Annotated in this window: 60 protein-coding genes and 1 riboswitch (1 of these 61 only partly in view); of the genes, 42 read left to right on the top strand and 18 right to left on the bottom strand. The window is 40.1% G+C overall.

Annotated elements, in window-relative coordinates; genetic code table 11:
* The 3 genes in view from ACTVAI_RS08315 to ACTVAI_RS08305 are tightly spaced (at most 13 nt apart) and all read left to right on the top strand, a layout consistent with a single transcriptional unit that may run on beyond the window.
* On the top strand, nt 1-380 hold the final stretch of the coding sequence (locus ACTVAI_RS08315) for a UbiA family prenyltransferase (RefSeq protein ID WP_443486378.1). The gene continues 505 nt to the left of window position 1, outside the view; the window shows 380 of its 885 coding nt (coding positions 506-885); its start codon lies off the left edge, out of view; the stop codon is at nt 378-380.
* A gap of 13 nt (nt 381-393) precedes the next feature.
* On the top strand, nt 394-2805 hold the full coding sequence (locus tag ACTVAI_RS08310) for a PEP/pyruvate-binding domain-containing protein (RefSeq protein WP_443486377.1): 2412 nt from the start codon (nt 394-396) through the stop codon (nt 2803-2805).
* A complete protein-coding gene (locus tag ACTVAI_RS08305) occupies nt 2783-3853 on the top strand; it encodes a hypothetical protein (RefSeq protein WP_443473528.1) in 1071 nt (356 codons plus the stop codon). Before ACTVAI_RS08310 ends, ACTVAI_RS08305 begins: the two co-directional genes overlap by 23 nt.
* Nucleotides 3854-3880: 27 nt before the next feature.
* On the opposite strand, the gene ACTVAI_RS08300 is transcribed toward ACTVAI_RS08305, so the two are convergent.
* Nucleotides 3881-4786, bottom strand: coding sequence for an exonuclease domain-containing protein (locus ACTVAI_RS08300; protein ID WP_443473527.1), 906 nt, complete (start codon nt 4784-4786; stop codon nt 3881-3883).
* A 149-nt stretch (nt 4787-4935) separates the two neighbouring features.
* On the opposite strand from ACTVAI_RS08300, the gene ACTVAI_RS08295 reads away from it, so the two are divergent.
* A complete protein-coding gene (locus ACTVAI_RS08295) occupies nt 4936-5559 on the top strand; it encodes a flavin reductase family protein (RefSeq protein WP_443473526.1) in 624 nt (207 codons plus the stop codon).
* Nucleotides 5560-5786: 227 nt separating this feature from the next.
* On the opposite strand, the gene ACTVAI_RS08290 is transcribed toward ACTVAI_RS08295, so the two are convergent.
* Both ACTVAI_RS08290 and ACTVAI_RS08285 read right to left on the bottom strand, forming a co-directional pair.
* A complete protein-coding gene (locus ACTVAI_RS08290) occupies nt 5787-6272 on the bottom strand; it encodes an LURP-one-related/scramblase family protein (RefSeq protein WP_443486376.1) in 486 nt (161 codons plus the stop codon).
* A gap of 18 nt (nt 6273-6290) precedes the next feature.
* Entirely contained in the window at nt 6291-6980 is a 690-nt protein-coding gene (locus tag ACTVAI_RS08285) for a YjjG family noncanonical pyrimidine nucleotidase (protein ID WP_443486375.1), read from the bottom strand.
* A gap of 127 nt (nt 6981-7107) precedes the next feature.
* Between ACTVAI_RS08285 and ACTVAI_RS08280 the strand changes: the two genes are divergently transcribed.
* The gene (locus ACTVAI_RS08280; RefSeq protein WP_443473523.1) at nt 7108-7575 is read left to right on the top strand and encodes an S-ribosylhomocysteine lyase; all 468 of its coding nucleotides are present in this window, start codon (nt 7108-7110) and stop codon (nt 7573-7575) included.
* 34 nt (nt 7576-7609) lie between these two features.
* Here the strand turns inward: ACTVAI_RS08280 and ACTVAI_RS08275 are convergent, their stop codons facing one another.
* Nucleotides 7610-8059, bottom strand: coding sequence for a VanZ family protein (locus ACTVAI_RS08275; RefSeq protein ID WP_443486374.1), 450 nt, complete (start codon nt 8057-8059; stop codon nt 7610-7612).
* Between the two features lie 72 nt (nt 8060-8131).
* Between ACTVAI_RS08275 and ACTVAI_RS08270 the strand changes: the two genes are divergently transcribed.
* The 4 genes from ACTVAI_RS08270 (at nt 8132) to ACTVAI_RS08255 (ending at nt 9906) form a co-directional block, all read left to right on the top strand.
* Nucleotides 8132-8467 (top strand): thioredoxin family protein, encoded by a 336-nt coding sequence (locus ACTVAI_RS08270; RefSeq protein ID WP_443473521.1) that lies wholly within the window; start codon nt 8132-8134, stop codon nt 8465-8467.
* A gap of 13 nt (nt 8468-8480) precedes the next feature.
* Nucleotides 8481-8735: a DUF6718 family protein gene (locus ACTVAI_RS08265; RefSeq protein ID WP_443473520.1), complete on the top strand. Its 255-nt coding sequence runs from the start codon at nt 8481-8483 to the stop codon at nt 8733-8735.
* Nucleotides 8736-8785: 50 nt separating this feature from the next.
* Nucleotides 8786-8936, top strand: a riboswitch (adenosylcobalamin (AdoCbl) riboswitch).
* A 68-nt stretch (nt 8937-9004) separates the two neighbouring features.
* Entirely contained in the window at nt 9005-9388 is a 384-nt protein-coding gene (locus tag ACTVAI_RS08260) for a DUF4430 domain-containing protein (protein ID WP_443486373.1), read from the top strand.
* Nucleotides 9389-9396: 8 nt separating this feature from the next.
* On the top strand, nt 9397-9906 hold the full coding sequence (locus ACTVAI_RS08255; protein ID WP_443486372.1) for an ECF transporter S component: 510 nt from the start codon (nt 9397-9399) through the stop codon (nt 9904-9906).
* A gap of 57 nt (nt 9907-9963) precedes the next feature.
* On the opposite strand, the gene ACTVAI_RS08250 is transcribed toward ACTVAI_RS08255, so the two are convergent.
* Nucleotides 9964-11154 carry a coenzyme F420-0:L-glutamate ligase gene (locus tag ACTVAI_RS08250; RefSeq protein ID WP_443473517.1) on the bottom strand — a complete coding sequence of 397 codons (1191 nt, stop codon included), beginning with the start codon at nt 11152-11154 and terminating at the stop codon, nt 9964-9966.
* 222 nt (nt 11155-11376) lie between these two features.
* Between ACTVAI_RS08250 and ACTVAI_RS08245 the strand changes: the two genes are divergently transcribed.
* Nucleotides 11377-11814: a VOC family protein gene (locus tag ACTVAI_RS08245; protein ID WP_443473516.1), complete on the top strand. Its 438-nt coding sequence runs from the start codon at nt 11377-11379 to the stop codon at nt 11812-11814.
* Between the two features lie 43 nt (nt 11815-11857).
* Here the strand turns inward: ACTVAI_RS08245 and ACTVAI_RS08240 are convergent, their stop codons facing one another.
* On the bottom strand, nt 11858-12484 hold the full coding sequence (locus tag ACTVAI_RS08240; RefSeq protein ID WP_443486371.1) for a YczE/YyaS/YitT family protein: 627 nt from the start codon (nt 12482-12484) through the stop codon (nt 11858-11860).
* 132 nt (nt 12485-12616) lie between these two features.
* Between ACTVAI_RS08240 and ACTVAI_RS08235 the strand changes: the two genes are divergently transcribed.
* From ACTVAI_RS08235 to ACTVAI_RS08225, 3 genes are all read left to right on the top strand, one after another.
* On the top strand, nt 12617-13969 hold the full coding sequence (locus ACTVAI_RS08235) for an MATE family efflux transporter (RefSeq protein ID WP_443473514.1): 1353 nt from the start codon (nt 12617-12619) through the stop codon (nt 13967-13969).
* Nucleotides 13970-14038: 69 nt separating this feature from the next.
* Nucleotides 14039-14812 carry a helix-turn-helix domain-containing protein gene (locus tag ACTVAI_RS08230; protein ID WP_443473513.1) on the top strand — a complete coding sequence of 258 codons (774 nt, stop codon included), beginning with the start codon at nt 14039-14041 and terminating at the stop codon, nt 14810-14812.
* Nucleotides 14813-15116: 304 nt separating this feature from the next.
* Nucleotides 15117-16610, top strand: coding sequence for an MFS transporter (locus ACTVAI_RS08225; RefSeq protein ID WP_443486370.1), 1494 nt, complete (start codon nt 15117-15119; stop codon nt 16608-16610).
* 47 nt (nt 16611-16657) lie between these two features.
* On the opposite strand, the gene ACTVAI_RS08220 is transcribed toward ACTVAI_RS08225, so the two are convergent.
* A complete protein-coding gene (locus ACTVAI_RS08220) occupies nt 16658-17701 on the bottom strand; it encodes an aldose epimerase family protein (RefSeq protein WP_443486369.1) in 1044 nt (347 codons plus the stop codon).
* A gap of 98 nt (nt 17702-17799) precedes the next feature.
* On the opposite strand from ACTVAI_RS08220, the gene ACTVAI_RS08215 reads away from it, so the two are divergent.
* The 6 genes from ACTVAI_RS08215 (at nt 17800) to ACTVAI_RS08190 (ending at nt 23929) form a co-directional block, all read left to right on the top strand.
* A complete protein-coding gene (locus tag ACTVAI_RS08215) occupies nt 17800-18708 on the top strand; it encodes a Gfo/Idh/MocA family protein (RefSeq protein ID WP_443473510.1) in 909 nt (302 codons plus the stop codon).
* A gap of 162 nt (nt 18709-18870) precedes the next feature.
* A complete protein-coding gene (gene tnpA / locus ACTVAI_RS08210) occupies nt 18871-19251 on the top strand; it encodes an IS200/IS605 family transposase (RefSeq protein ID WP_443486368.1) in 381 nt (126 codons plus the stop codon).
* A 35-nt stretch (nt 19252-19286) separates the two neighbouring features.
* Nucleotides 19287-20429 carry an IS200/IS605 family element RNA-guided endonuclease TnpB gene (tnpB, locus tag ACTVAI_RS08205; protein ID WP_443486367.1) on the top strand — a complete coding sequence of 381 codons (1143 nt, stop codon included), beginning with the start codon at nt 19287-19289 and terminating at the stop codon, nt 20427-20429.
* Between the two features lie 218 nt (nt 20430-20647).
* Complete coding sequence (gene tkt, locus ACTVAI_RS08200; RefSeq protein WP_443486366.1) at nt 20648-22651, top strand: transketolase; 2004 nt, start codon at nt 20648-20650, stop codon at nt 22649-22651.
* Between the two features lie 200 nt (nt 22652-22851).
* Nucleotides 22852-23220 (top strand): YccF domain-containing protein, encoded by a 369-nt coding sequence (locus ACTVAI_RS08195; protein WP_443473507.1) that lies wholly within the window; start codon nt 22852-22854, stop codon nt 23218-23220.
* A 70-nt stretch (nt 23221-23290) separates the two neighbouring features.
* The gene (locus ACTVAI_RS08190) at nt 23291-23929 is read left to right on the top strand and encodes an SGNH/GDSL hydrolase family protein (RefSeq protein WP_443473506.1); all 639 of its coding nucleotides are present in this window, start codon (nt 23291-23293) and stop codon (nt 23927-23929) included.
* Between the two features lie 45 nt (nt 23930-23974).
* Here the strand turns inward: ACTVAI_RS08190 and ACTVAI_RS08185 are convergent, their stop codons facing one another.
* The 3 genes from ACTVAI_RS08185 to ACTVAI_RS08175 all read right to left on the bottom strand — a co-directional run bounded on the left by ACTVAI_RS08185 (nt 23975) and on the right by ACTVAI_RS08175 (nt 26482).
* Nucleotides 23975-24952, bottom strand: a complete 978-nt coding sequence (locus ACTVAI_RS08185) for an aldo/keto reductase family protein (protein WP_443486365.1) — start codon at nt 24950-24952, stop codon at nt 23975-23977.
* Between the two features lie 100 nt (nt 24953-25052).
* A complete protein-coding gene (locus tag ACTVAI_RS08180; protein ID WP_443486364.1) occupies nt 25053-25913 on the bottom strand; it encodes a DegV family protein in 861 nt (286 codons plus the stop codon).
* Complete coding sequence (locus ACTVAI_RS08175) at nt 25910-26482, bottom strand: DUF1836 domain-containing protein (protein WP_443486363.1); 573 nt, start codon at nt 26480-26482, stop codon at nt 25910-25912. Before ACTVAI_RS08175 ends, ACTVAI_RS08180 begins: the two co-directional genes overlap by 4 nt.
* Nucleotides 26483-26594: 112 nt before the next feature.
* Between ACTVAI_RS08175 and ACTVAI_RS08170 the strand changes: the two genes are divergently transcribed.
* Entirely contained in the window at nt 26595-26873 is a 279-nt protein-coding gene (locus tag ACTVAI_RS08170; RefSeq protein ID WP_443473502.1) for a DUF503 domain-containing protein, read from the top strand.
* Between the two features lie 59 nt (nt 26874-26932).
* Here ACTVAI_RS08170 and ACTVAI_RS08165 read toward each other — a convergent pair whose 3' ends face one another.
* Nucleotides 26933-27367: a universal stress protein gene (locus ACTVAI_RS08165; RefSeq protein WP_443473501.1), complete on the bottom strand. Its 435-nt coding sequence runs from the start codon at nt 27365-27367 to the stop codon at nt 26933-26935.
* Nucleotides 27368-27530: 163 nt separating this feature from the next.
* Between ACTVAI_RS08165 and ACTVAI_RS08160 the strand changes: the two genes are divergently transcribed.
* The 3 genes from ACTVAI_RS08160 to proS all read left to right on the top strand — a co-directional run bounded on the left by ACTVAI_RS08160 (nt 27531) and on the right by proS (nt 30267).
* Complete coding sequence (locus ACTVAI_RS08160) at nt 27531-27983, top strand: hypothetical protein (RefSeq protein ID WP_443473500.1); 453 nt, start codon at nt 27531-27533, stop codon at nt 27981-27983.
* Nucleotides 27977-28525, top strand: coding sequence for a GNAT family N-acetyltransferase (locus ACTVAI_RS08155; RefSeq protein ID WP_443473499.1), 549 nt, complete (start codon nt 27977-27979; stop codon nt 28523-28525). Before ACTVAI_RS08160 ends, ACTVAI_RS08155 begins: the two co-directional genes overlap by 7 nt.
* A gap of 302 nt (nt 28526-28827) precedes the next feature.
* Nucleotides 28828-30267, top strand: a complete 1440-nt coding sequence (gene proS / locus ACTVAI_RS08150) for a proline--tRNA ligase (RefSeq protein ID WP_443486362.1) — start codon at nt 28828-28830, stop codon at nt 30265-30267.
* A gap of 52 nt (nt 30268-30319) precedes the next feature.
* On the opposite strand, the gene ACTVAI_RS08145 is transcribed toward proS, so the two are convergent.
* A complete protein-coding gene (locus tag ACTVAI_RS08145; protein WP_443473497.1) occupies nt 30320-30622 on the bottom strand; it encodes a DUF896 domain-containing protein in 303 nt (100 codons plus the stop codon).
* A gap of 57 nt (nt 30623-30679) precedes the next feature.
* Nucleotides 30680-31291, bottom strand: a complete 612-nt coding sequence (locus tag ACTVAI_RS08140; protein WP_443473496.1) for an alpha/beta hydrolase — start codon at nt 31289-31291, stop codon at nt 30680-30682.
* Between the two features lie 148 nt (nt 31292-31439).
* On the opposite strand from ACTVAI_RS08140, the gene ACTVAI_RS08135 reads away from it, so the two are divergent.
* Entirely contained in the window at nt 31440-32924 is a 1485-nt protein-coding gene (locus tag ACTVAI_RS08135; protein WP_443486361.1) for a UDP-glucose--hexose-1-phosphate uridylyltransferase, read from the top strand.
* 188 nt (nt 32925-33112) lie between these two features.
* Here ACTVAI_RS08135 and ACTVAI_RS08130 read toward each other — a convergent pair whose 3' ends face one another.
* A complete protein-coding gene (locus ACTVAI_RS08130; protein WP_443473494.1) occupies nt 33113-33316 on the bottom strand; it encodes a CsbD family protein in 204 nt (67 codons plus the stop codon).
* A 179-nt stretch (nt 33317-33495) separates the two neighbouring features.
* Here ACTVAI_RS08130 and tsaB point away from each other — a divergent pair, with 179 nt between their 5' ends.
* The 4 genes from tsaB to tsaD are packed head-to-tail and all read left to right on the top strand — an operon-like array spanning nt 33496 to nt 36274.
* Nucleotides 33496-34221: a tRNA (adenosine(37)-N6)-threonylcarbamoyltransferase complex dimerization subunit type 1 TsaB gene (gene tsaB / locus ACTVAI_RS08125; protein WP_443486360.1), complete on the top strand. Its 726-nt coding sequence runs from the start codon at nt 33496-33498 to the stop codon at nt 34219-34221.
* Nucleotides 34196-34795 (top strand): ribosomal protein S18-alanine N-acetyltransferase, encoded by a 600-nt coding sequence (rimI, locus tag ACTVAI_RS08120; protein ID WP_443473492.1) that lies wholly within the window; start codon nt 34196-34198, stop codon nt 34793-34795. Before tsaB ends, rimI (ACTVAI_RS08120) begins: the two co-directional genes overlap by 26 nt.
* Nucleotides 34795-35244: a ribosomal protein S18-alanine N-acetyltransferase gene (rimI, locus tag ACTVAI_RS08115; protein ID WP_443486359.1), complete on the top strand. Its 450-nt coding sequence runs from the start codon at nt 34795-34797 to the stop codon at nt 35242-35244. The genes rimI (ACTVAI_RS08120) and rimI (ACTVAI_RS08115) overlap by 1 nt, the downstream gene beginning before the upstream one ends.
* A gap of 13 nt (nt 35245-35257) precedes the next feature.
* Nucleotides 35258-36274, top strand: coding sequence for a tRNA (adenosine(37)-N6)-threonylcarbamoyltransferase complex transferase subunit TsaD (gene tsaD / locus ACTVAI_RS08110; RefSeq protein WP_443486358.1), 1017 nt, complete (start codon nt 35258-35260; stop codon nt 36272-36274).
* Nucleotides 36275-36314: 40 nt separating this feature from the next.
* Here the strand turns inward: tsaD and ACTVAI_RS08105 are convergent, their stop codons facing one another.
* Nucleotides 36315-38267, bottom strand: a complete 1953-nt coding sequence (locus tag ACTVAI_RS08105) for an ABC-F family ATP-binding cassette domain-containing protein (protein ID WP_443486357.1) — start codon at nt 38265-38267, stop codon at nt 36315-36317.
* A 297-nt stretch (nt 38268-38564) separates the two neighbouring features.
* Between ACTVAI_RS08105 and ACTVAI_RS08100 the strand changes: the two genes are divergently transcribed.
* Nucleotides 38565-39200, top strand: a complete 636-nt coding sequence (locus tag ACTVAI_RS08100; protein WP_443473488.1) for a redox-sensing transcriptional repressor Rex — start codon at nt 38565-38567, stop codon at nt 39198-39200.
* A gap of 45 nt (nt 39201-39245) precedes the next feature.
* Here the strand turns inward: ACTVAI_RS08100 and ACTVAI_RS08095 are convergent, their stop codons facing one another.
* Complete coding sequence (locus tag ACTVAI_RS08095; protein WP_443473487.1) at nt 39246-39449, bottom strand: YdiK family protein; 204 nt, start codon at nt 39447-39449, stop codon at nt 39246-39248.
* Between the two features lie 23 nt (nt 39450-39472).
* On the bottom strand, nt 39473-40036 hold the full coding sequence (locus ACTVAI_RS08090) for a lysostaphin resistance A-like protein (protein ID WP_443473486.1): 564 nt from the start codon (nt 40034-40036) through the stop codon (nt 39473-39475).
* Nucleotides 40037-40323: 287 nt separating this feature from the next.
* Between ACTVAI_RS08090 and groES the strand changes: the two genes are divergently transcribed.
* The 8 genes from groES (at nt 40324) to ACTVAI_RS08050 (ending at nt 51131) form a co-directional block, all read left to right on the top strand.
* Nucleotides 40324-40608: a co-chaperone GroES gene (groES, locus tag ACTVAI_RS08085; protein WP_443473485.1), complete on the top strand. Its 285-nt coding sequence runs from the start codon at nt 40324-40326 to the stop codon at nt 40606-40608.
* 34 nt (nt 40609-40642) lie between these two features.
* The gene (groL, locus tag ACTVAI_RS08080; protein WP_443473484.1) at nt 40643-42259 is read left to right on the top strand and encodes a chaperonin GroEL; all 1617 of its coding nucleotides are present in this window, start codon (nt 40643-40645) and stop codon (nt 42257-42259) included.
* Between the two features lie 160 nt (nt 42260-42419).
* A complete protein-coding gene (locus ACTVAI_RS08075; RefSeq protein WP_443486410.1) occupies nt 42420-44204 on the top strand; it encodes an alpha-amylase family glycosyl hydrolase in 1785 nt (594 codons plus the stop codon).
* A gap of 87 nt (nt 44205-44291) precedes the next feature.
* A complete protein-coding gene (locus tag ACTVAI_RS08070) occupies nt 44292-45686 on the top strand; it encodes a sugar transferase (RefSeq protein ID WP_443473483.1) in 1395 nt (464 codons plus the stop codon).
* A 177-nt stretch (nt 45687-45863) separates the two neighbouring features.
* Complete coding sequence (locus ACTVAI_RS08065; RefSeq protein WP_443473593.1) at nt 45864-47276, top strand: nicotinate phosphoribosyltransferase; 1413 nt, start codon at nt 45864-45866, stop codon at nt 47274-47276.
* A 21-nt stretch (nt 47277-47297) separates the two neighbouring features.
* Nucleotides 47298-48128: an ammonia-dependent NAD(+) synthetase gene (gene nadE / locus ACTVAI_RS08060; protein WP_443486356.1), complete on the top strand. Its 831-nt coding sequence runs from the start codon at nt 47298-47300 to the stop codon at nt 48126-48128.
* Between the two features lie 21 nt (nt 48129-48149).
* A complete protein-coding gene (locus ACTVAI_RS08055) occupies nt 48150-50009 on the top strand; it encodes an LTA synthase family protein (RefSeq protein WP_443473481.1) in 1860 nt (619 codons plus the stop codon).
* A 27-nt stretch (nt 50010-50036) separates the two neighbouring features.
* Nucleotides 50037-51131, top strand: coding sequence for a glycosyltransferase family 4 protein (locus ACTVAI_RS08050; RefSeq protein ID WP_443486355.1), 1095 nt, complete (start codon nt 50037-50039; stop codon nt 51129-51131).
* 50 nt (nt 51132-51181) lie between these two features.
* On the opposite strand, the gene ACTVAI_RS08045 is transcribed toward ACTVAI_RS08050, so the two are convergent.
* On the bottom strand, nt 51182-51853 hold the full coding sequence (locus ACTVAI_RS08045; RefSeq protein ID WP_443473479.1) for a YigZ family protein: 672 nt from the start codon (nt 51851-51853) through the stop codon (nt 51182-51184).
* 145 nt (nt 51854-51998) lie between these two features.
* Between ACTVAI_RS08045 and ACTVAI_RS08040 the strand changes: the two genes are divergently transcribed.
* From ACTVAI_RS08040 to hpf, 5 genes are all read left to right on the top strand, one after another.
* Nucleotides 51999-53483 carry a UDP-N-acetylmuramoyl-L-alanyl-D-glutamate--2,6-diaminopimelate ligase gene (locus ACTVAI_RS08040; RefSeq protein ID WP_443486354.1) on the top strand — a complete coding sequence of 495 codons (1485 nt, stop codon included), beginning with the start codon at nt 51999-52001 and terminating at the stop codon, nt 53481-53483.
* Nucleotides 53484-53496: 13 nt separating this feature from the next.
* On the top strand, nt 53497-54351 hold the full coding sequence (locus tag ACTVAI_RS08035; RefSeq protein ID WP_443486353.1) for a DegV family protein: 855 nt from the start codon (nt 53497-53499) through the stop codon (nt 54349-54351).
* A gap of 356 nt (nt 54352-54707) precedes the next feature.
* Nucleotides 54708-56069, top strand: a complete 1362-nt coding sequence (locus ACTVAI_RS08030) for a DEAD/DEAH box helicase (RefSeq protein ID WP_443473476.1) — start codon at nt 54708-54710, stop codon at nt 56067-56069.
* Nucleotides 56070-56217: 148 nt separating this feature from the next.
* On the top strand, nt 56218-56733 hold the full coding sequence (locus tag ACTVAI_RS08025) for a ComF family protein (protein ID WP_443486352.1): 516 nt from the start codon (nt 56218-56220) through the stop codon (nt 56731-56733).
* A gap of 117 nt (nt 56734-56850) precedes the next feature.
* Nucleotides 56851-57405, top strand: coding sequence for a ribosome hibernation-promoting factor, HPF/YfiA family (gene hpf / locus ACTVAI_RS08020; protein WP_443473474.1), 555 nt, complete (start codon nt 56851-56853; stop codon nt 57403-57405).
* The last annotated feature ends 144 nt before the right edge of the window (nt 57406-57549 follow it).

Here is a 57549-nt window from a genome sequence, read left to right as displayed (position 1 = left end):
ACGGGTTAGCCTTGTGGACATGGGAAAATGTCTGTGTTGCCATCGTTCTATATATTCCAGCACTATTATGGGAAATATCCCGAAAAATTAAAGCGCCTATGGATGAGAACCAATACGTCACCTATTCTCAGGTATGGGGTTTCAAAGGTTCGCTATTGGCTATTGTGGGCATTGCCGCGGTAGGCGTTTTAGCCGCCTGGATTCTAGTTTATGAATTAAGCGCATCTGTTTTATTGATCGTTGCCTATGGGGTATTGTTATATTTCTTTTATCGTTATTATCAAGCACCGGCCGGAAAAAACTTAAAAACGATTGTTCCCGCTTATTTGGTGGTGCATCTCTCTATTTTTTTGATACTTATCGCAATGCTATATTTCTAAAGGAGTAGGATTCATGAAAAACTGGCTCACGTATAACCAAATGACACGAGAAAACAGTGGCGGCAAAGCGGTTGAGCTTGCTAACATGAAAAAATTGGGGTTAAATGTTCCCGATTTTTTCGCCTTATCCATGCCCGTTGCAGATTATATTCGCCAAACTGGAAATACTATGGAAGTGGAAGAAGAATTGCTGGCTTCGCTAAGCGAGGTCCCGCTCTATGCAGTGCGTTCTTCCGCTATTATGGAAGATGGTAATGAAACTTCTTTCGCTGGTCTATTTGAAACCTTTTTAAATGTTCCCAAAGAAAAATTGGGGGAAAAGATTTTAGCATGTTTACGCGCTGTTGGGAATAATCATATCCAGGACTATGTGCATTTTCACGAAATAGAAAAGCGCGAATTGGGTTTAACGGTAATCGTGCAGGAAATGGTCCCGGCGGAAAAATCCGGTGTGTTATTTACCGCGAATCCACAAGGTCTTTTGAATGAAAGTGTGTTAATCGTCGGCAATGGCCTGGGAGAAGGGGTTGTGAATGCGGAAGTTCCGGTAACCACCTATTTTTTAAAACGTGACGAATCATTGATTTATTTTGAGCGAGAAGAGGACAGTCCGCAATTGCGTGAGGAAGAACTGGAAAGCTTGTTGGAACAAGTGGATGGCCTTTCGGAAGAAAAGTTGGATATTGAGTTTGCGGTTTACAAGGGTGAAGTTTTTGTGTTACAAGCCCGACCGATTACAACGTATCCTAGGGGAGAAGTTGCCGTATATAACAATAGTAACTTGGTAGAGAGTTATCCTGGCTTGACCCAACCATTAACGGAGAGTTTCATTAAGTTTGCTTATGAGCACGTTTTTAAAGGGGTCGCTTGGCGTTTTTCACGTTCACAAGCTTTGGTAGCCAGTTACCAATCAGCTTTCGAGGAACTCGTGGTACGAATTAATGGACGCATGTACTATAATATGAACCATTTATATGGATTACTACAATTTTTACCCTTTCCCAAACTCATCCTGCCTATTTGGCAAGAAATGATGGGTTTCTCGCAAAAAGAAGTCGTTATCTCACATGATTTAGAGAAAAAAACGAGTCTATGGGAAAGTTTGTCAATTTCCGTACGTATTTTAAAAGAGTTGATAACAGCTCCTCAGCAAATGGATGAATTGAATCATGAATTTCAAGACACATCTGCTTTTTTCACAGAAACATACAAGGTTGATATGACCGCGGATGAAGTTGAACAACTCTATAACACTTTAGCAGAGCAGGTTTTAAAGAAATGGGATATAACACTGGTTAATGATTTATACGCGTTTATATACACCGGAATTTCAAAACGTATCTTAAGAAAATGGGGCAAAGATCCTGAAAGTGGTGAATGGTATCATTGGTTTTCCGGAATTCCTATGATGTCCAGTATGGAGCCTGTAATCGGGATGCAACAGCTAACGGCTTTTGTCCGTGAACATGACTTGGTTGAAGAATTGAAGCAGATTCAAACAGAGTCAGAATTGGCCTTGTTTTTGAATCGCAAGCCTGCGTTTGCACAAGAATTTACGCGGTATATCGATAAATATGGTGATCGAGGATTGGAGGAACTGAAGCTGGAAGCTGATACCTTCCGGAGCCAGCCGTTAAAAGCTATTCGGCAGATGGTGGATTTATTGGATACTTCGCCAAAGCCTATCACAACGGCTCCGTCAGAAATGGAGGAACCGTTTAAAGGGTGGCGTAAACATGTCTTTCGTTTTGTGAGTAAACGAGCGCGTCTGGGTATACAACACAGGGAAACATCACGCTTGAATCGGAGCCGTATTTATGGAATGGTGCGGACTTTGTTCGGGCGTCTGGGAGAGATAGCAGAGCAAAAAGGCCTTATTTCAGCTCATGACGATGTGTTTTGGTTAACAACAGAGGAAATATTTGACTTAAAGGATTATCATGGTGTCATCGAGGAGCGTAAGTTGGCTCAAGAAGGATTTGAATCACTACCGGCATACGGGTATTTGGTGTTTCAGGGGAGTCCCTACAATAAGGTTGTTCGTAATATAGAGAATGCTCGCCAGGGCACTGATGAAAAAATATTGCAAGGTACTCCCACTTCAAATGGTATCGTCGAGGGTGAAATCTTAGTGGTCCACCAGCCAAACGAGGTGAGGACCGATGCCAAAGATAAGATTTTGGTGACGCAGATGACGGATCCGGGTTGGGTGTTTCTGCTCACGCAAGCAAAAGGGATTATTGCCGAGAAAGGATCCTTATTGTCCCATACGGCTATTATTTCCCGCGAATTGGGAATCCCAGCTGTTGTTGGCATTAAACATGCAACGCAACAATTGCAATCGGGCGAACAAGTGATATTAGATGGTAATACTGGACAGGTTACTCGAAAGGAGGCTTTTGATGAAGGTAGAACGATTAAATGAAGTGGAACAAGAACGCTTTATTGATTTTTCCGATACCCTCTATGAGCCTGGTTTTCGCACTGAAAACAAAAAAGATTTGCGACAGCTGCTGGAAGGGAAGCATCCACTCAGTCACTACTTCAAGGTAACACCAATAGTGGTTAAAGAAGGCACTCAAATCATTGCACGAGCTGTTTTGACATGTTACCCAGATGATTCAACTGCGTATCTGGGTTATTTCGAGGCCGAAAATAATTTAGAAGCTGCCAAATTATTAATGGATTTTGCAACGCATTTAGCCCAGATGTATGGGAAGGAAAAAATAGAAGGACCGATGAATGCAAGTTTTTGGTTAGGTTACCGTTTAAAAATCAATCATTTTGAACAAGAACCTTATTTTTCGGAGTTGTATCACCATGCCTATTACCAAAAACTTTGGGAAGCCAATGGTTTCAATCGGTCGGCGACTTATTTTTCCAATCACTATGCTCCTGTCGATGAAATGATTAATCAAGAAAAATATGTGGCGCGCTACCATCTGTTTAAGGCTAAAGGCTACACTATTAAAAGTCCATCAAAGCAAACGCTGGATGCTGATTTTAAGAAAGTATCGGAAATGTTGCAGGAGCGATTTAAAAATTTTCCTGTATTTAAAGGTATCAGCGATGAAGAGTTCATGAAATTATATGATAATTTGAAACTCATTCTGGTTTTACGTTATGTGAAATTAGCATTTGATCCCATGGGGAAGCTGGCTGGTTTTTTGATTGCAGTGCCGAATTACGGCAACCAGCTCGTTAAAGAAACATTATCTAAAAAAGAAATTCTACGCGTTTTGTTAACGAAGCAAACCACGCGAAACTATATCATCCTTTATATGGCCGTTAATAAACACCATGAAGGGCTTGGTTCAGCCTTGGTTTATTCTTTAATTGAAGAATTTAAAAATCGCAAAATCAGTAGCATTTCCAGTTACATTCTGGAAGGTAAAGTGTCGGGAAGTTATGTCATTTCAAGTATTACCGACCAGAGCGAGTACGCCTACTATAGTAAAAATATACAACCCTAAGTGCATGGCGCACTTAGGGTTGTATATTTAAAATAACCTGAGGAAGTCTTTTTCCGACAAAATGGTTAAGTTGCGACCCAATCCCTGAAGTTCACGAGCTTGTTCGATTTTACGACTTTCTGAAGCCGTGCCGATTTTTGCCCAATCACTATTGGAAACAACGAGATAGGTTGTTTCGTAGGCGAGCTGCGGGTCGAAGTATCCGCCCGCATCCACAACCATCTGTGCGGCTTCTTGGCGTTTAACTTGCGAAAGTCGACCAGTAAAACAAACGTGCTTTTTATAAAAAGGATGAGTGATATCAAAAAGTGCCGATTTTGGACGTAGAATAGTACTTTGTTTCGCCGTGGGTTTTTTAATGTTTTTAATCGGCCCGAAGCGGTGGGAGAATAATTGACCCATTTGGTAATTATGTTCTTCTAGAAATCCCTTGATTTCATAATCATAGGGACGCAGCAGCTTACTTGCTACTTGACCGCACGCGGAAGCGTCGTCCATGGCATTATGATGGTTCTCGATGCCCAGACCATAGTAATCCAGGACGTTTACGAGACTATTACTTTTAAGATTGAGCAATTTTTTCGCCATGACACAGGAACAGAAATAAGCATTCTCCATTTTGGGTAAGCGGTATGTTTCAATCGTGGTTTGAAGGCATTTAACGTCAAATTGCGCAAAGTGAGCTACTAACGGATCATCCCCAATGAAACCACGTATTTCCGGATACAATTCATCGAATCGTTTTTCATCCCTGACATCCTCTGGATAAATACCATGGACGCCAATGTTAGAAGTGCTAAAAGATTGAACAGGATTAATTAAACGGTAATAGCGATCAACCTCTTTACCGTCTGAAAAACGACTCATTCCGATTGAACAGATGCTATCACCACGATTATTGGCTGTTTCGAAGTCAATGGCTACAAAATCCAAATTCTTTTCCCTACTTCCCATTTTAGTTTGCAATTGATTATACAGCTTTTTTAACCAATATACCACTTGAGTGCTTGGAGCAATTTAAATAGCTGGAGGAAGACCCTGTGGTATACTGAGGGAAAATTCTTATAGAAAAGAGTGACAGGATGTATCATTATGCGATTGAAGATTTAGACAACAAAACAATGTATAAATTCATTTCCGGTAGTATTGTTCCACGTGCGATTGGCTGGATTACAACCCTGGATGAAGAAACGAAGGTGGTGAATGCGGCACCTTTCAGTTTTACTAGTGGGGTTTCAAATCAGTTGCCGCTTATATCCATGGCCATTCTTCGTGGCACGGATGGTGAGCCGAAAGATTCCGCACGCAATTTAATTAAATATAAAAATGGCGTAGTCCACATTGTGAGTCAGGATGTTGTGGATAAAATGAATGAAACGTCTGCGCCTTTACCAGCAAATGAGAGCGAGATTGCATTCGCAGGCCTCCACTTAATCGATAGTAAAACGGTCAAAACCCCAGGTATACAAGAAGCGAAGATTCGGATGGAAGTAAAGTTGTACGATTATCATCCCGTCAAAAACCGGGAGGAGAAAGTTGTAACAGACTTCTTTTTCCTGGAAGTAACAGATTTCCATTTTGACGAAGCCGTTTTTGATAAAGAAAAAGCCTACATCGATGTGGCAGCCTTAAATCCGGTCGCTCGTTTGGCGGGGCCATATTATGCGACGCTGGATGAAATGTATCGTAAAGATCGACCAAAATAAGAGAGGCAGGGATTTTGCCCCAGCCACTATCCCTAGTTCCGCAATAAACCATTTCCCCATAAAAAACAGGGCGAAATGGTTTAATTATTGGTAATAAAACCATTTGAACGAATAAATATGGATGAAATGGTTTAATAAAGATTAATAGAACCATTTCGATAAAAAAATACCTCGAAAATGGTTTAATAACACATCGAGGTAGGTTGATTTAAATTTCAAACTTAATATTAACTGGAGCTTGCTGCTTGTTGCGCGGCTATCACGCAATCAATCGTGATGATGATGCCTAAAGCCAGGAGCATATTGCTGTCATCTTCAATATCCAATTCATAAGAGTCACCCCAAGTGAACCATTCCTTGGTTATAGTTGCGACCAACGCATCGTTTTCCCAAATTTGGTAATCATGTTCCCAGATGTTTCCTTCTACTTCCCAATCAGGCCCAAAAATGCTGTAACGCGGTTTGAGGAAAGACAATTCTTTCTTGACAGTGGCCACTTCATGGCCATGCATGAAAAGGGTATAATTTGGGAGCCAATTCCACAAGTTTTGTTTGATATGGAGGACGACATTGCCAGAAGCATCCGCTACGTCAATTTTTTTACCCCAGGAAAATAACTCGCCTTCCACAAAATAAACATCTTTGCCTTTTTCATCTTTTACCGTGAAGCGGTCACGCCATGAAAACACTTGTTGCTTGATGTAGTATTTCATCTATATCATCCCTTTACTTCATATTTTCAATATAGCAGTTAGTTCGTCCAAAGCTGTAATTTCATAAGTTGGTTGAATGTGAGAATAAGGATTTTTTTGTTTTGTTGGGTTGAACCAACAAGTATCGATTCCAGCATTCATTCCTCCTAGAATATCAGAAGTCAGTGAGTCACCAATAATCAGAGTTTTATTAACATCGCATTCGGGAATTCGCTCAAAAACATAGTCAAAATATTCTTTTGTTGGTTTTTGAAAACCTGTTTCTTCGGAAACAAAAATATCGCGGAAATAGTTAATCAAGCCTGAATCGTTGATGCGACGATGTTGCGTGCGCGCTACCCCATTCGTCACGGCATAAAGATCAAATTCTGACTTCAAGTTTTCCAGCAATGAAAGACTGCCCTCAATCAAGAAGTGTCCTTTTTCTAAATTGCCGCGAAATTTCTTGTCCATCTCTTTACCATTTACACTCAGTTGGTGAAGGGAAAAGAAAGTTTCAAACCGCTTTGCGATTAAAACATCCTTAGCGAGTAACCCTTTCTCGAATTGGCTCCAATAATCTTGATTAATTCGGGAATAATTTTGAACATTTATTTCACTTGGTTCAATCGCCAATTCTATCATCAGACTTGAAATGGCGTGGTGTTCTGCAGCCTTGAAATCGAGTAAAGTATCATCTATATCAAATAGTAAAGTTTTGTAGGACATGTGTTTCTCCTTGTCAGATATTCTAATCTAGATTTTCACGCTTATTAGATAAAATGTCAAATCGGGTCTCTTTCATTCTCAGTGATTTTCTTGTAGGATGGGAAAGAAGGAAAAAGGAGGAATTTAAGTGGCTAAAGTAGAAAGTTTTGAACTGGATCATAATATTGTGAAGGCGCCCTATGTACGAGTGGCTGGTACAGAAACAAATGGAGAAGCAACCATTCAAAAAATTGATTTGCGTTTCCTACAACCAAATAAAGATGCTTTTCCAACAGGTGCAGTTCACACCTTGGAACATTTATTGGCAACCTATATGCGTGATTATTTACCGGGTATTATCGATATCTCGCCAATGGGATGTCGGACAGGATTCTATTGCATTAAATGGAATGAATCAACTGCGGATGAAATTGCGGAAGCTTTAGAAAAAACATTGGAAAAAGTTTTGGAAACAGAAGTGATTCCAGCTGTAACTGCTAAGGAATGTGGAAACTATCGCGACCACAGCTTATTCTCGGCAAAAGAATACGCACGTGAAGTTCTGGAAAAAGGCATCAGTCGCGATCCTTTCGAACGCGTGCTGCCTGCAAAATAACAAACAGAAACAGCTCTCCCTCAGGAAAGCTGTTTTATTTTTTTTTCATATTTTTCGCCGTCCCATATCCTAACAGACCAAAAGTAGATCCGCTCGTATCCAACAGCACATCCCAAAAGCTAGGACCACGATTTGGTACAAAAGCTTGATGGATTTCGTCGCTAATTGCGTACAAGAAACAAATGGAAAGAGCCAACGCGTAACGTTTTTTACTTTTTACGCCACTTTTAGAGAGTGCATTCACGACCAGTAACCCCAGTATAAGATAAACGGTGAAGTGGGCACCTTTGCGAATGAGGAAATGTATTGTGTCTTGGTCTAGGGTGATAGAGGGGAAGAGGGAATGCCAGAGCGAAAGAATGGTGCTGACGATTGAACCACTCAAAGAACCGGAATCAGAGCCTTTTTGGGCCGAAAAGGAAAAAATGAGCCCCATCCAGGCTACGACAAATCCCCAATGTAACCATTTATTATTTCGTGACATAGAGAAACTCCTTTTTTTATAGGTTTAGTATATCATGTTATAATATTAAAAAAGGAAAAATTAAAGGAGGGAATGGCATTGATTCCATATGTAGAAGCGCAACGCATAGAGGATGTTCATACCTTTATAGCGGAACATCAATTTGCTTTTGTTTATGTTTCTCGGATAGACTGCGGCGTATGCCATGCTGTTTTACCACAGGTTAGGGAAATGTTAACTGCTTTCCCTGAAGTTAAAATGATAAAAGTGGATGCTGACAAGATTCCAGCCATAGCAGGGGCGTTTAGTGTGTTTACTGTACCAGCGTTGTTACTATTTGTAGATGGCAAGGAAATGATTCGCAAAGCCCGTTTCGTCATAATGGCAGAACTGGAGGAACAGATAGCACGACTTGTAGAAAATTACTGATTCAGGAGGAGTTATGGGAAATAAATATTTAGTTGCAAAAACGTTTAAGAAAAAAGGGAGCGCGGCAATTTCGTTGAGAGATGTCACGGATTTTCTGAATTATATCCCGCAACTCGAAGGGGTTTTCAAACGTTCCGCTGAATTTCTTATCGTAAGTTGCGATGAAGGGGCTAAGCTGGACGATGCATGGCCAGAGTACGCTCCAATACAAGTTGAGAATACAAAAGAGGCTTTCGAGAAAGCTGTTCAGGAAAAGACGACTCGCTAATTTGCAGACTTGCTAAAAAATGAAGTCTTGGATACAATGATGAAAGATAAAACCCAATACAAAGACTCCTCGGATATGGAAGTTGGTGAAAATCCAACACGGTCCCGCCACTGTGAGAACATCATCGCTGTTCAAGTCAGATCTTTATCCCTGGATGCTTATACGCACGCATACGGTTTCGAGGTAAAACGGTATTGTTTTTTTGGTCTATGTGGCAGGGCGCATAGGCTTTTTTGTTGCCTGTGTAAAAAACAAAAGGAGTGTAAAGAATGAAAAAATGGTTTTTATTGCTTTTTGCAGGGGCAACTTTGACAGCTTGTGGAACAAAAACTGAAGCAGTCGATTCAACGGTGGAAAGCGCAGATTTGTCTGAGGTCACGATTAATGTATCTGTTGAAGGGGAATTGATTGAAGCAGGTTCAGTGACAGCTGAGGTAGAGCCTGGAGAATTCTTGTTGGATGTTATGAAAGAAGAATTCGAAGTCGTTGATGAAGATAACTTCATCACAACAATCGATGGTTACGAGCAAGATGCAGAAGCAGGTAAATACTGGTTATTTGATTTGAATGGGGAAATGGCACCAGTAGGCGCTCATGAATTAGAATTGTCAGATGGAGACGTCGTGGATTTCGATTTAGCAGGACTTGAGTAACCATGTCAATGAAGCGTTATGATGCAAAACATATTGCATTGCTGGCAATTTTGGTTGCATTGAATTATGTCGGACGCGTTGTCTTTCAATTTTTACCCAATGTTCAACCCATGACCGCTATTTTGTTAATACTGACCTTGTATCTAGGCCTGGGGGACGGGTTGATTGTGGCTGGTCTATCCCTCTTTTTATCAAATATGATACTGGGGATGGGTCCTTGGACGTTTGCCCAACTGTTTAGCTATGCAGTGATTATCCTTTTTACAGGAATCGTACTACGGCCTATTCATGGAAACAAAACAAAGTGGCTTTTTGTTTTGTTTGCCTTATTTTCAGGTTTTTTCTATGGGTTCGTGATATCGTTGGTGTCATATAAAACCTATGGCATGACTAATTTTTGGGCCTATTATACTTTGGGTTTGCCGTTTGACTTTGCTCATGCAGTTGGGAATGCAGGTTTTTATATCATCCTGGAACCTATCTTGCGACCATTATTTGAAAAGTATATTAAAAAATAATTTTCCACAAAAGATGTCAAAAAATCCGCACAACCAATACAGGTTATGCGGATTTTCTTATTTAGTATAATTATCGAAGTAACCTTGGATGAAGATGAAAGGTGTTCCTTTATCTCCACTACCTGAAGTTAAATCGGACAGGGAGCCAATTAAGTCAGTCAATTGACGAGGAGTTGTTCCTTGAGATTCCATTGCGCCAACCAAGTCAGTTTCTTTGTTCTTGATGAACTCAGAAATTGCTAGACGTAATTCTTCACCTTGTAATTCAGCGAAGTTGTTGTCAGCCAAGTATTTCAATTTGATTTCGCTAGGAACTCCGTCAAGACCAGGTGTGTAAGCTGGAGATACAACTGGATCAGCAAGTTCCCAAATTTTCCCGACAGGATCTTTGAACGCGCCATCACCATATACCATAACCTCAACCGTTTTGCCTGTTGCTTCTTTAATGCGGCTTTGGATGTTATCAACGATTGGTTGTGCATTGCGAGGGAACAATTTAACTGTTCCTTCAGTTGCTTTGTTAGCGCCAAGCAAACCATAGGACTCATTAAAGCCACTGCCGTTAACAGGTTCAGCCAAAATGTTATCCAAGCTGTAAACTTTTTCAGCACCGTTATCTTTCAATTGTTTTTTTGTTCTGAAACGTGAGTGAATATCGCAATTCAAAACGCTCTTTGTATAGTCTAGAATGGATTTTGCGTTATTTGAGAAAATAACTTCACACTCAATACCATATTCTTCTACAATTGATTTATAGTAATCAATATAGTCGATTCCAGTAAAGGTATGTTTTTTATATCCAAAGTGTTCACGGAACTCAGCTTCAGACAATGTATCTGTCCAAGGGTTCACGCCTTTTTCATCCAGTGATTCTAAATCTACTAAATGATTACCAACCTCATCAGCAGGGTAGCTAAGCATCAATACGATTTTTTTCGCACCTTTTGCAATTCCACGTAAACATACAGCAAAACGATTACGACTTAAAATTGGGAAAATAACACCGATTGTATCATCCCCGAATTTTTTGGCAACATCTGTTGCAATGTCATCGATAGATGCATAATTTCCTTGTGCCCGAGCAACGATTGATTCTGTTACAGAAATGATGTCACGGTCACCGATGGTAAACCCTTCAACCTTTGCTGCGTTCAGTACAGTGTCGACAACGATTTGTTCTAAGTCATCACCTTTGTTGATGATTGGACCACGAAGACCTCTAACGACAGTTCCTACTACTCTCTCCACTTAAATCTCTCCCTAAATGTTCAGTCAATCCCTATCTTACTATAAAATAAAGGAATAAGAACTGAAAAATTCAAACTAATGGTAGTACTGGGTAATTATATGCTTATTGAATGAGTTTTACAACAAAAAAATGAAAGTTAACGAATAGTTATTCTTTGACGGCTAGTGTAAAACAAACTAAGATGAACGTGCAAGTATCTTATTCGAAAAGAGGGTTATAATATGTTAATCGATTCATATCCTTACCTAGTATTCGAAGGAAGAGCAGAAGAAGCAATCAACTACTACGCGGATATCTTAAGTGCAGATATTCTAGACCTCACAAAGTTCAGCGATATGCCAGAAGATCCTGAAAGAGATCCCGTGCCGGAATCTATCCAAGACCGGATAATGAATGCTACTCTCCAATTACCAAACGGATCCTATCTCATGCTTTCCGACAATTTTCCGGGGATGCCGTATGTTGTGGGTAACAATATCACCGTGACACTCGTCTTTGACAATATAGAAGAAACACGCGATGTGTTTGATAAGTTAAAACAAGGTGGAAAAGTGAATATGGAACTGCAGGAAACTTTCTGGAGTCCCCTCTATGGCCAAACAACCGACAAATTTGGGGTGGAGTGGATGCTCTCAACCTTGGCGGTAGACATAACTTAAAAAATGAAGCGAACAAGATTATTTTCTCTTGTTCGCTTCATTTTTAATTTGCTTCGAATTTTTGTAATAGCTTGAAAAATTTAATCCGGAAAAATTGCAATAGAGGTCCCATTAAGAACGCACTTACAAGTGTCATCGCTCCAACTGTTGCACCCAGCACATATCCGAGGCCAACGGATGAAAAGTCCAACACAATCCGAGCATATTGGAAACGAATTTTGCCTTTTCCAAGTGTCTCTGCAACTAATGGTAACGCATCATACGGAGAAACTCCCAGATTAGCAACAATATTCATTGCCGCTCCGATTGCCAAGAATAAAACACCCAGAATAGCAATGACAATCCTCAGCCATAATGCTTCGGCTTGTCCAAATGTTCCGAGACCAAAATTAACGATAATATCGGAAATATTTCCCACTAACAAAATGTTCAAGATGGTACCCAGGCCGATTAAGCATTTATCTACAAATAGAATAAAAATAGTGGCAATTGTGGTAGTGAGAATACTTGTTATGCCATAGCGAAGTCCTGTAAATTCAGTAATTCCAAGATTTAAGGTTGTAAAAGGATCTGTTCCAAGAGAGGCAATGCGTACAAAAGCGACAGCAAATCCTATTAAAATGATCCCAAGTATCGTATATAGGAGCCGCACAGTTAAGTTTTTTTTCAATTTTTTTCCTCCTCTTTATCGGCACTGAATATTATATAAAAAATGTTCGGAAATAACCATCTTTTATTATTCCTAAAATGTAGTAAAATGAATCCGCATACTAAAAATTAGACCGCAGATGGAGACTGAAAAATGACAGATATGACCGTGGGGAAACCGTTGACACTCCTGATTAAATTTACGATTCCTTTAATTTTAGGGAATTTGTTCCAACAATTATATAGTCTAATAGATACGATGATAGTGGGGAGAACACTTGGCTTAAGTGCGTTAGGCGCTATTGGGGCAGTTGCGAGTTTAACTTTCTTCTTGCAAGGATTTATTCAAGGGATTGCTTCGGGCCTTTCTTTGGTGTTGGCACAAAGGTTGGGAATGAAAGATGGAGACCGAATCCGTAGCAGTTTTATTTCTAGTTTGTTGTTGTCGCTGGTTATTGTTGTACTTATCAGTGTCCTGGGTTATGTATTTTCGGACTTTTTGTTGTCGTTAATGCATATACCTGTAAAATTCTATAGTCAGAGTAAAGATTATTTTATTTATTCCATACTGGGACTGGGCGCAATGATGCTTTTTCATGTCATGATAAATTCATTACGCTCCATGGGAAGTACCAGGCAATTATTATATTTGATGGTATTATCGCAAATCCTTAATATTATTTTTGACTTTCTGTTCGTTATTATTATACCGCTAGGAGTGAAAGGAGTTGCTTTGGCAATTATTTTGTCTCAATTTCTAGTCGGAATCATCTGTTATTTTTATTTGTCTCGTCGCATCAGTTATTTTAAGATTCAAAAAGGTGATATTCAAGTTGATAAGAGAGAAATAAAACTTCATTTGAAAATGAGTCTCCCGATAGGTATTCAGTCAGCTATCATAACCATAGGTTCGATTATCTTGCAGTTGATGCTGAATACTTTGGGTTCTTCTCCGGTGGAGGCCCATGCTATTGGACAAAGGATTGAAGCCATGATTGTTATGCCTTTGATTTCAATTGGAGTTGCTATGGCAACATTTGCCGCTCAAAATGCAGGGGCGGGGTTGATGGAAAGAGTATGGCAAGGGATACGTGGCAGCTTGGTTATCTCCCTGGGTTATAGCCTCACCATAGGCCTTCTTCTATTCTTCTTTGGTACCTCTTTATCACAGACTTTATTTGGAGCCGACGACCCGGAAACATTGATGTATATTGAGCGCTATCTACAACTTACGACACCATTTTACATGGTATTATCCGTATTATTCGTGATTCGCTATACACTTCAAGGTATTGGAAAAGCCGTCGCTCCAACGCTTGCGGGGTTGATGGAAATGACAATGCGAATTTTGGTCCCGCTTGCACTTGCCGGTACATTTGGCTTCACGGGCATTCTTGTTAGCCATCCGATGGCCTGGATAGGTTCAACCGTGATATTGGTATATGCTATCAGGCTTGTTAAAAAAAATGACGATGCCACTCAATTCAAGCGTTTCATGACTTCTTGATTGGAGTTGCCTTTTGTAGTTCTGGGTTATTTCAAGTATAATAATAGAAAAACGTTTGGGGTGAAATGGATGGCAGAAAACTATACAAGTTCCACGAACCTATATGATTTATTGTCAGAAGATAATCTTGATAATCGAGGCAATTCGATACACTTTATCGAAAAATCGATGGAACGGGATAAACTACTTATTCAAGCCATTCAAAGTGGAAATAGAGAAATGTTGGACCGCGCCACTAAAATGCCGGGACTAGATCAAAATAGCGGATATTATTATGGTAATCCACATTTGAAGGGAGATCCATTGCGGACACGCAAGAATGGGATGATTATCCGAAATACATTATGCCGGGTAGCGGGGGAGCTAGGTGGGGTAGCTGCCATTTATTTACATCTGGTTTTTGAAAAATATGCCATCCAAATCGAACAGGCAACCACAACGGACTATTTGGAACACGTCATCAGTCCCAATATGTTTGCTGAATATTGTGATCTGGTAGCAAATTATTCAACCTTAAAGTATTCACCTTTAATAAAAGAAATTGTTGTTTTCATTGGAAATCACTTGCGGGAAGAATTAAATGTATCAAATTTGGCCGCAACATTTCATGTGAACAGTTCACATTTGGCACGAAAGTTTAAAAAAGAAACAGGTTATACCATTAGTGAGTACGTAAACCACCAAAAAATAGAAGCGGCAAAGTTGTTATTCCAGGGTGGGGAAGTAACTGTAGGGGAAGTTTCAGAAAAATTAGGTTACAACAGTAATTCCTACTTCAGTAAAATATTCAAGAAAATTACTGGGAGTTCTCCAGTTGTGTATCTTAAAAACTTGCATAATTAAAAATGTGAAAGCGCCTAACATAGGCGCTTTCATTTTGTTTTGTGCAAAAGTAGTTCAAAAACCAGCAATTTTAGTTAATGTTTAATGTTCATTTTTTCACTATACTTATGAGGTCAAATTGATTGTAAGTGCTTTAATGTATAAAGGATATTCCTACTTTTTATTGGCAAAGAGGATATTTAAAAATCAGTTTGTCGTTAAAGTGAAATGAAATCGTTTTCAATAATCATTTGTTTTTATTGTGATATATTTTTCGAAAGCGGTTTTCATAAATAGTGTTTAAATATAAATTGGAGGTAAGGAAATGTCAGATTCAACTAGTAATATGCAAGAAAAATATCATACAGCCAAATGGTGGCAAATTGTCTTATTCTCATTAAATAACTCTTCCACAAACTTGTACTTATTTGCATTCGGATTTGTAACTTATTATTCAACTGGTCTTGTAGGACTTGCAGCATTGTTCATTAGTCAACTTATGGGATATGTTCGTATTTTTGATGGTATTATTGATCCTGCAATCGGGGTGTTTATTGATAAAACAGAAACTAGATGGGGCAAGTACCGTCCGTTGATGTTAATGGGTAACTTGATAACAATTGCATCATTCTTGATTTTGTTTACAACACATTTGTTACCGGAACCTGCTCGTCTACCCGTATTGGTGGTAGCTTTGATTATCCATAAAATTGGTTATTCATTACAAGCGTCTGTTACAAAAGCTGGTCAATCTGTTTTGACAAGTGATCCAAAACAACGTCCAATGTTCAATATTTCAGATGGAATTTTCATGATTTTTGTTTTCACTGGTGGACAAATTTACGCTTCGAACTACCTAGAGCCAAAATATGGTGGCTTTACACTTGGTTTCTTCCAAGAGTTAGTTGGTACTGTTATCGTTGTTTCCTTGATTCTATGTATCTTGGCTATTATCGGTATTTCGGCAAAAGACCAAAAACAATACTTTGGTTTAGGTGAAAATACAACTGAAACAAGCTTAAAAGATTACGCACATGTTATTAAAGGCAACCGTCCGTTGCAAATGCTTTCTATGGCAGCTGCATTCGTTAAATTCTGTGTACAATTGATGAGTGACCAAGTTGCTCAAATTATTGTTTTCGGTATTTTACTTGGTAACTTTGCACTATCTGGTCAAATGTCCATGCTGACAATTATTCCAGATTTGTTGATTACTTTTGGAGCAACAGCTTTGGCTCGTAAAAAAGGACTACGCGGCGCATATATTATTTACCTATCCCTAGCGTCTGTATTCTTTGTTGTATTGGGTATGTTGATGATGAACATCCAACCAGGTGATGTGGACTTTGGTAACATCACATTTAAAGCAGTTCTATTTATTTCGATTTACGCTTTGGCTCGTGGCTTCTCCCGTTCACCATCCTCTTTGGTACTGACAATGTCAGCAGATATTTCTGACTACGAAACAAGTGAGTCTGGTCGTTATGTTGCTGGTGTAATCGGAACGATTTTCTCATTAACAGACTCATTGGCATCTTCACTGGCACCAATGATGATTGGTTGGCTTTTAGCGGCAGTTGGTTTTGGTACAGCTTATCCAACAGCTGACACACCATTGTCTGGCGACTTAAGAATGGTAGCACTTTTGCTTTATGCAGTCTTACCGTTTATCTCAATTGTTATTGCCCTAGTATTTATGAAATTCTACAAACTGGATAGTAAAGCAATGGAAGGCGTTCAAGAAAGATTGTCTGAGTTGCGTTCAGCAGAAAGTCCTGTACAGGAATCAGAAGTAAAAGTGGCAACAACAAACAATTAATAATAAAAGAACCATTCTCCCGTTTCATCGGGAGGATGGTTCTTTTGTTATTCCACGCTAAATTTATAAATGGTTTGTGATTCATAGGTTTCGCCTGGATTTAAAACGGTATTCCCAAAATTATCTTTATTGATCGAATCAGGATAACCTTGCGTTTCAAGTGTGATACCCGTATAGGCTGAAATCGCGCTCCCGTTGTATGTGAACGCGCTTGGTCCGTTGTGCATAAATACAACCACCACTGGTTCAGTCGTTGTCATTTCGATACGACGGCCGCTTGTGCCTTCATATAAACGAGCAGCAACCTTATTTTTAGAATGATTCAAAATGAAAGGATGATCCAGCCCAGCCACTGCTTTGGTCTGAGGATGATCGGATTCTGTAGCCTGTTTTGTAAAGGTAGGTTGGCGGAAATCAAAAGGTGTCCCAGCCACAGATACTTTATTTCCGGTTGGGATGGTATTGTCATCCAGTTCTACAAAGCGATCAGCCGCAATATGCAGTTCGTGATCCAAGATGGTGTTTTTCATATTACCATGTAAATTAAAATAAACATGATTAGTTGGATTGAATAGTGTGGGTGCATCGGCGGTAGCTTTATAATTAATTTTCCATTCGTTTTCTTCAGTAAATGTATAGATAACTTCTACATTCAAATTTCCTGGATAGTGATTCGATCCCGCTGGATCAGAATAAGAGAAGACAATACTTGCTTGGGATTCGTTGTTCTCTACGCGGTATTCCCAAATTTTTGTATCAAGACCCTGGGCTCCTCCGTGCAGATGATTACCGTTTTGATTTTGTTCGAGTTGATAATCTATCTCGTTAAGCTTGAATTTACCTTGGGCAATTCGTCCCGCTACGCGCCCTATCGTTGCGCCATAAAAGGGCCGATGAAGCATATAATCATCTAAATTATCCAAACCGATTGTGATGTTTGCAAAAGAGCCATCTTTGTCAGGGGCTGACCATTCAAGTAAAGTGGCACCATAGGTCATGGCGGTGATGGACGCACCTGACGTGTTTGTCAGTGTGATAGCTATGACATCGGTTTCATTTATCTTCCCGAAAACTTTTTCTTTAATTTGCAAATTAATTTCTCCCTTCAAAAAAACTGGTTATTAATATTGTAACAGTTTTCATTAATGATACAATATAAGAAAGTCGAAATTGAAAGCGAAGGTCATACATGTTGAAAATAGCAGTTATTGGAATTGGAAACATCGCCCAAAAAGCTTACTTGCCTGTCATTTCACAAATGCGGAGTGATATTGAATGGCATCTTGTTACCAGAAATCAACAAGTATTAAACGACGTAGGTCAAGCATATGGATTCCGGCATTTGCACCAATCCATTGAAGCGTTAGAAGGAATCGAACTAGATGCCGCTTTCGTTCATAACGCTACTCATGTCCACTATGAAACAATCAAATTTTTATTGAAAAAGGGTGTTCACGTTTACGTGGATAAGCCCATTAGTGAGAATTTAGCTGAATCAAAAGAATTGCTGGCTCTGGCAGAAGAAAAGAGAGTGCTTTTGACGGTAGGTTTTAACCGTCGCTTTGCTCCGATGGTTAAAAAATTGAAGGATATTCCGGACAAAAAAATGATTTTTATTCAAAAGGATCGCGTAAATAATGACGAGGAAGTCCGTTTCGCGATATATGATTTATTTATTCATATCTTGGATACTGCTTTATATTTATTGGATGACCCTATTATAGCATCGCAATCCCGTATTACTGAAGAAGATGGCAAACTCAAACGGGTATGGCTGTGTCTGGAAACCGAGCAAACAACAGCCATTGTCTCAATGAATTATGAAGCTGGTGCCAAACAAGAAAAAATAGAGGTTCAGTCACTCGCGGGCATACATCGTGTGACGGATTTGACCGAACTACAAATATTGGAAAAAAACCGTGCAATAACTGAAAGTTTTGGTGACTGGACAGGGACACTTGAGAAGCGGGGGTTTGCTCCACTTATTGAGAGCTTTATTGAAGGTGTATCTACGGGTATTAATCCGGTAAGCTTATCAAGCTCAGAAAAAACACATGAATTGTGCGAAAAAATCGTGCAAGAGCACCTAGCTTTTTAACTTAATTAGGCAGAAGTCGCCCATCCTCTATAGGTGGGTGATGAATGCCGTTCGGTATGCGGGTTACCGTTGGTAACTCGCAAACCAATCTGAAAGGCTTATTGCCTTTTTGTTTTGTTCTAGGTTATAATCCGTCTAGATAAGAAATGAGCTGATACAACAATGGAATTGGATACTAATAACCATTCAGTATTCCTTCTCCATTATCATCTTGTGTTGGTAACCAAATACCGCAGACAAGTGATTGATGATGACATATCTGAATTTGCTAAACCAGCTTTTGTACGCATTTCAGAAACGTATCACACAACCCTCGTTGAATGGAATCATGATCAAGACCATCTTCATATTATGTTCAAAGCACACCCAAAAACAGCATTGACAAAATTCATCAATGCTTATAAAAGTGCGAGCTCCCGATTGATAAAACGAGACTTTCCAAGCGTAAAGCAATATCTTTGGAAAGGAATGTTTTGGTCTAAAAGTTTCTGCCTTTTGACAACTGGTGGTGCGCCAATTGCTGTCATCAGAAAGTATATTTAAAATCAAAGCAGTAATCATAAATAGAGGTGGATCTTATGGAACGACTGAAAGCCTATAAATTCAGGATTTATCCAACAGAAGAGCAAGCGGTTTTCTTTGCGAAGTCTTTTGGCTGTGTCCGTAAGGTCTACAATCTCATGCTCGCTGACCGAATGAAAAATTATGAAGAAACCAAAAATGACTCCGCTAAAAAGAAGAGCTTTCCAACGCCGGCTAAATACAAGCAAGACTTTCCGTTTTTGAAAGAAGTGGATAGCCTTGCTTTAGCGAATGCACAACTAAATTTAGATAAAGCGTATAAAAATTTCTTTCGTGATAAAACCATCGGATTTCCAAGGTTCAAAAGCAAGAAAAATCCTGTTCAAAGCTATACCACTAACAATCAAAATGGAACGGTACGTTTATTTGATAATACATTCATCAAAGTTCCTAAACTGAAATCGCTTATTAGAATTAAGCTTCACAGACAACCAAAAGGATTCATAAAATCCGCTACCATCTCTCGTCATTCAAGTGGGAGATATTATATTTCCTTATTGTGTAAAGAAGAAATATTGGAACTACCTAAAACCAATTCTGCTATAGGGATTGACCTGGGTGTTACAGACTTTGCCATTCTTTCTGATGGTCAAAAGATTGATAACAATAAATTTACGTCAAAGATGGCAAAGAAACTAAAACGTGAACAACGTAAGTTGTCTAGGCGTGCCTTGTCGGCCAAAAACAAAGGTCGCAATCTATTTGAAGCTAAAAATTATCAAAAGCAAAAACGCAAAGTTGCACGACTACATGAAAAAGTAAGGAATCAGCGTAACGACTTTCTGAATAAGTTGAGTACAGACATTATCAAAAATCACGATATTATCTGTATTGAAGACTTAAACACAAAAGGGATGTTGCGTAACCATAAACTGGCTAAAAGCATTTCTGATGTTTCCTGGTCTAGTTTTGTGACGAAACTTCAATACAAAGCTGACTGGTATGGTCGTGACATTATCAAGGTCGGGCGATGGTTTCCTTCCAGCCAAATCTGTTCAGCATGCGGACACAAAGATGGCAAGAAACCGCTCGAAATGCGGGAATGGACGTGCCCTGTTTGCGATGCACATCATGACCGGGATATAAATGCAAGTGTCAATATCCTAACCGAAGGTCTACGGATAAAACAATTCGCTTAGATAGAATCAGGAACCGTAGGGACTACGGGGATAGCTTGGTAAATAAGAGAAACCGCTGTAGGTAAAGAAATGCGCTTACAAGTATGCTCTATTCCCAAGAAGCTCCCACTTCAAGCGTTAAGAACTGGTAGGTTTAGCTAAGTGGTGAGTAGTTCACGTATCATTCATTGCGTATTTAGGTTAAAATAAGAACAGTACGAGTATCAAGGAGGAAAACTATGTTTGACAAGATTGATGCATTAGCAGTAAATACCGTCCGTACGTTAAGTATTGACGCAGTACAAAAAGCAAATTCAGGACACCCAGGGTTACCTATGGGAGCCGCTCCAATGGCTTACACGCTATGGACGAAACATTTGAAGACAAACCCTAAAAACAGCAAATGGGTTGATCGTGACCGGTTTGTTCTATCGGCTGGACACGGTTCCGCGCTATTATATAGCTTGCTGCATCTAGCAGGATATGATGTAAGCATTGAAGACCTTAAAAATTTCCGACAATATGAAAGTAACACACCAGGTCATCCAGAAGTACACTATACGGATGGAGTAGAAGCGACAACAGGTCCGCTTGGACAAGGTTTTGCCAACGCAGTTGGAATGGCTATGGCTGAAGCGCATCTTGCCGCAACTTATAACCGCGACAAGTTTAATGTAGTGGATCACTATACCTACTTCCTATGTTCAGATGGCGATTTGATGGAAGGTATTTCTCATGAATCAGCCAGTTTAGCAGGACACTTAAAACTTGGAAAATTGATTGGTGTCTATGACTCCAATGATATTTCTTTAGATGGACCATTGGACAAAGCGTTCAGTGAAGACGTAAAAGGACGTTTTGAAGCATATGGTTGGCATCATTTACTTGTTGAGGACGGCAATGACTTAGGAGCTATCAATGATGCAATCGAAGAAGCCAAAAATGTAACCGACAAACCTTCGTTGATTGAAATCAAGACCGTTATCGGTTATGGTGCAGAAAATGCTGGAACGAGCAAAGTCCATGGTGCACCTTTAGGAGCAGATGGCGTTACATTTGCAAAACAAAGTTACCAATGGGAACATGAGGATTTTTCTGTTCCAACAGAAGTTCAACAACGATTTGAAGAAACAATTCTGGAGAACGGCCAAAAAGCTGAAGAAGCATGGAAAGTATTGTTCGAAGAATATCGTACTGCTTATCCAGAATTAGCCCAACAATTCGAAGATGCACAGGCTGGCAAATTACCAGCAGGTTGGCAAGAAGCTTTACCAGTGTACGAAGTTGGTGATGACGCTAAAGCGACACGGGTAACAAGCCAAGAAGCGATTCAAGAAATTGGGAAAGTATTGCCACAATTTTGGGGTGGTTCGGCTGACCTTTCTTCATCAAACAACACAATGAACAAAGCGGACGAAGACTTCGATGCAACGAATTATGCCGGACGTAACATTTGGTATGGCGTTCGTGAATTCGGTATGGCAGCTGCCATGAACGGTATTGTCTTGCATGGTGGAACAACAACATATGCTGGTACATTCTTCGTATTCTCGGATTATCTGCGTGCATCCATCCGTTTAGCGGCGCTATCCAAGTTGCCAACAATTTATGTCTTTACGCATGACTCCATTGCGGTAGGTGAAGATGGTCCGACTCATGAACCGGTAGAACATTTATCCAGCTTCCGTGGCATGCCAAATACAAACATTATCCGTCCGGCAGACGGTAATGAAGTATCAGCGGCTTGGGAAATGGCTGTAGAATCTGAAGATACACCAACACTGTTAGTATTGACTCGTCAAAACTTACCAGTTTTGGAAGGTACTAAAGAAAACGCACGCGAAGGCGTCCGTAAAGGTGCCTATGTTCTTTCAGCACAACAAGGCGACAAACCAGAGGGGATTTTGATTGCGACTGGTTCAGAAGTTTCGCTTGCAGTTGAAGCACAAAAACAATTGAAAGAAAAAGGCATCGACGTATCTGTTGTATCCATGCCAAATATGTCTGCATTTGAAAAGCAAGATGCAGCTTATAAAGAATCTGTTCTTCCAAATGGCGTTCGTACACGTATGTCTATTGAAATGGCAGCAACTTTTGGATGGGAAAGATATGTGGGCTTGGATGGTTTGGCTTACGGTTTAGATCGTTGGGGAGCAAGTGGTCCTGGCGGAACTGTAACAGCTAAACTTGGCTTCACAGCTGACCAAGTAGTAGATGCTTACTTAGCTAAATTCAATAAATAACAGTGAAACGCAAGCCTGGATAGCCAGGCTTGCGTTTTTTTGGTTCTATGATATTTGGGTCAAGTGAGTAGTTCCAAGTCAAAATTGTGAGTCACCTCTGTTTCCGATTGCCAAAATGAATGTTGAAAATCAGTATTTAGACGGATGGAAAAAAGGGATAGAATTCGTAAAATAGTAATATAAAAGAAAGGTGATGCCGAATGACACTATTGGGAAATATCATATGGTTTGTGTTGGGTGGTTTTATTAGCTGGATTTCGTGGATTGTTTTCGGGGTACTCTGGTCGATTACGATTGTCGGAATTCCTATTGGCATTCAGTGTTTTAAATTTGCTAAAATGGCTGCAGCTCCATTCGGAAAAGAAATTCGCTTTAGTGATTCTGGGGCATCTTTGCTTATTAATATCGTATGGATGCTATTGGGTGGCTTGGTTATGGCGACAGAGGAAGTCATCATGGGAGTTATTTTCTGTCTCACGGTTGTGGGTATTCCTTTTGGGCTACAACATTTTAAACATGCAAAATTAGCGTTGATGCCGTTTGGATCAGAAATCTATCGCATCAGTTAACAGGTTGGAAATTATCTTTCCACCTGTTTTTTGATTATAATGAAACTAAATTGATGGTAGGTGATAAGAAATGTTACTAAATAACTCTGATCGGATATTATTTATCGGGGATAGTGTGACGGATGCTGGGCGAAATCGATTAAAATCAAAAGACCTGGGCAACGGCTATCCCAAAATGGTGGCGGGGATGCTACAAGCGCTCTATCCTGAGCTCCAATTAACCTTTTTAAACCGGGGAATAAGCGGGAATAAAGTAGACGACTTGGAAAAAAGATGGCAAAAAGATTGTATCGATTTAGAACCGGATATAGTCTCTATCCTGATTGGAATCAATGATACTTGGCATCGGGTGGGCCAAAGGAATTTTGGTACCGAGGCGGCCTTCCGCCAATTTGAGCATATCTATCGTATTTTGCTCCAACAGATTAGTGAACAAACGGACGCAAAAATTGTCATGATGGAACCATTCCTTTTGCATTACCCTGAAGACCGACGAGAATGGCGCATTGATTTAGATCCGCGTCGTGAAATTATTGCCAAACTGGCAAATGAATTTGCAATTCATTATATTCAACTGGACGAACTATTAAATGAGCAAGCCAAAAGAACTGGTGCCCAATTTTTAACGGGTAAAGATGGCATTCATCCCACCTTGGCAGGGCATCGGACAATTGCCAGAGCTTGGCTTGGGATTGTGGAAAACGAATAGCTAAAAAAACGCATGAACCAAAATCGGTTCACGCGTTTCCTTGTTTTATCTACGCTCTCCAAAATTACTGATTGGCTGGAGTAAATCGTTGATTCCTTTCAGGATATCATCGGATAGTTCAACATCTACTGCCTTGACATTATCCTCAACTTGTTCGGGCTTGCTTGCGCCAATGATTGCGGAACTTACTCCACGTTGGCGTAATATCCAGGCTAAAGCCAGTTGTGGAAGCGTAATATCCAGGTGTTGGGCGAAACTTGCCAGCTCTTGAACTGTTTCCAATAAGCGATCATCACTTAGGTATTTTTGTAAAGAATTACCAATGCTTTCGTTTGCGGCACGACTATCGCTAGGTGCGGATTGACCTGGTTTATACTTCCCGGTTAAGATACCTTGCGAAAGCGGGGAGAAGACGACTTGTCCCATTCCGTTTGCCATGGAAACAGGTAGGACTTCTTTTTCAATATAACGTTCAATCATATTGTAGATTGGTTGATTAGAAACAAGCGGGCGGAAATTGCGTTCCTTGGCAATTTCATGCGCTTCCTGTATTTTATCAGCTGGCCATTCACTAACACCGGCATATAAAATTTTACCTTGCCGTTGCAAATCGTCTAAAGCCCAAAGTGTTTCTTCAATAGGAACATTAGGATCATAACGATGGCATTGATATAAGTCCAAATAATCCATACCGAGTCTCTTCAAACTTGCATCGCACTGTTCAAAGATGTGCTTCCGGGAAAGTCCACGGTCGTTTGGTCCGTCGCCCATCGGAAAATAGACTTTACTGGCCACTACTAAACTGGAACGATCATAATCCTTTAAAACTTTTCCCAGAACAATTTCTGCTTCACCGTTTTCATAGACATTGGCAGTATCGAAGAAATTAATCCCTGCATCATAAGCCGTCTGGATGCATTTTTGAGCTGTATTATCTTCAACCGACTTTCCATACGTAAGCCAACTGCCTAAAGCAACTTCACTGACTCGTAAGCCACTTGCACCAAGATTCCGGTATTTCATAAAAAAACCTCCCAGCTATTTTGTAAGGGTTTACCTAATGGATTCATCATACTCCAAAAAGGTAAATTTATCCATACAAATAGCCAGAGAGGCTTTCATCCTAGTCTTCTAAAATCATGACACCGACACCCAATAATCCAGGGCCCGTATGGACACCCAATACTGGAGAAATCTGGCCCTCATGATAAATGGTGGCATTTTCAATTAAATCACGTAGGTCTTCCTTCATCTGCAACATCTCATCGAGAGCGTCACCGTGGCATAGAGCCAGATAATAGTTCTTATGACCTTTAACTTTTTCACGGGTTAAGTCTAACATCTTAGTGATGCTTTGCTTGCGACCACGTACTTTGGCGATGGTGTCATAAATACCGTCAGGGTTACAAGAAATGATTGGTTTAATTTTAAGGGCACTCCCCAAAATACCGGAGACTTTACCAATTCGGCCGCCTTTCATTAGATATTCAAGTGTTTCTAATCCGAAGAACACGGTTGAGTTTTCTACCGCGGCTCTTGTCTTTTTGACAACAGTATCGAAATCCAAACCTTTTTCCAGTAGTTCAGCAGCATAAATACCAATAAAACCGGAACCGATACCAATATTAAGTGTATCGATAACTTCAATGGTCAAATCGTCACGATCCTGGGCAATTAAATGCATGGATTGATAAGTGCCACTCAATCCGCTGGAAATAATGGAGGCGATAATATGGTCGTATCCATCTGCTTTGATTTGGTCAAGCAAGGCATCGATATCACTGCGTAGTGGTAGACTTGTTTTAGGAACTTCTTTTTTAAAAGAATCGTAAACTTCTTGTGGTGTGATGTCGACACGGTCTTTGTAGGAGCGGTCAGTGTAGTTGATGACAAGTGGCATCGTGTATAAACCATATTTTTCAGTTATTGCTTCTGATAAATCATTACAAGAATCTACTAAAATTGCGACTTTGTTATTTTTCATTTGGAATCGTCTCCTTGTTCTTTGATCATTTTGCTGACACCATTGTATGAAAGGATGACATGCGTTAATAATTTTGCGACCACAGATAATGTGACCATTTTGAGTGCTAAATTCTCAGGGCGGATACCGTCCAAGGTCATTGATCCATTTTCTTCCATACCGATAACGGCAAAAAGTTGAAGGGATTGCTCAAGTTCCTCGCAAAAACTATCATAAGCCTTCTCTACACCCTGCAATGAAATTTGTAGTTCGATGCCTTTTTGAATATCATTAAGGGGAAGAACTTGTTTCAAAATAGAAACGACAATAAGTTTAGCTATGTGAGCTTTATAATATTTTTTCTTGATTGGTCGATCAATAATTCCGTTTTTAACGTAGTTATTAATCATTGCTGGCGTAATTGTGTTCTCGCTTTCAGGAAGATGCAAGAATGAAAGTTGCGACTCAATTATGGTTAAGACTTGGTCATTGTAAATACCAAAATCTGGTAGACTATCCCAGCGAATTAACTTAACGTCCAGTAACTCATTGCGAAAACGGATTAGGTCGTTCGTTTCCAGAAAACTCACCTCTGTTGGCTATCTGGTTTTTAAAACTAGATGTAATGTTATTCGTTACTAGATAACTGTAACAACTCCAAAGTAAAACGTCAACATTAAATACTCAAATGGAGAGGATATTATGGCATTCACTAATGTAGAAGTTTCTTTCAAAATATTCGATGCGTACTCATTGAAAGACAAAAGAAGTACGGTAAAATCAATTCTTGCGCGTGTACATAACCGCTATAATGTAAGCGTTGCTGAAGTTGGCGAACAAGATATGCTAAATGTTTCCAAAATAGGAATTGCGGTAGCTAATGCTTCACCCATTGTAGCCCAACAGATTGTTGATACTATAATCGCGGAAATCGAAGAAAAATATGAGATTGAAATCTTCGAAATTCATTATATTCAATAAGGAAAAGACCCTACCATCATTTGATGATAGGGCCTATTTTAATTAACAAATAGTGCTACTTAGCGTGCAACCAGTACATCGCATGGTGCATGTTTGACGACATGTTGGGATACAGAACCTACAAGTGCTCGTGTGATTGCGCCTTTACCTGTAGCGCCTATCACAATCAAGTCGATATCGAATTCTTTTGGAAATGCCTCCGAAATCAAGGTTAGCGGATTTCCGTTAGTGACTGTTTTTTGTACCTCAGTGACCCCTGCGTCTGTCGCATATTTAGCCATTTCTTCGATAAATTGTTTGTCAATGTGATCGGTAACGCCTGTGGTAACAGGTTGATACTCAGGGGATAAACTTACGTTTCGTGTGTCAACAACGTACAAAATATGAAGCTTGGCATTATTACGTTTAGCAATTTCTACTGCGGTTTTGAAAGAGTGTTCAGCTTGTTCGGACCCATCAACCGGCACCAAAATGTTTTTGTATTCGCTTCTCATATTTCTCGACTCCCTTTCTTTTTAAAACGAGCTATTAATCTAATTTAATTCTAACTTAAATAGTCAAATAATGAAAGGGTTTTCCATTTCGCAAAGGATTTCCTTCGCAATTTTATAATGATTTTAGTAAACTAAAAAAATAATACGTGAAGGAGTGATTGAAATGGCTTTGGTATTAAAGGTTGAAGAAATCTATCAACATTTATCGGAATACGATTTGTTGAATCCACAAATAAAACAAACACTTGTCTATGCTCAGGTAATGCCCACAACGGGGCAATTTTTATTGTTAGGCGCTTATGCCACGCTAATCAGTGGTGCTTATTTTGTAATGGCTTTAGAGGAAGAACGAGTTGTACTGATTCCATTGCATAAAATCACAGGGAAAATAGATAAAAAATTAGCGCCTATTTTTATTCCCCGTGAAGAGTTGGTTGATGTTTATGTTAAAGAAGGAAGAATGATGAATAGTGTATCTTTTACCGGGGAAGATCAACAACTGACGGTCAAATTAAGTAAAGTCGTAATTGGAATGGCTTGGCACAAAGAAAATATGTCCCGATTTATGGCGGGCATCCGCAGATTAGAAGAGAAGGTGGTGGCGAATGAATGGTAGTGAACTTGGAATTGATTAAAAACAAGAAGATTGAAAGTGAGCGCCTTATATTGCGCCCCGTCACCTTGGAAGATGCACCGGATATGTTTGATTATGCATCTGATGAGGAAACAACCCGGTATGTTTTTGAAAGGCATCAAACAATTAAAGATACAGAAGAAACAATTGGGATTTTCTTTTTAGCAAATCCGATTGGCAAATATGCCATCGAATTAAGAAGTGAAGGAAAAATGATTGGAACCATTGATATTCGGGTTGATGAAGCTAATAAAAAAGGGGAAATCGGCTATGCTTTGAGCCGCCATTACTGGGGGAACGGCTACATGACTGAAGCGTGTGGGGCAATCTTAGAGCTTGCTTTTGAAAAGTTACAGTTGGAAAAAGTATATGCGATGTATGATAAAGATAACCCTGCATCAGGCCGTTTAATGCGGCGATTGGGAATGAAAAAAGAAGGGGTTGCGAGGCATAATCGTATCCACAAAGGTAAATCAGTGACCGATATTTTTTATGGTATTTTAAAATCAGAATATGACTCCTGAAAAGAAAGGATTGAATTCAGGAACTTTTTCACTTACAATAGGAATGCATACAAACTGGACCAGTAAATACGTACATGGTTAAAGAGAGCTTTTCCAAGGCTGGAAGAAGAGCACCTAATGTAGTATTGAACCTACCAATGGGATTTTCCGCAGTATGATCGGTGGTCTGCCGTTATCAGGACAGAGTGGGGCTTTCAGAAATAAAGCCAAACAAGGTGGTACCGCGGAGTAAAGTATATTTCGTCCTTAAGGAAGGATGAGTATGCTTATTTTTTTTGAATTAAAAATAAAGGAGTACACAAATGAGTAATTTACAAAAAGAAGATTTTTCAGCGTGGTATATTCAAACAATCAAGCAAGCAAACTTGATGGATTATTCACCAGTTCGTGGTTGTATTATTTTCAAGCCAGATGGCTATGAGATTTGGGAACACATCCAAGAGGCGTTTAACGGCCGATTTAAAGAAGAAGGCATTCGTAATGCTTACTTCCCAATGTTGATTCCTGAGTCGTTTTTTACTAAGGAAAAAGATCATATCGAAGGATTCTCGCCAGAACTACCTTGGGTAACAGAAGCAGCAGGTGAAAAGTTAGAAGAACGTTTGGCATTGCGTCCGACTTCCGAAACGATGATTGGGACAGCCTTCAGTGACTGGATCAATTCTTACCGCGATTTACCAATGGAAATCAACCAATGGGCTAACGTATTCCGTTGGGAAAAGAAAACTTTACCATTCTTACGTACATCAGAATTCTTGTGGCAAGAAGGCCATACGGCGCATGAAGATGAAACTTCTGCACGTGAACGCACCATGAAAATGTTGCAAGTTTACAAAGAAGTCATCGAAAGCGTGTTGGCAATCCCAGTTTATGAAGGTCAAAAAACACCTTCTGAGCGTTTTGCTGGAGCAGTGGATACATTCTCTGTTGAAGCAATGATGAAAGATGGAAAAGCTGTTCAGGCGGGGACTTCTCATTACATGGGCACGAAATTTGCTGAAGCATTCGACATTAAATATTTGAACCGCGATAACGAACACGTTCTGGCCCATACGACATCTTGGGGAGTTTCAACTCGTCTAATCGGTGCAACAATCATGGTCCACGGCGATGAACAAGGATTGGTATTGCCGCCAGCAGTAGCAGCTAAACAAGTTGTTTTGGTTCCAGTTGGACCTTGGAAGAAAAAACCAGAAATCGTTGAACGTTTGGAAGTTCTGTTGAAAGAATTGAATGCTGCAGGAATTCGAGCATTAATCGACGATAGCGACAATTCTCCAGGCTTCAAGTTCAACGAATGGGAACTTCGTGGCGTGCCAATGCGTGTTGAATTTGGACCACGTGATATGGAAAATAATCAAGTTATGATTAAAATGCGAGATTTGGATGGCAAAGAAGCAGTTGGCCTTGATGGCATTGTGGACTATATCCAAACGGCTTTATCAGAAATGCAAGTTCGTCTTCTGGAAACTGCGCGCAACAATCGTAAACAACATGAATACACACATATCAACACACTAGATGAATTGAAACAACATATTGAAGAAAAACGTGCTGCTGGAGAAACACCAGGATTCGTCTTGGCTGGTTGGGATGGAACGGAAGAAACAGAAGCTAAGATCAAAGAAGAAACTGGCTTTACTACTCGAAATATTCCTTTCAATCTAGAAGTGGAAAAAGAAACATGTATCGTATCAGGTAAACCAGCAAAACATACCGTTTGGTTGGCAAGAGCTTACTAACAATAAAAAACAGACAGGGCACCGGATTAGGGTGACCTGTCTGTTTTTTTATTTAATCCTCTTTTTTTGTAATGGTGCCATCATCAAGGAACGTAATGTTACGACTAGCCAAAATTTCTTGTGCTTTTTCAAGACTTTGTTGACGTTGTGCTTGCTTAAGCTTTTCGGGCGTTACATCTGTTCCTTCAGGATCATAAACGGTTGAATTCAATAGGATTTCATTCAAAGAGCCACGGAAGTTTTTGATATATTGTTGACGTAATTCTTTTTGTTCGATTTTTTCTTCAGCAGTCAAACCAATTTCTGTTTTTGATTTTCTTGCCAGTTCATTGATGCGTTTTAATAATTTATCCATGAAGCATGTTCCTTTCGTTCTAAATTAAAATGTGGAGAAAGGAAGTGGGGAATGAGTTTATGCAAATTGGCTGTTATACCAAGATTTTGCAGCATCCAACTCGTTTTGTGTCAAAGAATGACCTGCGTTACCCCAGTCGGTGGTAACTTTACTTCCTGCTTTCTCCAACTGCGTAATTAATGCACGTGTGTTTTCCGGTGGACAGATTGGATCGTTGTTTCCAGCGCCAATAAAAACAGGCAAATCTTGGATAGTTTTCATGTCGCGCTCTTCAAAAGGAGTCATCGGATGGTGAAGGATGGCACCCTTAAAGGTATCTTCGTAGAAGTATAACATACTAGCAGCGATGTTTGCACCATTTGAGTATCCTAAAGCAATCACGTTGGCCTTATCAAATTTGTATTCTTCGCTGGCGGTTTGTAAAAAATCATACAGGTCATGGGTACGTTTTTCCAAATCTTCTTTGTCAAAAACTCCCTCCGCTAACCGACGGAAATAACGATTCATCCCATTTTCGGATACATTCCCGCGTACGCTTAAAATGCCGGCATCAGGATCAATGTAGTTAACAAGGGGTATTAAATCATTTTCATTTCCACCTGTCCCATGTAAAACAAGGAAAGTTGGATGATTGATTTTACCGGGCTTATATATGTGTTCATAGATCAATATTTTCCGCTCCTTCAAGATGTCTTTAATTTGTATATTTCAAATTCGAATCAATTGTAACATGATGTTAGAAAAGAGTCAATTTAACCGGATTATGCTATGATGAAGGGGACCTTTTTAAAAAACAATCGAGAAAAGAGGGCTTTTTTTGAGTATTGATCAAATAATTCAGGATTTTGTAACGAAAGGTTCTGCGATTCATCGCATCCATGTTTTAGATTATTATTATGCGGTTAACCGCCTCTTACAACTATTACATTTAGACCATTTTAATACAGATGTAACACCATCCATTCCCTTACCGAAACTATTGGATTCAATGGACCGGTTAGTAGATTATGCAACAGAACAAAAAATTATTGCCGATACACAACGGGGGCGAGATGAATTTGAAGCGCAAATTATGGATATCTTGACGCCCTTACCATCTACTTTAAATAAAGATTTTTGGGACTGCTATCAGGAAGCCCCAATGCGTGCAACCGACGAGTTTTACCAATTGTGTCGCGATAATGACTACATAAAAACGCGCCAGATAGCAAAAAATGAGCAGTTTAATGTCTCATCACCTTATGGCGATTTGATAATAACTATTAATTTGTCTAAACCAGAAAAATCAAAACAAGATATTTTAGAAGCCCAAAAGAGTACAGATGGTTACCCTAAATGCCAATTGTGTGCAGAAAATGAGGGCTACAAAGGTCGCCCTGGCATTGCGGGTAGAACGAATCATCGTGTCATTCGTGTTCCGATCTTAGGGGAAAACTGGGGCTTCCAGTATTCTCCTTACGCTTATTATAATGAGCATTGTATCGTGTTTACCAAAAAACATATTTCCATGAATGTGGGTCACCATACCATCCAAAACTTAATGGAATTGACAACGGTATTTCCCCATTATTTTATGGGATCGAATGCAGGACTACCAATTGTCGGGGGCTCTATGTTGGGACATGAGCATTACCAGGGGGGGCGTCATCATTTTCCAATGGAGAATGCGAAAGTTCTGGACACATGGACCTGGAAAACAAATTCAAACGTTACAGCTGAACGCCTGTATTGGCCACTATCCGTAGTAAGGCTACGTGCACATGATAAGGAAGATATCCTGCAAGCCGGTTCAGAATTGATGGAGGCGTGGGATAACTATTCTAATGAAGCGCTCCAAATAAAATCACATACGAATGATGAAAAACATAATGCTGTGACTTTAATTGCCCGTCGAAACGGATCGGATTATGAACTGGATGTAGTCTTAAGAAACAATCGGACAACGGAAGAGTTTCCTGATGGCATTTTTCATCCACACCCAGATGTGCAGCATATCAAGAAGGAAAATATTGGCTTGATAGAAGTTCTGGGGTTGGCGATTTTACCACCACGTCTAAAAACAGAATTAGCTGAGGTTGAATCTTTTATTTTAGGAGCTAACAATAACATCGCGCCTTACCACCAGGAGTGGGCAGAAGAACTGAAGCAACAAGGGACTATAACCAAGGAAAATGCCGCGACAATCCTTAAAGAAGCGGTCGGACATAAATTCCAGAGAGTGTTGGAGGATGCTGGGGTTTTCAAACAAACAAAAGAAGGACAAATGGCTTTTGCAGCATTTATAGCTGACTTCCAGGCATAACAAAATGGAGCTGTGAAATAACTCCCAGCCCTTATCTATTTACGAATACTTTATCGCAAACGTGCTCAAAAAGGCAGCCCCGACGCCACTTCACGAATAATGCTCAGATGGTCTGCGACCATGCTGTGCTTATTCGTTCCAGTGGTTCGGGGCTAAACGCCTTTTTGAGCACACTCATTTTTTAAATGTTATCTATTTTTGTCTTGCCAGTCATCGACCTTGTCATGGGCTCTGTCTTTGCCTTCTTCGACTTTTTCAGTCATCTTACCTTTATTTTTTTGCAGTTTTCCTTCAAGTTCCTTGGATTTGTCATCGGTAGCATCGCCGTATTCTTCCTTCACTTTTCCGACAGCTTGATCTTTCAATCCTTTTAGTTTGTCATCTAATGCCATATTAATAACCTCCTAAATTAAATTGAGAGAACGATTACAAGTTCCCTTTGATATTATTATTAAGGAAAAAGGTTTGTAACGCAAATAAAAGCCCTTGTACATCTTTTAAAAATGCAAAGAGATTTTTACTGGCAGTTAAGCTATAATGTTAATAACTAATCGTGGAAGGACGAAGTATTTTGAAAATCTTAGCCATTGAATCATCCAATCAAACGATGAGCGTCGCGACTGTTGAGAACGGTCTAGTCGTCTCCGAATACACTCGAAATGGCAACCTGCAACATAGTACCCAGCTGATGCCGGCTATTGAAACGGTTATGAACGGGTCAAGTTGGCAGCCAAAGGATATTGACCAAGTGGTGGTATCGAAAGGTCCCGGCTCATATACTGGCGTGCGAATCGGTGCCACTATTGCAAAAACACTGGCCTGGACGCTCAAAAAGCCTCTAGTTCCTGTCTCCAGCTTAAAATTATTAGCAGCGAATGGACTTGCTTTTGAAGGGCTGATCATCCCTTTAATTGATGCAAGAAGGAAAAATATCTACACCGGAGTTTACCATGTAGAAAATGGCATTTTAGTGCAAGTGCAGGAAGATAATCATATCGACAGCGAAATCTTCTTTGACTCCTTAAAAAATAACACTGAACCACTCCTGTTTATCGGGCAAGATATTCCGATTTACAAAGAGCGTCTTACTGACGTTTTTGGAGACCGTGCATTTTTTGCCCCACAACAAGACTGGTTGCCTCGTGCGGGCGTTTTAGCAAATTTAGCTCACGGTGAGCAACCAGTTGACGCGCATGTATTTACTCCCGAATATTTGAAAAAACCTGAAGCTGAAGAAAATTGGCAAAAAGCCCATAGAGGAGAAGAGAAAGGTGAGTACGTTGAAAGAATTGATTAATCATTTCCATTCGATGATGGATTCACTTCAAAAAGAGGGTCCTCTTCTGCAAAGTAAACTATCTTTTTCTAAACGGACGGATTATTTATCTGACCGCTACACTCTTCCTAACGGGCAAGAAATCAGCCTGGAAATTGGCCAAAGAAAGCATATCGCTGATGTATTGGAAATTGAACGCTTAGGCTATGAAGGAAAAACGCCTTGGGGGTTTGTGGCTTTGGAAAATGATATTGTTAAAAGTCAAAAATCGCTGTATTTGATTTTATACAATGGAAACGAACCAATTGCTTTTTTAGGGAGCCGTTTTGAAATTACGGATATCCATATTACCAATATAGCAGTTGCTCCCGCTTGGCAGAAAAAGGGCGTTGGTAGCTTGCTTTTGGAATTATTAAAAGTTGTGGCGAAACAGGAAGCTGTTTCCAGCTTAAGTCTTGAAGTACGTATTTCCAACAAAAATGCCCAAAGTCTTTATAAAAAAATGGGTTTTGAAGCTTTGCGTATCAAGAGAAACTACTATCACGGTGATGGCGAAGATGCCGTCGATATGAAATTGGATTTGGATAAAAAATGATGAACCCATTCAATATAAAAGTACTGACGGTAGAAGATGCCGAAACCATTTACCGCATTTGTCTGGATGCCAATGATGGGAAGACGACCTGGAAACCATCCTCATTTGAAGGAGAGTTGGGCAATCGGTATAATGTTTATCTCGGTTACGAAATAGCAGGCACGTTAGTTGGATTTATCGGGTGCAGTTTAATTTTCGATAGTCTGGCAATAAATAACTTTGCGGTTTCTTCTCATTATAAACGGCAAGGTATTGGCGAAAAACTCTTGGATGCCTTATTGGCATATGGGAAAGAAAATGGTGCCGAGAATTTCATTTTGGAAGTCCGTGTATCCAATAAACCAGCCATCGCCTTGTATGAAAAATTTGGCTTCCGGCAAATCGATCGTCGGAAAAACTACTATGAACAACCAGTGGAAGATGCTTATATTTTCCAGTTAATTAAATGAAAGGGGAAAATGCATGAGCGATACATTGATACTAGCGATTGAGAGCAGTTGTGATGAAACTAGTGCAGCCGTAATCAAAAATGGCTCTGAGATACTCTCTAACATTGTGGCTTCTCAAGTCAAAAGCCATATGCGTTTTGGTGGGGTAGTGCCAGAAGTTGCGAGCCGTCACCATGTAGAACAAATAACCCAAATCATTGCATCCGCCTTAACGGAAGCAGAGGTAGAGATGGCGGATGTGGATGCCATCTCGGTAACGGAAGGGCCTGGTTTGGTGGGCTCTTTATTAATTGGTGTAAGTGCCGCAAAAGCGATGGCTTTTGCGCATAATAAGCCCTTGATTGCGACCAACCACATCGCCGGACATATTTATGCCAATCAACTTTTGGGACCTCTTCAATTTCCTTTGCTGACCCTAGTTGTAAGTGGCGGTCATACAGAATTGATTTACATGCCAGAAGATGGTGTTTTCGAAATTGTTGGGGAAACAAGAGATGATGCTGCAGGTGAGGCGTATGATAAAATTGGTCGTGTTCTGGGCTTACCTTATCCAGGTGGGAAAGTAATGGATGAGATGGCCCATCAAGGAAAGGATGTTTTTAATTTTCCAAGGGCGATGCTGCACGAAGATAATTATGACTTTAGTTTTAGCGGGTTAAAGAGTTCGGTTATTAATACCATACACAATGCGCGCCAAAAAGGTGATGATTTAGACCCTTATGATGTGGCAGCGAGTTTCCAGGCGGCTGTTGTTGATGTATTGGTAGCAAAAACCTTGCGGGCTGCCAAAGAAAAAGATGTAAAACAGCTATTGTTAGCAGGTGGTGTTGCAGCCAATAAGGGATTGCGTACGGCTCTATCTGAAGCGGTCGCCAAAGAACTTCCCGGTGTGGAACTTATTATTCCGCCATTAAGTTTATGTGGTGACAATGCAGCAATGATTGGAGCGGCTGCCTATACGCAATACAAGGCAAAAGAGTTTGCTGCTTTGGATTTGAATGCCAGACCAGGATTATTACTCGAAAATTAAAATAAAAAAACCATTTCAGCATTAGAAATGGTTTTTTTTATCATTCTATTTCTTCAAGCTCTAAATTCTTTTCTTCCCATTCTTGCATAAAAGTATCTTGCTGGCCCTTTAAATCCAGTAACATTTCATTAAATTCCTGTACCTTCTCATGGTCACCGAAAACTTCCGGTAAGGTGAGTTTTTGTTCAACATCATCGATTTTTACTTCTATCTCTTCCAATTGCTTTTCCAGAGTTTCGATTTCACGGTTTAGTTTCCGTTCGATTTTTGCTCTTTCCTTGCTTGCATGGTAGACCGATTTTGTTTGGGGACTTTTTTCTTCACTAGCTGGATTATTTCCATTTTCTTCTTGAGCAAGCAGGGCAGCCAATTCAGCTTCTTCTTGTTTCTTTTCCATATAGTAATCGTAATCACCGATATACAGTTTGCTGCCATCGGCTGAAAGTTCCAGAATACTTGTCGCGATTCGGTTAATGAAATAACGGTCATGCGAAACAAAAACAAGTGTGCCGTTATAATCAATAAGGGCATTTTCCAGTACTTCCTTACTGTCGATGTCCAAGTGGTTGGTAGGCTCATCAAGCATGAGCAAATTGTTTTGTTCAAGTGCTAATTTACATAGAGCAAGGCGCGCTTTCTCTCCCCCACTTAAGGAAGGAATTGTTTTTTCGACATCAGCGCCGGTAAAGAGGAAGCTTCCCAGGATACTCCGCACATCTTTTTCATTCATGGTTGGATGCAGGTCCCAAATTTCGGCCAGAATCGTTTTGTTTTTAGAAAGATTCGTCAACTCTTGATCATAGTATCCGAGGTCTACGTTTGTTCCAAATTTAACGCTTCCCTCTATGAATGGGATTTGATGAATGATTGATTTTAATAAAGTAGATTTACCAATTCCGTTGGGGCCAACTATTCCGATAGCTTGATGTTTACGCAAGTCCAGGCTGATGGGCTTGGCCAAGATGTTGTTGTCATACCCGATAGCCACATCTTCCAGCGTCATCACCACATTACCACTCTCGCGCTTAGTATCAAATGAAAAACGTACTGAACGTTCATCGCCTTTCGGCTTATCCATCCGCTCCATTTTTTCCAAACGTTTTCTGCGGCTTTGGGCCATTTTGGTAGTGGATGCGCGCACCAGATTGCGAGCCACGTAATCTTCTAATTTAGCAATCTCTTCTTGTTGCTTTTCATATTGTTTCATTTCCTGTTCGAGACGGGCCGCTTTTTCTTGTAGATAAAAGGAATAATTCCCTTTGTAATGATGGATTTTGTTTCGGCTGATCTCATAAACACCGGTCGCAATTTTATCAAGGAAATAGCGGTCATGGGAAACAACCAAAAGGGTACCGCGATAGCTCACTAAATAATTTTCCAACCATGCCAATGTATCGATGTCCAAATGGTTGGTAGGCTCATCCAAGATTAAAAGGTCGTTCTTCTCAAGCAGGATCTTAGCCATTGCCAAGCGCGTTTTCTGGCCACCGGATAATTGTGAAATAGGGCGGTCCAAGTCTTCTTCGTAAAACTTAAAACCATGGAGGACGGATCTGATTTCCGATTCGTAACCATAAGCATCTTGCTTATGGATTTCCTGTTGTAGGGAGTCGTACAGTTTAAGTGCCGCTTCCATAGTCACAGGATCATTGATAACCGCTTCATCAGCCAAGCGTGCTGCAGCCTGTTCCGCTTGTTTCATTAACAAAATGACAGGTGCGAAAACGGTTAACATTTCTTCCCAGATTGTTTTATTGGAGTCAACCGCACTATGTTGATCAAGATAGCCGATGGTCACTTCTTTCTTTTTCGCAACGGATCCCGCATCTGTTGGCTCGAGTCCAGCTAATATCTTCAATAACGTTGATTTTCCGGCGCCGTTTCTTCCTACGAGTGCAATACGTTCATTGTCCTGGATAGTAATTTGAATATTCTCAAATAAAACGGTCGGACCGAAGTAACGGGCAAGATTTTGTCCTTGTAAAAGTATCATTCAGTCGTTCCTCAACTTTCTATAGATATGCCTTTTCATTTTATCACAGTTCTGTCATACACCAAAGATACGATATTATGAAAACGTTATGACCTTTGTGAAAGTTACACTATTAATTTTATGAAAGCGATAAAATCAAACTCGAAGTTGAAATAAAATTCACAAAAAATTACAAATTAGAACAAATTAGTGGATTTTTCACTAACGCGTGCTATAATTGCACTATGTAATGATAAGTACAAATAGATTATAACTTATAATTTCACATATATAATTCTAAAGAAAGCGAGAAAAATTATGCCAACTAATAATGACATTCCAAAAGCCACTGCCCGCCGTCTTCCCATCTATCATCGTTACCTTCGCTATTTACATGATGCAGGAAAAACCAGAATATCATCAACCGAATTAAGCGAGGCTGTAAAAGTTGATAGTGCGACCATACGTCGTGATTTCTCCTACTTTGGTGCTCTTGGTAAAAGAGGATACGGTTATGATGTAGAGTATTTGCTGGATTTCTTTAGTAAGACCTTAAACCAGGATCGTTTAACCAATGTTGCTTTAATCGGGGTTGGTAACTTGGGACATGCCTTGTTGAACTATAACTTCCATTTAAGTAATAACGTGCGCATTAGCGCTGCATTCGATGTAAACGAAGAAATTGTTGGCAAAATCGTCAGTGGTGTGCCCGTTTATCCATTGGACGAAATGATTGAACAATTACGTATTCAACAAATTGACGTGGCTATTTTGACAGTTCCACAGCAAGTTGCCCAAAAAGCGGCTAACAATTTGATCGAAGCGGGTGTCAGGGGAATAATGAACTTTACACCTATTCGTTTGTCAGTACCAGAGAACGTTCGCGTTCAAAATGTCGACCTAACCAATGAATTACAAACACTGATTTATTTCTTGGATAATAATATCTCCTAAAAGCACAATGAAAAACGTTGAGACCGAAAGGGTCTCAACGTTTTTTTACTTGTTCACTTGATCTTTAATTTTAAAGTACATAATTAACATTTGGATGCCGGTTACGATGTTGTTTGTCGCGAAAAAGATACTGATCCACGTGAGGAATCCCCATCCAGAGACGTTGATGCTGTCTACAGCGAAATAAATGAAGAGACCGGCGAATGCAAATTTCATAACGATTTGTAAAATGATATTTTTTAAAGTCATAGAATTCCTTTCTTTTTAAACTGTTAGCCCAGGAGTTCTGGGAAAAAGATTGGTAATGAAGCAAATGCATTCATTAAACCATGAGCCAACATAGGTGTAAAAATGTTATTTGTTTTGTAGTATAGATAAGAGAACCAGAGTCCTAAAGTACCATACACAAGCATGTGTCCATCAAAGTGGATAAAAGCAAAAATTAAAGCACTTATGACCGCAGAACCGAATAATCCGACACGGGACATATTTAATTGGGTAAAGACAGCTTTTCGGAAAACAAATTCTTCCATTACTGGTGCGAAAATGGTGATCATAAAAATCAAGAGTGGGTAAGCCGTCGTTAATTCCAGTAAATTCTGAGTGTTAGCTGATTCCGGCGTAACTCCGAAAATAAGCGATTCAATAATGGAAGTGACCGTCTGGATTACAAGCGAACCGATAAAGCCAAGAACGCTCCATCCTATCACTTTCGACATAGGTGCAGAGGGCCGTTTGATAATAGGCGCTTCAGGACTCCATTTTTCTTTATAGTTTACGATAATCATTGCCACTGTTCCGATAAAGGCAAAGAGGATTGTTAAAGTCATGCTCATTTCAATGCGTTGCTCTGTCGGAAATAAAAAGAGAAGAGGAACGGGTAAGAATTGAGCTGCTAAGTATATGAATATTATACGCGTCGCAGTAGTGATTTTTCTTCGCATGTATTTTGTACCTTTCTTATTTGTTATAATACTCCTGTATAAAAGTATATCACAAGAATGAAAAAAATTACTGAATTTGCTTGCATTATCAAAAAAGTTTGATTATGATAGAAAAGTAGGTTAGCACTCTCGGTAATCGAGTGCTAATTAGAAATCAACTTATTTTTGGAGGGATACTTGTGTTAAAACCATTAGGTAATCGCGTCATTATTGAAGTTGCCAAAGAAGAAGAAAAAACTGTTGGTGGCATCGTGTTGCCGTCTTCCGCTAAAGAAAAATCACAAACAGGTGTCGTTATCGCTGCTGGTGACGGTCTTGTAACGGAAAACGGGACAAAAATCGAAATGACTATAAAAGTCGGCGACAATGTATTGTTCGAAAAATACGCTGGAACAGAAATCAAATACGATGGGAAAGATTATTTGGTAGTTAAAGAATCTGACGTCGTAGCAATTGTAGAATAATTTTCAAAATAATTGGATGAGGTGAATTTTAGAAATGGCTAAAGATATTAAATTCTCTGAAGACGCACGAGCAGCGCTATTACGCGGTGTTGATATGTTGGCAAACACTGTAAAAGTAACATTAGGGCCAAAAGGACGTAACGTTGTTTTGGAAAAAGCATACGGTTCTCCGCTTATTACAAATGATGGTGTGACAATTGCCAAAGAAATTGAATTAGAAGATCATTTTGAAAATATGGGAGCAAAACTCGTTTCTGAAGTTGCTTCAAAAACAAACGATATTGCTGGAGATGGCACAACGACTGCAACTGTTTTGACACAAGCCATTGTACGTGAAGGTTTGAAAAACGTTACTGCTGGTGCAAACCCAGTTGGTGTTCGTCGTGGTATCGAAATCGCTGCAAAAGAAGCGATTGCCGGTTTGGCAGAAATTTCTCAAACAGTTGATTCAAAAGAATCTATCGCACAAGTTGCAGCTGTATCATCAGGGTCCGAAGAAGTCGGCGCTTTGATTGCTGAAGCGATGGAAAAAGTTGGTAACGACGGCGTTATCACGATTGAAGAATCAAAAGGTATCGAAACAGAATTAGATGTTGTTGAAGGAATGCAATTTGACCGTGGTTACCTTTCACAATACATGGTAACTGATAATGACAAGATGGAAGCAAGCCTTGACATGCCTTATATCTTAATTACTGACCGTAAAATTTCCAACATTCAAGATCTTCTTCCATTATTGGAGCAAATCTTGAAAGAAGGACGTCCATTGTTAATCATCGCTGATGATGTGGATGGCGAAGCTCTGCCAACATTGGTATTGAATAAACTACGGGGAACATTCAATGTGGCGGCAGTTAAAGCGCCAGGATTTGGTGACCGTCGTAAAGAAATGTTGCAAGACATCGCTGTTTTAACAGGCGGAACAGTGATTGCAGAAGATTTAGGTTTGGAATTGAAAGATGCTTCTGTTGAACACTTAGGACATGCTGGTAAAGTAGTCGTTACAAAAGACAACACCACAATCGTAGAAGGATCTGGCGAAAAAGAATTGATTGAGCAACGTGTAGCAGTGATTCGTTCACAAGCTGCTGAAACAACTTCTGATTTCGACCGTGAAAAACTTCAAGAACGCTTGGCTAAATTATCTGGTGGGGTAGGAGTGATCAAAGTTGGTGCTGCTACTGAAACAGAATTGAAAGAGCGTAAATTGCGTATCGAAGATGCTTTGAATGCAACACGTGCTGCTGTTGAAGAGGGAATCGTCCCTGGTGGTGGTACTGCTTTAATCAATGTTCAAAAACGCGTTCAAGAGCTTGCACTTAAAGGCGATGAAGCGACAGGTGCTCGCATTGTTGCACGTGCATTGGAAGAACCGGTTCGTCAAATCGCTGAAAATGCAGGTCTTGAAGGATCTGTTATTGCAGCCCGCATCAAGACAGAAGAACCAGGAATCGGTTATAACGCTGCAACTGACGAATGGGTAAACATGATTGAGGCAGGAATTGTTGACCCAGCTAAAGTTGTGCGTTCTGCATTGCAAAACGCAGCAAGTGTAGCAGGACTAATCCTTTCAACAGAAGGTGTTGTCGCTGACAAACCTGCTCCAGAACCAATGATGCCACAAGACCCAGGTATGGGCGGCATGATGTAATTCAATAAATCAGAAAAAGCGATTGGGAAACGTCCCGGTCGCTTTTTTGAATTATGAGAGTGATATCGGTAACATCTCCCTAAAAATTGAATATTTTCCTAGCGCGTGCTATCTTTTAGATGGATTAAAACGTTTTCAAAAGGAGTCGTGTTAGTTGAAAATGAATCGCTTAAAATATATTTTGCCAATTTTAACATTGGGGTTATTCGCTTGTACATCTGAAGATGAGAATGCCGTCGCCCACTATCCAGAAAAACCCACCGTCCAAGATAGTGTTCTCGTCAGAATCGATCCAGAAGTGTATTATGATGAAAATGTTGAAAACGTTACTTTGGATGCCAGCGATTTAGGTGTGCCGAATGACATGATATTTGATGAGCAATTAAATGAACTGAGTGTCGCCATTGAAGATGATGTTGAAATCGGAGAAAAAACTGTCAGGGTAACCATTGCAACTGAAGAAGGAACAGAAACTTACGAAGAAGCAATAACATTGGTAGCGTCCGAAGATAAAAATGATGGGCTCGACTTCAGTTGGGATGAAGCCCGTATTTATTTTGCTTTGACGGATCGTTTTTACAATGGCGATCCAACCAATGATGACCCTGGTAACCGACAGTATGATACAACCCATCCGGAAACTTATCATGGTGGGGACTTTCGTGGTTTAATCGATAAGATGCCATATCTTCAAGATTTGGGCATTAATACCCTTTGGATCACGCCTATTGTAGACAATATCGAGTGGAATATGCGCGAAGAACAACATGATAATCAGTATGGCTACCATGGCTATTGGACGAAAGATTTCACCAAAATCGATGAGCACTTAGGAGACTTAGCTACCTTCAAGGAGCTGATTGACACAGCCCACGATCACGGCATCAAGTTGATGGTGGATGTTGTGTTAAATCATGCTGGTTATAAGATGGCTGAAGGCGAAACGCCATTTGAGGGGATGCTGAGAGAGGAACCAATCCCTCATCATCCAGTACTGGGAGAACTTTCTGGCTTGCCTGATTTCAAAACAGAAGAGGAAGCAGTTAGGGAACAACTCGTATCTTGGCAAACAGCCTGGATTGAAGAAACGAAAACCGAGCGTGGGGACACCATAGATTTTTTTCGGGTGGATACAATTAAACATGTAGAAGACACTACATGGAAAGCTTTCAAGAATGCGGTTATTAAAGAACAACCGGATTTCAAGTTTATCGGCGAGCACTATGGCGCCTCCATTGCAAATACGGGAGGCTATTATCATGATGGAGAAATGGACTCTTTATTGGATTTTGAGTTTAAGAGTATTGCCGGTAGTTTTGTAAACTGGGACGTTGTGGGTGCCAATGATAAATTGATTGCTCGAAATGAGCAACTGACGAGCGATGCAACATTGGGGCAATTTTTATCCAGCCATGATGAGGATGGTTTTTTATACCGTCAAGCAGGAGGGGATAGGGGAAAACAAAAAGTTGCCGCATCCTTATTGATAACCGCTAAAGGACAACCTGTAATCTATTATGGTGAAGAATTAGGACAAACCGGTGCGACCGCCAAAAATATGGATAAAGGTGAATATAGTGAGAATCGCTATGATTTTGACTGGGATAGCGCTGAAACATCTGACATGCGGAACCATTATAAAGAACTGCTCCAAATTCGTAAAGACCATAGCCTCGTTTTTTCCAAGGGCAATCGAGAAACGGTGGCAGGATCGAATGAAGAAGGCTATATCGTCTTCAGTCGCGGTTACAAAAAGGAAGAATTATTCATCGGGTTGAATATCCTTGATGAACCCACTGTTTTTTCAATGGTAGCACCGGCTAAAAAGATGACAGACCTATATTCAGGTACACAGTATCAGGCTGAATCAGATGGAACCATAACCGTCACTCTTCCTCCAAAGAGTGAGGGTGGGACTGTGATTTTAAGCATTTCCGAAAATTAAAAAAGTTACCCTCTCTCTATCACTGTTCTAGTTTTTATTTTCATGCTAAAATGGATGAAGTCAAGATTGACTAAAGGAGGAAATAATGTGAAACAACAGGATGAGTGGACAAAGATTCGAAAAATCGCCATCATGGTGATTGATTTGATTCTTTACATGGGTTCATTTTTACTGTCGTTCCGCTTAAGATATGGAGCAGAAATACCGATTCGTAACTTAGAAGCATTCCAGGGAAGTGTCTTTTATGTCATCATCGGATTCTTAATTGTGAATATCTTATTGGGGACTTACATTCTTTATAACAAATCGCTGGGTGATTTCTTATTTATAACGATTATTGGTCAGTTTATCATGTCGTTATACATTATGGCATTAACGTTCGCTGGTAGATGGTTAGCATTTCCGCGTTCGGTGATCCTTATTGCCTTTTTCGTTGGCGTGCTCATACTTTTCTTGTGGCGTGCACTAGTATTCAAATTGTATCAACGATTAAGTGGTAGTAAGCGAGTTATGATAGTGGGGATGGAAAAAGAAGTTTTTGCGGCAGTGGATAATTTTACGAATACCAAGAGCATCCGTCACCGTGTCACGCATGTCGTGTTATCAGCCTATTACGAAAATGTACGTGAAAATCTGGAAGAAATCGATGTTGTTTATTTGGCCAGCCAGATTGAAGAATCTGAAAAACTACGTATTTATAACCTGTTGATGGAAAAAGACAAGAAATTTTTCTTGAATACGAGTTTTGAGAACTTGATGATGGTAAGACCGAATATGATGAATATTGAAGATGAAAGTATTATTGAAGTGTCACCTTTTAGAATTCCTTCTGAAGATGACATGATCAAACGATTGCTGGACATTGTTTTCTCTGTTGCTTTAATTATTGTATCCTCGCCAATCATGGCGATAGCTGCAATACTTGTTAAACGCAGCTCAGAAGGTCCGATTTTGTATCGTCAAACACGTATTACCAAGGAAGGGCGAGAATTTGAAATCTTGAAATTCCGGAGTATGGGTGTGACGGCTGAAAAAGAATCTGGTCCGGTACTCGCGACAAGTAATGATATGCGTGTCACGCCTGTTGGGAAATATTTGCGCGCATTGCGGATTGATGAACTGCCTCAGTTATTCAACGTCCTCAAAGGCGATATGTCAATTGTTGGACCCCGTCCCGAGCGTCCGTTCTTTGTTGAACAATTTGAAAAGCAAAACCCACATTATTATTTACGTCATAATGTACGTGCTGGTATTACGGGTTACGCCCAAGTTTATGGAAAATATGCTTCGGACTTCAATAGTAAATTGAACTTTGATTTGATTTATATCAAACAATATTCTCTCATTTTGGATATGAAGATTATGTTGCAGACCATAAAAATATTATTCGACAAAGTAAGTTCCCAAGGGTTGGATGAGCAAGAAACTGCCATTTATTCAGAGGAAGAATTTGAAGCACGCGGTATTAAAGTGATTCACTAATCAAAAAGCTCTCAGACAAAATGATGTCTGGGAGCTTTTTCGATGAATATTAAAGGAAAATACACATGTTTTACGATATAATGAGTTGAAATTATACAATTTTGAGGAGTGATCCGGTTGGAAGAACAATATAGAGATGATAGTTTGGTTTTGCATACTGATTTGTATCAGATCAATATGATGAAAACCTACTGGGATGAAGGCATCGCTGATAAACATGCTGTGTTTGAAGCTTATTTCCGCAAATATCCCTTCAGCAATGGTTACGCCGTTTTTGCGGGGTTAGAACGAATCGTTGACTACTTAAGAAATTTACGCTTTACCAAAACAGATATAGACTATTTACGTGAAGTCCAGGATTACCCTGAGGCATTCTTGGAATACTTGGAAGATTTCCGCTTTACGGCCACTTTAAGATCAGCGGTAGAAGGCGAACTTGTTTTTGCCAATGAGCCCATTGTGCAAGTTGAGGGGCCTTTAGCCCAATGTCAGCTGATTGAAACGGCTGTTTTAAATATCATCAACTTTCAGACGTTAATTGCAACCAAAGCGGCGCGGATTCGCTATGTTTCCGAAGAAGATACATTGATGGAGTTTGGTGCACGTCGTGCTCAAGAAATGGATGCCTCTATTTGGGGGGCTCGGGCGACTTATATAGGCGGATTTGATGCTACTTCCAATGTCCGGGCAGGCAAGATGTTTAACATGCCAATCGCTGGCACGCATGCTCATTCCTTGGTCCAAGTCTACCGGAACGACTATGATGCATTTAAGGCCTATGCTCATTCACATAAAGACTGTGTCTTTTTGGTTGATACATACGATACACTTCGCTCAGGAGTTCCGGCTGCAATTCAGGTGGCTGACGAACTGGGCGATAAAATTAACTTTATCGGTGTACGTATTGACAGTGGCGATATGGCCTACCAATCAAAAAAAATCCGCCAACAATTGGATGAAGCTGGCTATCCAAATGCCAAGATTTTTGCCTCAAGCGATTTGGATGAAATGACGATTCTGAACTTGAAGATGCAAGGAGCTAAAATAGACGTATGGGGAGTCGGTACAAAGTTAATCACAGCTTATGATCAACCGGCACTGGGTGCGGTTTACAAATTAGTGAGTATTGAAAATGATAAAGGTGAGATGGTCGATACTTTAAAAATATCAAGTAATGCCGAAAAAGTATCGACACCGGGCCGTAAACAGGTTTGGCGCATTACTCGGAATTCAGACGGGAAGTCAGAAGGGGATTATGTGGCCCTGTGGGAAGAGCGTCCCGATCAATTAAAAGAGTTATTTATGTTCCATCCAACCTATACTTACATAAACAAGACCGTGACGGATTTTACTGCTCGTCCAATTTTGCAAGATGTTTTTGTGGATGGTGAACTCGTTTATGAATTACCAACGCTGGAAGAGATTAAAACCTACTCCCTGAAACATCGTCATGCTTTGTGGGATGAGTATAAGCGTATCCTAAATCCAGAAGATTACCCGGTGGATCTGTCCCAAAAAGCTTGGGATCACAAAATGAATACGATTCAACAAATCAAACAAACGGTTCAACAAGGTGCACCTAAACTATAATGTTTTAAGGGGTTGAAAAAAATGCGTCCATTACAAAAAGAAATCATTGAAGAATTACGTGTTAAATCTATCATTGATCCGAGCGAAGAACTTCGTATTACTATCGATTTCCTGAAAGAATACATGTTGGCCCATCCTTTTTTGAAAACGTATGTTTTAGGCATCAGTGGGGGTCAAGATTCAACATTGGTGGGTAAGCTGGCTCAAATGGCCATGTCTGAATTACGTAATGAGACCGGTAATGAGGATTACCAGTTCATTGCTGTTAAAATTCCTTATGGTGTCCAGGGTGATGCAAAAGATGTTGAAGATGCGCTGTCCTTTATTGGTCCGGACCAAATCCTGACGGTCAATATCAAAGCTGCCACCGATGCAATTGAAGCAGCGATTACAGCAAATGGTCAACCTGTTTCAGATTTTAATAAAGGTAATATCAAAGCACGTCAACGGATGGTGGTGCAGTATGCGATTGCCGGTGACAATGCAGGTGCAGTTTTGGGAACTGATCACGCAGCGGAATCCGTAACCGGTTTTTATACGAAATTCGGCGACGGCGCAGCAGATCTAACACCTATCTGGCGCTTGAATAAACGTCAAGGGCGAGTACTGCTTAAGGCTTTGGATGCGCCTGAACATTTGTATAAAAAAGTGCCAACTGCTGACTTGGAAGATGACCGCCCGGCTCTTCCGGACGAGGTTGCTCTAGGTGTATCTTATCAAGCAATCGATGATTATCTGGAAGGAAAAGAAGTCCTGGATAGGGATGCTGAAAAAATCGAAAGTTGGTTTATCAAAACACGCCATAAACGTCACTTGCCGATTACCGTATATGATGACTTTTGGAAAAAATAACAAATAAGGAGTGGTCAGGCGTTGAAAGAGCGTTTAACAAAACGGTTGCCATTCCTCTTTGGTGACCACCATAAAGCCAAAGTATTACGTCAAGTTCTCTCAATCATTTTTACTACCTTTATCAGCCAATTGTTATTGCAGTGGTTCCAAAACGATTTAAGAATGGATTTAGTCATTAATTTTACGTTTTTATGGCATACTGAAAAATTTTTTCTCAGTTGGATGGTATTAATGGTACCCGCGCTTTGGCTCTGGGCCCTTTTAAATAATGCCAAAGTTGTAAATTTAATCATGATTGGAAGCTCAGCATTAACGGGGTTCATTACTTATGAAAAAATGAGCCAAAGAGATGAACCCTTGTATCCAGCAGATTTTAAGATGATATTCGAAGTGGATTTCCTATTGAAAATGTTACCGCCGATTGTTGTTCTCCTTTTGCTAGGCGTTATAGTGCTCATCGTTATCTGGTTGGTCTGGCTTTTTCGTAAAGAGCATGTGAAAATCGGTATATTGAGCCGCATCTTGCTCCTTGGGACGACAAGTGTGGGGTTGTATTACTTATTTCAGTTTCAAGAAGAGGGGAATCTCGTAAAACGTGCATATGATCGAACGGCTACTTGGATTCCTTATAGTCAAAAAATGAACTATTATAATACAGGATTTGTGGCAGGGTTTCTCTACAATCTACCATCAGATCCAATGGTTAAGCCCGTTGGCATGGATACCACTGAGTTGGAAGCTTTGTTTTTAAAATATCAAAAAAAAGCTGAGAAGATTAATGCGACAAGGAAAAACGCGAATGTTGATGCAAATATTATCTATATTATGAACGAGAGTTTTGCGGATCCGTTATCTTTAGATAGAGCTGATGCTTCGTTTGACCCGATTCCGTTTACTAGACAACTGGCGAACCAGACGCGTAGTGGCAGTATGTTGTCACAAGGATATGGAGGTGGGACTGCAAATATTGAGTTCGAAGCTTTGACTGGCTACTCCATGGAGCCTTTCGCAGCAAATATTTCTACGCCTTTCACACAATTTCTTCCAAAAATGTCCTCATTTCCTTCCATAGTTTCGCGTTTAAAAGAGGAGGGGCATTATCCGTTTGCTATCCATCCTTTTGATACATCCATGTATAAACGGCGGGATAATTACAAAATGTTGGGTTTTGAAGCGTTCTATTATGATGAAACAATGGTAAATACGGGTAGGATTGGAACGAATCCATATATTTCTGATGACGCGGCTTATAAAGAAATAGTTGAACGGATGCAGGAAAGCGAATCCTATGATTTTGTCCATCTTGTAACGATGCAAAATCATTCGCCATTCCAAGGGAAGTATGAAACATTTCCAAACCATCTGAATACAGGATTTGTGAAGGAAGAAATTAACCAGTACCATCAAGCTTTGATTGAAAGTGATCACGCTTTAGAAAAACTATTCACAGCCATCCAGGAAATGGATGAACCGGTAGTGGTGGTGTTCTGGGGTGACCACTGGCCAAGTATCTTTGACGAGTCATTCAAACAACAGAGTGGAGATTTGCTTAGTCGCACTCCTGTTATCGTTTTTGGGAATGAATTATCTGAGCAAAAGAAATGGGACATTATTAGTCCCATCTACTTCATGACTGAACTTTGGGAAGCAACAGATACCAAAATAACACCTTTTGACGCATTAATGATGACGATGAGAAATGAGGTTCCAGCGTTTGAAAAAGGCATGTATTATTTGCCGGATGGCAGTTTTGTCCAAACGCGGGAAGAGCTTCCGGTGTCTTCACAAGCTATCTTGAAGGAATATGATTGGGTGATGTATGATACAACAACAGGGTCAAGACAGTTGGAAAAAATGGGTTTCTTTACCTTAGGGGACTAATCAACTATAAATGAAATGAGGTGACAAATGCGGTTCTTTTGGCGTTTTTTAATTGTATTTATGATAGCGTTGTTTTTGAGTTATCTAGCAACGCATGCTTTCCGGCGAGTGGCCATTAAAGCAAACTGGGTAGATAGACCTTCCAGTAAGAAGATTCATAATAAACCGATTCCGACAATGGGTGGCATTTGCATCTTCTTGGTTTACTGGTTGATTTATTTTCTGGGGATTCCCAGCGAGAACCAGATAGCGGATATTGGGGCAATGGTTGCTAGTTCTACAGTTATTGTCCTAACGGGTATTATTGACGATAAAGTTGAGTTGAAGCCTTGGCAGAAGTTGGCCGGCATCTTGTTGGGTGCGAATATCTATTACTTCTTCACAGATATTCGTTTGGACCACTTCACCATCGCGTTCCTGGGTACTATCGAGTTTCAGGAAATTAGTTATCTTATCATGATGCTCTGGATTGTAGGGATTACGAATGCGATGAATCTGATGGATGGGCTGGATGGGTTGGCAACGGGAACGGGGATTATTTCCTTGGTGACCATGGGATTGGTAAGCTATTTCTTCACTAATTCGGCCAACAATGCAATGGTCGTGCTGGTTTTTTTGCTAGCAGCTGTGTTGTTGGGCTTCTTGCCGCATAATTTCTATCCAGCAAAAATCTTTCTTGGAGATACCGGGGCTTTGTTTATTGGGTTCATGATCGCAACCCTTTCATTAAACGGCCTTAAGCAAGCCACTTTTGTTTCATTAATCATTCCTATCGCTATTTTAGGCGTTCCCTTGACTGATACTGTAGCCGCAATTTTTCGAAGATTACTTAAGAAAAAATCCGTCAGTAAGAAGGATTGGGGTCATCTTCATCACAGGCTATTGCGATTAGGTTTTACCCACCGGCAAGCTGTTTTGTTTATTTATGCGATGGGAATCATCTTTTCGTTAATCGCCTTATTGTTTCCAATTTCATCTTTATTGGGGACGATCATTTTGCTTCTTGGTTTAATTTTTGGAGTGATGCTGTTTATTGAATCTTTCAACTTACTTGATAGTGAAAAAACACCGCTTCGACGTTTGCTTCGACGGCTCAAAAGGAACACTAAACAAACTAAATAAGAGGTTGCCAAGGATATTAAAAGCCAATCCTAGACAGCCTCTTTTTTGTGTTAATCTTCGTCTTCACCCCATTCATCATCCGCAATTTCTGATAAACGACGTTCGACGTATTGCGGTTCACCCATTTCAAAGCTGATATTTCCGTTCATGAAATCAATCATTTCAGCTTGGAAAATCTCAACATTATCTGTAGGAATACCGACTGTAAAAGTAACTTGATCCGTATAAGTAGTATCAATAACAGTGTAGGTAGATTGAAGGAGATTATTTTCTAACTTACCAGAAGCAGAGTAGCTAACCGTACAAGATACCGGGACTTGAATGGCACGTTCCACAATGCCAATTTCCTTCAGGGCAGATGATACAGATTTGCTGTAAGCACGAATCAATCCACCCGCCCCTAATTTGGTTCCACCAAAATATCGCGTAACCACGGCCGCAACATATTTCAAATCGTTCTTCTTGAGAACCTCCAACATAGGGACACCAGCAGTACCGGATGGTTCGCCGTCATCATGAGCCCGCTGAACTTCATCCAAATCACCAATGAGATAGGCAGAACAGTTATGTGTTGCTTTCCAATGTTCTTTTTTTATGCGCTGAACAAAAGCTTTGGCATCGTCTTCTGTGTCTACACGTTCCAACGTACAAATAAAGCGTGAACCCCGAATAATAATTTCATACTCCCCATTTTCAGCAATGGTATAATAAGATTTTAACAACTAGGTGGCCTCCTCCAGAATGAATTTTGTATCTATTCTATCATAAGAAATTCTAAAACATGCAGTAAGGCGTGACTATTTATTGACAGGTCATGTATAATGATTTTTGACTAATTAAAATTAAAGTAGTAGGAGAGGTGTTATCTTGAATTTAGAACAATTATTCAACCATATTAAATTCAAGCATGTGATAGGTACTTTTCCCGAAACGCAAATAAATAAAATTACCCAAGATACACGCGAAGTTGAAGAAGGCGATGTATTTATTTGTATTGAGGGTGCAAATTTTGATGCTCATGACTATGTAGACAGGGCGATCGAAAAAGGCGCAATTGCAATTGTCGCACGTAAACCAATTATTAGTAATATTCCTGTTATCTATGTTAGTGATACTACGAAAGCAATGGCTATGTTGGCAAATGCTTTCTATGGTTACCCAAGTGACCAATTAAAAATGATTGGTATCACGGGTACAAACGGGAAAACCACAACCACTTATATTATTGAAGCCATTTTAAAAGGACTCCAATTAGGGTCGGGTGTCATTGGAACAGTGGGAATAAAAATCAACGATACATTTATTCCTACAATCAATACAACACCGGATAGCATTACCTTGCAACGCGTTTTCCAAGAGATGAATGAAAAGGACGTTGCCGTTTGTGCGATGGAGGTTTCCTCGCAAGCGCTTGTTAAAGGCCGTGTATGGGGAGTTGACTATGATGTTGCTGTCATGACGAATTTGACTCATGAACATATGGAATTGCACCAGAACATGGAGGCTTACCGAGCTGCCAAAAAATTACTTTTTGCGCAGTTGGGTAACAGTTACAAAACAAATAAAGTAGCTGTTTTGAATAAAGACGATCATACATATGCTGAATATCGTGAAGCAACCGTGGGAGAAGTACTGTCTTACAGTGTTCTTGATTCCAATAGTGATTTTTATGCTTCGAATATTGTCTATCAGGAATCGCATACAACGTTTGATCTCATTTATCAAAACGAGTCTTATTCTGTCCATTCCAACTTAGTGGGACAATATAACGTTTCAAACGTATTGGCAGGAATGGCAGCCGTATTTGCACTGGGTTATTCTTTAACAGAGATTGTAGCTACGATTCCATCTTTACTCGTTGTTTCTGGTCGGATGGAACTTGTTGCTAAGGAAGAGGATATCAGTCTTTATGTCGATTATGCTCACTCACCTGATGCGATGGAGAAAGTATTGGAAACAGTAAAAAATATTGCCAAGGGCAGAGTTATCTCAGTATTTGGCTGTGCAGGGAAAAGAGAGTTTGAAAAACGGCCTATTATGACTAATATCGGGATTGAACTGTCTGATTTTTCTTTTTTGACTGCAGATGAGACAATGGGTGAAAATCAAGCTGAAATCTGGGAAATGATGAAACCTGGCATTCCTGAAGGTGCTACAAACTTTGCTTATTATGAAAATCGCGTTGAAGCGATTTACAAGGCCGTTGAAATGGCTGAACCTGGCGATATTATTTTAATGATGGGTCGCGGCAATGATACCCGTTACTATGATACTGATGGAAGGGTGTATCATTTTACAGACAAAGAAGCATCCATTAATGGTTTAAAGAGGCGTGCGCAATTACAGAAGTAGGAAGGAACAGTTTATGAAAACGGCAATTGTTACAGACAGTACAGCATATATACCGAAAAGTCTTTTGGACGAACAAGATATATTCATGCTCCCTTTATTGGTTACTATAGATGGGAAATCATATCGTGAAGATATAGATCTATCTGCAACAGAATTTTATGAAAAAGTCCAAAATACAACGACATTTCCTTCTAGTTCACAACCAGCTATTGGTGAAACTTATGAACTGTTTAAGCGTTTGGCTTCTGAATATGATGCAATTATTTCTATTCATCTTTCATCAGGAATCAGTGGGACCTATCAAAGTGTGAGTACTTTAAGAGATGAATTTCCTTTGTGCCCCCTTTATACAGTGGATTCAGAAATCAGTTGTTACCCACAAGCGAGACTAGTATTGGAAGCAGCACGGCTTGCTAAAAAAGGTATGGATGCGGAAGAAATTGTGGCACGTGTGAAGAGACTGAAAGCACGTACGAAAGCATATTTTATGGTGGATGATTTAATTAACCTTCAAAAAGGGGGACGTCTTTCTGGAGGCGCCGCTTTAGTCGGTTCAATGCTGAAAATCAAACCAATTTTACATTTCAATGATAAAAAAATTACGGTATTTGAAAAAATCCGGACTAAGAAAAAAGCGTTACAATTGATACTGGATTTATTGGCCAGCGATGTTGAGAGCGTTGAATACCCGTTGATTGTGACTGTTATTCATGCCAATCGATTGGAAAGTGCAGAGGCTCTTGTAAGAGAAGTCAAGGCTAAATACCCAGATATTCATTGTGAAATCAGCTATTTTGGTCCTGTGATTGGAACGCATTTAGGCGAAGGTGCCTTAGGGATAACTTGGACAGAAGATACGACTAGATAGGAAAAAATTTTGGTATTTGGTGTTGTTAAGGAAATGCCCTTCGGCTTGCGTAGTTGCTTGTGTGCTGCCGTGGGACCGCCCTGAGCCTGTAGTCTCTGGGCTTGCAAGCCTCAAAGGGCTCGTAGACGCTGAAGCGCCAACGGTCCCTAGTTTCGCGTTGCATCCTTGACACGTCCACAAGCAACCACTCCGTCCTACGGGATTTCGAGATGATGACTACCAACACAATAAATGATAGAGCCATAGGAAAGAGGGTGGGCCAAAAGGCTCATTCTCTTTTTTAAATTTAAAAAAATTGACCAAAATAAAACTTTTCGCCTTTTTTTGCATATATATATGTGAGAGGAGTTGAGTGGATGGATCAATTATTATTCGGACGGGAAATTAGTATGAAAGAATGGCCAAGCGAAAGCGACATACCCGGGACTGCATTGATACGCCCGGCTTTTTTAAGAATTAATAATGCTTGGCAATGCCAACGCTGTGGAACCCATGATGAAGCTATGTTCATTATGGGACCTTGTACGTGTGGAACAGACTGCTTCTATTGTTCGGTATGCCTCAATATGGGAAAGCTTAAAAAATGTACGCACTTGTATTCTTTACCGGAAACAAATGCATTTAATAAATTAAGTGAGACGCCATTGGTCTGGGAAGGAGTGCTATCTCCTGAACAACAACGTGCCTCTGAAGCCATTGTCAAAACTTGGTATCAAAAAGAAATACGCTTAATTTGGGCAGTGGCAGGATCGGGGAAAACGGAAATGATTTTCCAGGGAATAGCCCGTTGTTTGTTGGCACAAGGCCGGGTTTGCATTGCGTCTCCTCGAATCGATGTTTGTCTGGAGTTGGCTCCGAGGTTACAGGCGGCTTTTCGGGATATCCCAATCGCTTTACTTTATGGAGGCATGGAGGAAGTTTATCATTATACCCCTCTGACCATTGCGACGACGCATCAACTTTTACGCTTCAAAGAAGCATTTGATTTATTGATCATCGACGAAGTAGATTCATTTCCCTACCATAATAATCTGGCTCTTCATTTTGGGGCTGAAAAAGCACGAAAGCATAACAGTGCATTGCTTTATTTGACGGCTACTCCGCCTCGTATGATGCAACTGCAAGTAAAAAAAGGAGAACTTCCTGCTACAGTTCTTCCCGCTCGTTACCATGGTTATCCCTTGCCTGAAGTGACAACGAAGTGGCTGGGTGACTGGCGCAAAGCTATTCGCAAGCGTCAAAGGCGTTCACCATTAATAAAATTAATCGACAAAGCTGTTCATCAAAAACGTCGCTTTTTATTGTTCCTGCCCCATATTGGTTTAATGCTGGAATTAGAAAAATGGCTGCATGATTTATATCCGGAAATGACGTTTACCTCTGTATCAGCTGAAGACCCGGAACGCGTTAAAAAAGTTAAGGAAATGCGTGAAGAAAAATATACCCTCCTCCTTACCACCACAATTCTTGAAAGGGGGGTTACTTTTCGCGATATTGATGTGCTGGTAATCGGAGCGGAAGACAGGGTTTTTACCGAAGCCTCGCTGGTCCAGATTGCCGGTCGGGCGGGACGACATAGAGACTTCCCGACAGGGATGGTGTGGTTTGGCCATTACGGAAAGACGAAGGCCATAAAGCATGCGGTCTCCCAGATTAAAACGATGAACCAACAAGCTAGGGAGAAGGGGTTATTACATGGGACGTTGCCTGATTTGTAATCGCGGGATTCAGGATTCGCTGACTTTAGCTAAAATCGTTTCCTTTAAACCTTATAAAGAGTCCTGTATATGTGAACGCTGCACACAATTATTTCAAGAAATTCACCGGAATCAGGCATGTCCAGGGTGTTCTCGCCTTCAAGACGACATGTCGGATTGTAGAGATTGTATCAAATGGAAAGAAAAGGTAGTTGATGGTTTGGTCACCCATGAAGCCTTTTTTCGCTATGATGATGTCTTAAAAAATTGGATGCAAGTTTATAAGTTCCAAGGTGATACACGCTATGCGAGAATAATGGCGGACCCGTTGCAGGGATTTTATCGGAAACACAAAGACGCTGTTGTCGTCCCAATGCCTAGTTCGAAAGCGAGTATGGATAATCGGGGATTTAATCAGTGTGAAGAATTGTTAAAGTATGCAGGAATTCCCTATGTAAATTTAATTTCGAATGTGTCCCGGGACAAAAAACAGTCCGAAAAGAACCGTATGGAACGAATGCAGACGGGTCAACCATTCCAACTTAATGAGTTATCAGTAGATCATTCCAAGTCTTTGTTATTGTTCGACGATATTTATACGACAGGACGTACATTAATACATGCAAAAGAATTATTATGGGAAGCGGGATTCACTGCGATTTCTTCATTTTCCATAGGAAGATAATTAAATGGAATCGATTGTAAAATTTTAACGCTTACATTATAATGGTATTAAAGAATCCCTATGAGTGGTCCATAGGAGTCTTTTCTGATGATGAATCAGACGAAAGGAGAGAGCACTATGTTTAGATACAATGTCCGAGGAGAAAATATCGAGGTTACACCAGCAATTCGTGAGTATGCAGAGAAAAAACTCAGCAAACTGGAGAAGTTTTTTGATAATGTGCCGGAAGCAACGGCACACGTAAACTTGAAAGTTTACACTGATAAAACTGCGAAAGTAGAAGTAACGATTCCTCTACCATACTTAGTATTGCGTGCTGAAGAAACTTCAATCGATTTATATGGAAGCATCGACTTGGTAGTCGATAAACTAGAACGCCAAGTTCGTAAATATAAGACTAAAATTAATCGTAAATCACGCGAAAAAGGATTTACGCCAGCGTCAGTACCTTCTGCGATTGAAGAAGACCTTGATGAAAATAATGGTCAATTAGAAATTGTTAGAACAAAACGCATTTCACTGAAACCAATGGACAGTGAAGAAGCAGTTCTACAAATGAACATGTTAGGACATAATTTCTTCATTTTCGAAGATTCTGAAACGAACGGAACAAGTATTGTCTACCGTCGTAAAGATGGTAAGTTCGGATTAATCGAAACAGACAATGCTTAATCCCTTAATAAAACATTTCTGGCTCTTTGTCAAGAAGTGTTGATAGTGTATTTTTCCGATTGAATGAAGGTTAAAATTCACAATCTATGAAGCAGTAGCTGGGAACCGAACGGTTCCTAAGCTGCTGTTTTTATTTCTAGCAAT

This window comes from Jeotgalibaca sp. A127 (assembly GCF_052266745.1).
In the GTDB taxonomy this organism is placed as follows: Bacteria; Bacillota; Bacilli; order Lactobacillales; family Aerococcaceae; genus Jeotgalibaca.
The sequence above is the reverse complement of the archived record's forward strand: the minus strand, read 5'-3'. Positions and strand labels throughout refer to the sequence as shown.

Bases quoted from the DNA above. Each gene is read 5' to 3' on its own strand.
- ACTVAI_RS08260 (WP_443486373.1), top strand. From the start codon at position 9,005: ATGAAAAAATGGTTTTTATTGCTTTTTGCAGGGGCAACTTTGACAGCT.
- ACTVAI_RS08285 (WP_443486375.1), bottom strand. From the start codon at position 6,980: ATGTCCTACAAAACTTTACTATTTGATATAGATGATACTTTACTCGAT.
- ACTVAI_RS08075 (WP_443486410.1), top strand. From the start codon at position 42,420: ATGAATCGCTTAAAATATATTTTGCCAATTTTAACATTGGGGTTATTC.
- ACTVAI_RS08050 (WP_443486355.1), top strand. From the start codon at position 50,037: ATGCGGTTCTTTTGGCGTTTTTTAATTGTATTTATGATAGCGTTGTTT.
- ACTVAI_RS08065 (WP_443473593.1), top strand. From the start codon at position 45,864: ATGATGAAAACCTACTGGGATGAAGGCATCGCTGATAAACATGCTGTG.
- ACTVAI_RS08160 (WP_443473500.1), top strand. From the start codon at position 27,531: ATGGCTTTGGTATTAAAGGTTGAAGAAATCTATCAACATTTATCGGAA.
- ACTVAI_RS08025 (WP_443486352.1), top strand. From the start codon at position 56,218: ATGTCGGATTGTAGAGATTGTATCAAATGGAAAGAAAAGGTAGTTGAT.
- ACTVAI_RS08215 (WP_443473510.1), top strand. From the start codon at position 17,800: ATGTTGAAAATAGCAGTTATTGGAATTGGAAACATCGCCCAAAAAGCT.
- ACTVAI_RS08235 (WP_443473514.1), top strand. From the start codon at position 12,617: ATGACAGATATGACCGTGGGGAAACCGTTGACACTCCTGATTAAATTT.
- tnpA (WP_443486368.1), top strand. From the start codon at position 18,871: ATGGAATTGGATACTAATAACCATTCAGTATTCCTTCTCCATTATCAT.
- groL (WP_443473484.1), top strand. From the start codon at position 40,643: ATGGCTAAAGATATTAAATTCTCTGAAGACGCACGAGCAGCGCTATTA.
- ACTVAI_RS08230 (WP_443473513.1), top strand. From the start codon at position 14,039: ATGGCAGAAAACTATACAAGTTCCACGAACCTATATGATTTATTGTCA.
- ACTVAI_RS08295 (WP_443473526.1), top strand. From the start codon at position 4,936: ATGTATCATTATGCGATTGAAGATTTAGACAACAAAACAATGTATAAA.
- ACTVAI_RS08275 (WP_443486374.1), bottom strand. From the start codon at position 8,059: ATGTCACGAAATAATAAATGGTTACATTGGGGATTTGTCGTAGCCTGG.
- ACTVAI_RS08130 (WP_443473494.1), bottom strand. From the start codon at position 33,316: ATGGCATTAGATGACAAACTAAAAGGATTGAAAGATCAAGCTGTCGGA.
- tsaD (WP_443486358.1), top strand. From the start codon at position 35,258: ATGAGCGATACATTGATACTAGCGATTGAGAGCAGTTGTGATGAAACT.
- ACTVAI_RS08090 (WP_443473486.1), bottom strand. From the start codon at position 40,036: ATGAGCATGACTTTAACAATCCTCTTTGCCTTTATCGGAACAGTGGCA.
- ACTVAI_RS08270 (WP_443473521.1), top strand. From the start codon at position 8,132: ATGGCATTGATTCCATATGTAGAAGCGCAACGCATAGAGGATGTTCAT.
- ACTVAI_RS08155 (WP_443473499.1), top strand. From the start codon at position 27,977: ATGGTAGTGAACTTGGAATTGATTAAAAACAAGAAGATTGAAAGTGAG.
- tkt (WP_443486366.1), top strand. From the start codon at position 20,648: ATGTTTGACAAGATTGATGCATTAGCAGTAAATACCGTCCGTACGTTA.
- ACTVAI_RS08190 (WP_443473506.1), top strand. From the start codon at position 23,291: ATGTTACTAAATAACTCTGATCGGATATTATTTATCGGGGATAGTGTG.
- ACTVAI_RS08170 (WP_443473502.1), top strand. From the start codon at position 26,595: ATGGCATTCACTAATGTAGAAGTTTCTTTCAAAATATTCGATGCGTAC.
- ACTVAI_RS08195 (WP_443473507.1), top strand. From the start codon at position 22,852: ATGACACTATTGGGAAATATCATATGGTTTGTGTTGGGTGGTTTTATT.
- ACTVAI_RS08145 (WP_443473497.1), bottom strand. From the start codon at position 30,622: ATGGATAAATTATTAAAACGCATCAATGAACTGGCAAGAAAATCAAAA.
- ACTVAI_RS08180 (WP_443486364.1), bottom strand. From the start codon at position 25,913: ATGAAAAATAACAAAGTCGCAATTTTAGTAGATTCTTGTAATGATTTA.
- ACTVAI_RS08030 (WP_443473476.1), top strand. From the start codon at position 54,708: ATGGATCAATTATTATTCGGACGGGAAATTAGTATGAAAGAATGGCCA.
- ACTVAI_RS08310 (WP_443486377.1), top strand. From the start codon at position 394: ATGAAAAACTGGCTCACGTATAACCAAATGACACGAGAAAACAGTGGC.
- ACTVAI_RS08225 (WP_443486370.1), top strand. From the start codon at position 15,117: ATGTCAGATTCAACTAGTAATATGCAAGAAAAATATCATACAGCCAAA.
- ACTVAI_RS08245 (WP_443473516.1), top strand. From the start codon at position 11,377: ATGTTAATCGATTCATATCCTTACCTAGTATTCGAAGGAAGAGCAGAA.
- rimI (WP_443486359.1), top strand. From the start codon at position 34,795: ATGAACCCATTCAATATAAAAGTACTGACGGTAGAAGATGCCGAAACC.
- ACTVAI_RS08095 (WP_443473487.1), bottom strand. From the start codon at position 39,449: ATGACTTTAAAAAATATCATTTTACAAATCGTTATGAAATTTGCATTC.
- nadE (WP_443486356.1), top strand. From the start codon at position 47,298: ATGCGTCCATTACAAAAAGAAATCATTGAAGAATTACGTGTTAAATCT.
- ACTVAI_RS08185 (WP_443486365.1), bottom strand. From the start codon at position 24,952: ATGAAATACCGGAATCTTGGTGCAAGTGGCTTACGAGTCAGTGAAGTT.
- ACTVAI_RS08035 (WP_443486353.1), top strand. From the start codon at position 53,497: ATGAAAACGGCAATTGTTACAGACAGTACAGCATATATACCGAAAAGT.
- proS (WP_443486362.1), top strand. From the start codon at position 28,828: ATGAGTAATTTACAAAAAGAAGATTTTTCAGCGTGGTATATTCAAACA.
- ACTVAI_RS08265 (WP_443473520.1), top strand. From the start codon at position 8,481: ATGGGAAATAAATATTTAGTTGCAAAAACGTTTAAGAAAAAAGGGAGC.
- ACTVAI_RS08105 (WP_443486357.1), bottom strand. From the start codon at position 38,267: ATGATACTTTTACAAGGACAAAATCTTGCCCGTTACTTCGGTCCGACC.
- ACTVAI_RS08290 (WP_443486376.1), bottom strand. From the start codon at position 6,272: ATGAAATACTACATCAAGCAACAAGTGTTTTCATGGCGTGACCGCTTC.
- tnpB (WP_443486367.1), top strand. From the start codon at position 19,287: ATGGAACGACTGAAAGCCTATAAATTCAGGATTTATCCAACAGAAGAG.
- ACTVAI_RS08100 (WP_443473488.1), top strand. From the start codon at position 38,565: ATGCCAACTAATAATGACATTCCAAAAGCCACTGCCCGCCGTCTTCCC.
- ACTVAI_RS08165 (WP_443473501.1), bottom strand. From the start codon at position 27,367: ATGAGAAGCGAATACAAAAACATTTTGGTGCCGGTTGATGGGTCCGAA.
- hpf (WP_443473474.1), top strand. From the start codon at position 56,851: ATGTTTAGATACAATGTCCGAGGAGAAAATATCGAGGTTACACCAGCA.
- ACTVAI_RS08255 (WP_443486372.1), top strand. From the start codon at position 9,397: ATGAAGCGTTATGATGCAAAACATATTGCATTGCTGGCAATTTTGGTT.
- ACTVAI_RS08305 (WP_443473528.1), top strand. From the start codon at position 2,783: ATGAAGGTAGAACGATTAAATGAAGTGGAACAAGAACGCTTTATTGAT.